The organism is Cellulomonas sp. KU4C, from assembly GCF_056868065.1.
On sequence record NZ_CP200322.1, the window covers coordinates 1434274 to 1490190 of the forward strand.

Here is a 55917-nt window from a genome sequence, read left to right on the forward strand (position 1 = left end):
GATCGAGGCGAGCGCACGGCTCGCGTTCCTCCGGCTCATCTGGTGGTTCGAGTGTCCGCGATCCTGGGGGGATCTCACGGTCCGGAACCACCAGGGACGTGCGACCGTGCTCGGGATGCCGCAGCGTCCTCCACCCCGACTGTGGCCGGTGAGCATGACGCTCGCTCCCCTCGGTACCCCCGGCTGCGCGCGTCGCGGCGCTGACCCGGCTCTGCGTGCGGGTCCGTTCGCCAGACACCAGTCGGATGTTGGTCGTCGGGCCAACGGTGTCGTCGTCTCGTCGTGGCAGCCGTTGCCGAACGAGTCGTCCGCGCGTGGCCTGAGCTGTTCGCTGCGACCGGCTGCGCCGCCACACGCGTCGAGGCCGGCGCGGGAACCGGTCGGGCGCCTCGGCCCAGGACGCGGCTGGCGTCCGGTTCACGGCGTCTGCTCGGCTCGCGGCGCCACGCCGAGATCTGTGCCGGCGCAGTCCGGAACGGACGGACGGGTGTCGGACAGGGGGGTCAGGTCCGCGAGCCCGCTCCGTGCCGCGAACGCCAGATCGTCCAGTCGGATGACGAGGTCGCCCTGGGCGACGGAGACGTACGCGGTGTCCGCACCCGGACGGCCCTGGCTGAGGAGTCCGAGGGTCTGGTACAGGACGCACTGAGGATCCGCCGCGGCCTCGACATCGACACGGCCCGTGTACATACGGCTGTTGCCCAGCGAGTCCTGCCACACCAAGCTGGAGGATGTCACCCCGTCGAGCTCGCCCACCGCGGCGAACAGGGTCGCATCCGGGATCCGGCCCTCTGGCTCCGCAGCGGCACACCCTGCGACGGCGGTGAGGATCAGGACCGTGCTGACCCAACGCCTCATCCGCTCATCCTGTCACGTGCCAACGGGTGACGGTGGCCGGCCCGGAGAAGAACCTCTCCTGCTGCTCCAGCCACTGCTGGAGGCTCGGATCGCTCGAGTAGTCGATCAGACGCCCCGTGTCGGCGTACACCGCTGTGTCGTGGGCGTCCCCTACGCCAGCAGTGCGGTCCAGGGCTACACCGCTTGGCGTCGGATCGGGAACGGAGTAGTCCGACTCGGGTAGCGATCGCTCGACGGTTACCCAGTTCGGCCGGTCAGGGTTCTCGCGACCTTCGAGCATCGGGACGGCATCCTGGTCGTGCTCCAACGACAGCACGGCGACGGAGTCGGGGATGTCGAATCGAGCGACTGGCGAACCTCCAGTCACGACACTCCGCACCGAGAACTCGTCGAGGAACGCAGAGTCCGACGCGAGAGCCGCAGCGGTGATGCCACCTTGGCTGTGGCCGGTGAGCATGACCGGATCTCCGGGCTGGACTCCGGCATGACGCATCGCATCGGCGACCTTGCTCTCCATGAGCGTCTCGTGACCTGCCATGAGCCGGACGTTGGTCGTCAGGTCCACGGGGTTGGTTCCTCGCGTGGGGGCCCACTCCTGTGTGCCTGGGATCTGGACGACCCACGAGCTCGTCCCGTCGTCACCGACGACCTGGGTGATCTGGATCTGGCCGTGACTGGACTCGACGCCGAGGCTGCGCTGCTCGCGGAAGAGGTCACGGACCGACCGCGGTGCGTGATCCGTGCTGACCACCTGCTCACCAGCGGTGGCCCCGCCGGCACCCGTGTCCTGAAAGACCCCGAACATGCCCCCGGCGTTGACCAGCCCGCCCACGGCGTCCTCGTAGGACCCGGTCGGCCACTTCCCGCCGGACAGCACGTACGGCACCGTGAGCCCGCCCAACGGTCCGCCGAGCAGGCTGCCGAGCGTCCAGGTCGTGCCCTGGACCATGCTCGGGGCCATCTTCGTCAGGCTTTCCAGCAGCCACGGGCTGTCGTAGAGCGTGTCCATCGCCCCGGCCTGCAAGGCCGCCGGGTCGGTGTTCCGGAGGGCGAGTGCGAGCAGCGGCCACGACCCGGGCGTGCGGAGCGCGGTGAGTCCCCCTCCGGCGAGAAGCAGGCCGCCGCCGAGCACCAGTCCGGGCAGTGCCGCTCCCAGGGCGAACCCCGCGACGTTCTGGAGGGCCTCCATGATCCGCTGCTGGGAGGCGTCGACGAACTCGTACGTGGTCGCCGATGCGCGCAGCACGACCGCGGACGACTCCAGTCCCGCGGAGACGATCATGAGCCCGTCCGGACCCACCGTCGCCGCAGCGACCGACGTGGCGACCTGGGCGACCTCCACCGGGCAGAGCAGCGCCGCGCCGGTGATATCCGGGCTGAGGGCCGTCGCCGCCACGAGACCGCTCCAGGTGCGGACGTCGTTGCCCGCCGCGTCCAGCAGCCCGGCCTGGGACCGGAGGTCCTGCAGGCGGGCACCAAGTCCGCCCGCGCCGCCGTTGACGACCAGGCCGTCGCTCATGCGAGCCCCTCCCCGTCGGCGGCTGCGGCGAACCGACCCGTGAGGTCGTAGAGCAACGCGGCACGGATGTCATCCAGCGTGCGAGGCGTGTGCACGATGCGGGCGTCAGGGGTCCTGGTGAGCTCGAGCCACCCGGCGTCGCAGCGCAGCAGGCTGAGGGTGGAGACGTCCTCGCGTCCGCGACTGCCCACGGAGACGACCAGGCTGCCGTCCGTGGTCCGGACCGCGGCGTCGACGACGGCCGGCACCCCGTCTGTCCCGAGCTCGGCGCACAGGGTGTCGACGACCGTGGCGTCTCCGGTGCGCAGAGCCTGCGCGAGCGCGATGGTGAGCTCCTCGGGCACGACGGCCGGTGCTGCCGCGACGCGGACCGGGGCCGCGGGGACGTGTCGCAGGACCTCGTCGACGAGGTTCTCGACGGGGAACGTGCTCACCTCGACGCCCGGGCGCGGCGTCGTGCCCTCGAAGCCGGCTGCTGGGGCGAGGTCCACACCCCGGGCGAGGGCCGACCCGGTCCGGGCGTCGGACCAGAGGACCGCGAGCAGCGCGCGCGAGCTCACGGCGGCCGCTACCTCGACGGTGACGACGGCGGCGCCTCCGGCCTCGACCGCGGCGCGGAGCACGGGGTCGACGTCCGTCGGCTCGGCTCGCTCGCCGCCGTCGGCGTGCACCACGGGCACCCCGCGCACGGGTGTGGCGTCCGGGTCCGGCTCCTCGAACCCGCTCGGGCCGACGGGCTCGACCTCCGAGCCGTCACGGTCCACGGGCAGGACCGATGCCCAGCCGGGCAACCCGGCGACGCCGGCGCTCGCCCACGCCCACTCACGCTCGTCGAGCCGTGCGCGCAACGCCCCGTCCATCGGGGTCAGGCCGCGGCGGGTCATCGTCGCCCGATGCGGTCAGCGAGCCCGGACCAGTTCGGTGCCCCCGGAGCGGGCAGACCACCGGCGATCGTCCGGAGGACCCCGTGGGCCGCTTCCCTTGCCGCCCGCTCCGTCCCGCTCAGCACGTCGTCGGCCACGTCGGCGAGCCGGCTGACGGTGCGCCGGGCGTCATCCACCCGGTCCTCGACGAACTGCATCGCCTTCCGGATCGCCTGCTGGCGCGCCTCGAGCTCGTCGGCGAGGCTGTCGAGCGCCGACGCGGTGCCGAGCATCTCGTCACGGGCCGCCGCGACCCGCAGCCCGTGCTCCGCGAGCCGCTCGCGGTACCGGTCCGCGGCGACACCGACCCACTCGATCCCCGCGCCGGCGCGCACGCGTTCGCCGGTCCGCCCGACGTCCTCGGCCAGCGCGCGCAAACCGCGGGCGTGCGCTCGGATCGCCTCCGGATCTCCCCCTGCTGCCATGCGACGGAGTGTAGGGACTGGTCACAGCCGCGGAGCAAGTCCGCTCGCCCGACCTGGGGACGACGGACGGGGGAGGTCACCGGGCCTGCGGCTCCTGGCCACCGCCGAGGAAGGACCGCCGCGCCGAGACAGGGCCTCGTGCGGCCCGTTCTCGGCGCGGCAGTCCTGTCTCGGCGTCCCCTGCGGGTCAGCGGTAGTTGATGAACTGCAGCGCGGCGTCGATGTCGTCCGCGCCCTTGAGCAGCGCGATCACGGCCTGCAGGTCGTCGCGGGCCTTGGACGTCACGCGGACCTCGTCGCCCTGGATCTGCGTCTTGACGCCCTTGGGGCCCTCGTCGCGGATCAGCTTGGTGACCTTCTTGGCGATCTCGGAGGACAGGCCCTCCTTGATGGTGCCCTCGAGGCGGTACTCCTTGCCGGACGGCTTGGGGTCGCCGTCGCCGGTGTCGAGCGCCTTGAGCGAGATGTTGCGCTTGATCAGCTTGGTCTGGAAGACGTCCAGGACCGCGCGCACCCGCTCCTCGGAGTTGGCGACCATGACGATCTTCTCGCCGCTCCAGGCGATGGACGCGCCGACGCCCTTGAAGTCGTACCGCTGGGCGATCTCCTTGACGGCCTGGTTCAGCGCGTTGTCGACCTCCTGGCGGTCGACCTTGCTGACGACGTCGAACGACGACTCGCTCGCCATGACTCCTCCTGACGTGGGGTGCGGGTGTGCTGCTCGGGGCGGGCCGCGGACTCGTTTTCCGTCTGGGCCCGAACCCTTGCTATCCTTCCATCCGCACGTCGTCGACGCAGTCACCGACGAGCACACCCCGGCGGGTTACCCGAGTGGCCAAAGGGGGCTGACTGTAAATCAGCTGGCAACGCCTACGGGGGTTCGAATCCCTCACCCGCCACGTTGCACGACAGGGCGTCCTCCTCCGGGAGGGCGCCCTGTCGCCGTCCCGGGCCCGTCCGGGCGGGTCGCGAGGGCCGATTTCGCACCACCCCGAGGACCGTGTAGCCTAGTCCGCGCTGCCCCGATAGCTCAGTGGTAGAGCACTTCCTTGGTAAGGAAGAGGTCACGGGTTCGAATCCCGTTCGGGGCTCTGTGGTGTGTCGCAGGTCAGGATGCGTCCTGACCTGCGACGTCACCCGAGGCGGGGTAGCTCAGTTGGTGAGAGCGCACGACTCATAATCGTGAGGTCGCGGGTTCGAACCCCGCCCCCGCTACCGCAAGTGACACACCGTGCGTCGGTCGACGCGCGTCGACCAGGGATCGAGCGCCGCAGGCGCGAGAGGTGGCAACAAGATGGCCAAGAGCACGGACGTCCGTCCGAAGATCACGCTCGCCTGCACGGAGTGCAAGGAGCGGAACTACATCACGAAGAAGAACCGTCGGAACGACCCCGACCGTCTCGAGATGAAGAAGTTCTGCCCGCGCGACGGCAAGCACACCGTCCACCGCGAGACCCGCTGACCCAGCGCACCACCGTGGCCGTCAACCCTGAGTACGCCGGACGGGCGTACGCGCCGAACGAGGCGTACGAGGTCGGCCGCGAGAAGCTCCGCGAGTTCGCGGAGGCGGTCGGGGCACTGCACCCGGCCCACACGGATGTCGACGCGGCGCGAGCACTCGGGTACCCCGATGTGATCGCGCCGCCGACGTTCGCCGTGGTCGTCGCCCAGCGTGCCGAGGCCCAGCTGATCGAGGACCCCGGGGCGGGCATCGACTTCAGCCGCGTGGTGCACGCCGACGAGCGGTTCATCCACCACCGCCCGATCCACGCCGGGGACCGCCTGGTCACGGTCCTGCACGTGGACTCGGTGACCGAGCGCGGCGGGTTGTCGATGGTGACGACCCGTGCCGTCATCGCCGCGGAGGACGGGGAGCCCGTCGCCACGGTGACGTCCACGCTCGCAGTCCGGGGGGAGGACGCCTGATGGCCCTGCCCGCGCTCGCCGACCTCGCCGTCGGCCAGGAGGTCGGCCGCCGCGAGATCGCGGTCGACCGCGCGCGCCTCGTCCGGTACGCCGGCGCCAGCGGCGACTTCAACCCGATCCACTGGAACGAGCGGTTCGCGACCGAGGTCGGCCTGCCCGGCGTCATCGCGCACGGCATGTGGACGATGGGCGCCGCGGTCGGCGTCGTGTCGGACTGGCTGGGCGACCCCGGCGCGGTCCTCGACTACCAGACCCGGTTCGCCCGACCCGTGCCCGTCGCGGACCCCGAGGGTGCGACCGTCGAGGTCGTGGCCACCGTCGGCGCGCTCGACGAGGAGTCCCGCACCGCCCGGGTCGACCTCGTGGTCACCGCCGCCGGCACCCGCGTGCTGGCCAAGGCCCAGGTGCTGGTCCGCCTCTCCTGAGCGGCGCCCCCCGTCAGCCCCGCGGGGCCGGGCCCGTCGTGGTGCCCGTGCGCAGCTCGACCGGCAGCACCGCGTCCGCCGGCGTCCCGCCCGCGAGCAGCGCCTCGATCGCCCGGCCGACGGTCGCGCCCTTCTCGGCGATCGGCTGTACGACGGTGGTGAGCACGTCCGGGGCGAGCCACGGCAGGTCCAGCCCGTCGAACCCCGCGACCGAGACGTCCTGCGGCACCCGGAGCCCGAGCTTCCCGGGCGCCGAGCACGACGCCCGACGCCAGCAGGTCGGACTGCGCGACGACGGCGGTCGGTCGGGTGGCGGCGGGCCCGGACAGCAGGGCGTGGGCGGCGGCGGTGCCGTGCTCGACCAGGGACGCCGGGGTCTCGTAGACGGCGGTGGGGGTGACGCCGGCGTCGTGCACGCCGTCGAGGCGGCGACCGGCGATGGTCCAGGTGATCCCGGCGATCCGGTCGGCGTCGGCGAGGGCGCTGCGCCGCGCCGGGCCGAACGGCAGCGTCACCGTCGCGATGCGCTCGTGGCCGAGGTCGACCAGGTGCCGGGTGAGCTCCGCGACGCCCGCGCGGTCGTCGATGCCGATGGTGACCACGCCGGGCAGGTCGTGCCCCTCGACGACGACCACCGGGATGCCGCGGCGGCTGAGCGCCTGCAGCGCGGGGTCGTCCAGCGTGCCGCCCCAGATGAGCACGGCGACGTCCATCGCGGCCGACTCGATCAGCGGGTCGACGGGCGGCTGGTCGGGGCCGGTGGGGCCGGGGATGAGCAGGACGCCGAGCCCGAGCGGGCCGAGGGTGTCGACCAGGCCGTCCAGCAGCTGCACGGACACGGGGTCGCGGAACGACCGGCGCAGCGCGTCGCCGACGACCACGCCGACGATCCCGGACCGCCCGCTGCGCAGCTGGCGGCCCAGCGGGTTGGGCCCGGAGTAGTCGAGGGCGGCCGCGGCGTCCAGGACGCGCTGCCGGGTGGCGTCGGCGATCGGACCGGCGCCGGAGAACGCGAGCGAGGCCGTGGAGACCGAGACGCCGGCGGCGGAGGCCACGTCGGCGAGGGTCGGTCGCTGGGACACCGGGGGCCTTTCGACGGGGGCGCGGGGTGAAGCGCGTCACGGCCCGCAGGAGGCTGTTGACGCCGCCGCCAGCGTACCCGCAGACTGAAACCCATCCCCGAATCGATTCGACCGTTCGCCTCCGCGCCGGGATCGAATCGATTCGAAAGATCCCTTCACCTCCGTGTGACCACCCCCTTGCACCGACCTGGAGATGCCGTGAGCCAGCCGCGGGCCCGTACCGGCCGCGCCCCCCTTCGTCCGGCCAACCGCCGACCCCGCCCCGAGGGTCCCGTGACCGGAGCACGCCGCCCCGGCCGCACCGGCCGGGGCGCGTCCGCGCACCTGCCCGTCGACCCTGCGGTCCAGCGGGCACGGTGGCTGCTGATGGGGCTGTTCGCGCTCAGCGGGCTGATGCTCTCCGGCTGGCTCGCCCGGCTGCCCGCGGTCCGCGACGCCCTCGACCTCGGCACCGCCGAGCTCGGCGGGCTGCTGATCGCGGGGTCGATCGGGTCGCTCGCGACGGTGTCGGTGGCGGGCGCGCTGGTGAACCGGTTCGGCGGCCGCGTGGTGCTCTACCTGTCGATGGTGGCGTTCGCGGCCGCGTACGTGCTCATCGGTCTCGGTCCCACGCTCGGCTCGGTGCCGGTGCTCACCGCGGGCATCTTCCTGTCCGGTGTCGGCTTCGCGATCGGCAACGTGCCGCTGAACGTCGAGACCGCGGCGGTCGAGCGGCGGATGGGGCGCACGGTCCTGCCGCAGTTCCACGCCGCGTTCTCGATCGGGTCCGTGCTCGGGTCCGGCATCGGCGCGCTGTGCGCCGTGGCCGACGTGCCCCTGCTCGCGCAGTTCACCGCGACCGCCGTGATCGGGACGGTCTGGCGGCTGCTGTCCGTGCCGGGCGCGGTCATCGAGTCGCTGCCGGCCGACCGGTCCGGCGCCCGCGCGGCCCGCGAGGCCCGCGCCGAGGGCCGCAGCCCGCGCGAGGCCGGCCTGGCGGGTCGGCTCCGCGCCGCCCGCGTCCGCCGGGTCGCCCGGCCGGGCTCGTCGCTCGGGGCGTGGCGCGAGCCCCGCACGCTGCTGATCGGCGTGGTCATCATGTCCGCCGCCCTCTCGGAGGGTGCCGCGAACGACTGGCTCGCCCTCGCGGTCGTCGACGGGTTCGACCAGGTCGAGGCCGTCGGCGCGGCGATGTTCGGCGTGTTCGTCGGGGCGATGACCGCGGTACGGCTGCTCGGCACGCGGCTGATCGACCGCTACGGGCGGGTCGCGGTGCTCCGGGGGTCCGGGGTGGTGTCGTTCGCGGGCCTGCTGCTGTTCGGGCTCGCGCCGTCGCTGCCGGTCGCCGCGGTCGGCATCGTGGCGTGGGGCTTCGGCGCCGCGCTGACCGTCCCGCTGGGCATCGCCGCCGCGTCCGACGACCCCCTGCGCGCGGCGAGCCGGGTGGCCGTGGTCTCCGCGTTCTCCTCGACGGCGTCGCTCGCCGCCCCGCCGCTGCTCGGCCTCGCCGCCGAGCTCATGGGCACCCGGCACGCGCTGCTGCTCATCACGGTCGCGATGATCGCGTCGGTGCTGCTCGCCGGCACGGTCCGGCGCCCGGGCGCGGCGGCCGACGCCGCACAGGCGCCTGTCGACGACCCCGGCGCGCCCGTGGTCGCGACGGTCGAGCCGGCGGCCGTGCCGGCGCTGGACGGCCTCCGGGACGGCGCCCGGGAGGACGAGGCCGGCGGCTGCGTGCCGTCCGGTACCGTCCGACGGGAGCCCGCCGGCGTGCCCGTCCCGGCCCGCGGCGCCTGAGCCCGCACCTCCACCCACCCCCGACCCCGCACGACGACCGACCGTGGAGACCGCGATGACGCACCCCGCCCCGCCCGCCCCGCGGGCCGTCCGCACCGCCTCCGTGGCCGTGTTCACGGTCTTCGCGCTCGCCGGGTTCAACTTCTCGTCGTGGGCGGCGCGGCTCCCGGCCGTGCGCGACGAGCTCGGGCTGTCCGAGGGGCAGATGGGCCTGCTGCTGCTGGTCGGCTCGATCGGGTCGCTGGTGGCGCTGCCGCTGTCCGGGCTCGTGGTCACGCGGATCGGTGCGGTCAAGGCCGTCGCGGGGTTCGCGCTCGTCAACGCCACCGGGCTCACCATCGCGACGTTCGGCGCCTCGGCCGGCCAGGTCGTGGTGACCGCGGCGGGGCTGGTGGTGTTCGGCGTCGGCACCGGTGTGTGGGACGCGGCGATGAACCTCGAGGGCGCGATCGTCGAGCAGAAGCTCGGCCGCACCGTGATGCCGCGCTACCACGCCGGGTTCTCGCTCGGCACGGTGATCGCGGCCGGGATCGCCGCGGTCGCGGCGTCGGCGCGGGTCCCGGTGCACGTGCACGTGCCGGTCGCGGTCGCGCTGTCGTCGGTCGTGGTGCTGCTCGCGGTCCGCGCGTTCCTGCCCGCCGGCCAGCACGCGACGGGCGCGGACGGCGCCCCGGCCCCGCACGGCGGCCGGTCGGTCTTCGCGGCGTGGCTGGAGCCGCGGACGCTGCTGATCGGGCTCGTCGTGCTGGCCGCGGCGCTGACCGAGGGCGCCGGCAACGACTGGCTGAGCCTGGCGGTCGTCGACGGGTTCGCGCAGGACGACGCGGTCGGGGCGGTCGCCTTCGGGGTGTTCGTCAGCGCGATGACCGCGATGCGGTTCCTCGGCACGGTCCTGCTCGACCGGTACGGCCGGGTCGCGGTGCTCCGCCTGTGCGCGGGTCTCGCGCTCGTCGGCCTGCTGGTGTTCGGGCTGGTCCCGGCCGACATGCTCTGGCTCGCGCTGGTCGGCGCGGTGCTGTGGGGCATGGGCGCGGCGCTCGGGTTCCCGGTCGGGATGAGCGCGGCGAGCGACGACCCGGTGCACGCCGCGGCCCGGGTCAGCGTGGTCTCGACGATCGGGTACACCGCGTTCCTCGCCGGCCCGCCGCTGCTGGGGCTGCTCGCCGCGCACGTCGGCTACCGGCACGCGCTGCTCGCGATCGCCGTGCCGATCCTCATCGGCCTGCTCGTGGTGAACGCCGCCGCACCGGCGCGGCGCGGCGACCCGGAGCGGCCTACGCTCGTCCCGTGACCACCGCCGTGCAGCCCGCGACCTTCTCCCAGCTGACCACCCTCGGGGTGGGCGGACCCGCCGGGCAGCTGGTGGAGACCAGCACCGAGGCCGAGCTGGTCGACGCCGTGCGGGCCGCCGACGGCGACGGCACGCCGCTGCTGGTGCTCGGCGGCGGCTCGAACCTGCTGGTGGCCGACGCCGGGTTCGACGGGGTCGTCGTGCGGGACGCGCGCCGCGACATCACCACGCCGGACCACTCGGCGTGCGCGGGCGTGACGCTGACCGCCGTCGCCGGCGCCGTCTGGGACGAGGTCGTCGCGCACGCCGCGGCGCACCGGCTCAAGGGCGTCGAGGCGCTGTCCGGCATCCCCGGGTCCGTCGGCGCGACGCCGGTGCAGAACGTCGGGGCGTACGGCCAGGACGTCGCGCAGACGATCTCGACCGTGCGGGTGTGGGACCGCCAGCGCGGCAAGGTGCGCACGCTGCCGCTGGTCGACCTGCAGTTCGGCTACCGGACGTCGCTGCTGAAGCGGTCGATGCGGGCGCTGCCGGACGACGCCGACCCGGGCGCCCCGTGGTACCCGACCCCGCGGTACGTGGTGCTCGACGTGACGTTCCAGCTGCGGGTCGCGCAGCTGTCCGAGCCGATCGCCTACCCGGAGCTCGCCCGCGAGCTGGGCGTCGCCGTGGGGGAGCGGGCGCTGCTGCCGGACGTGCGCGCGGCGGTGCTGGCCCTGCGCGGCCGCAAGGGCATGGTGCTCGACGCCGCCGACCCGGACACGCGCTCGGCGGGCTCGTTCTTCACCAACCCGGTGCTGACGACCGACGACGCCGCCGCGCTGCCCGAGGGCGCGCCGCGGTTCCCGGCCGGTGACGGCCTGGTGAAGTCGAGCGCCGCGTGGCTGATCGAGCACGCGGGGTTCGGCAAGGGCTACGGCCTGCCCGGCCCGGCGGCGCTGTCGACGAAGCACACGCTCGCGGTCACCAACCGCGGCGGGGCGACGGCGGGCGACCTGCTCGCGCTGGCCCGCACGGTCCGCGACGGGGTGGCGCAGCAGTTCGGCATCACCCTGGAGCCGGAGCCGGTGCTGGTCGGCACGGCGCTGTAGCCGAGGTCGCCCCGACGGGCCGAGGTCGCCCCGCCCACGGTGCGACCTGGGCCGAAGGGTGCGACGTCGCCCGCCGGCGCGGACCTCGCAACCCGCAGCCTGATCAACGGGCCGGTTGCGCAACCTCGGGGCTAGCCGGGGCGGGGTCGGTCGCGAGCCAGGCGTCCACGCCCGCGAGCAGCCGCGCCCGGGTGGCGTCCCCGGCGCGGCTCGCGCGGATCGACGACCGGGCGAGGTCCGCGAGCTCGGCGTCCGAGAACCCGTGCACGTCGCGCGCCGTCTCGTACTGCGCGACCAGCCGCGAGCCGAACAGCAGCGGGTCGTCCGCCCCGAGCGCGACCGTCGCACCCGCGTCCACGAGCCGGCGCAGTGGCACGTCCGCCGCCTCCCGGTAGACGCCGAGCGACACGTTCGACGCCGGGCACACCTCGAGGGCCACCCCGCGGTCGACGACCCGCCGCAGCAGCGCGCCGTCCTCCGCGGTCCGCACCCCGTGCCCGAGCCGGTCCGGCGCCAGAGTGTCGAGCACGTCCGCGACGTGCGGCGGGCCCAGCAGCTCGCCACCGTGCGGCACCGACGCCAGGCCCGCGCGCCGGGCGATCGCGAACGCGGCGGCGAACTCCGGGGTGTCGCCCCGCCGCTCGTCGTTGCTCAGCCCGAACCCGACGACCTCGCCGGGACCGTCGCCCGCGTACCGGGCGGCCAGGCGCGCGAGGATCCGGGCGTCCAGCGGGTGCCGCATCCGCGATGCGGCCACGATGACGCCGACCTCGACGCCGAGGTCCGCGGCCGCGGACCGGGCCTCGTCCAGCACGATCTCCAGCGCCGGGGTGATCCCGCCGACGGGCGCGGCGTAGGACGTGGGGTCGACCTGGATCTCCAGGCGGCCGGACCCCTCGGCGGCGTCGTCCGTGGCGGCCTCCCGCACGATCCGGCGCAGGTCGGCCTCCCCGCGCACGCAGGCCCGGGCGGCGTCGTAGAGCCGCTGGAACCGGAACCAGCCGCGCTCGTCCGCCGGGAGCCGCAGGCCCTCGCCGTCCAGCAGCGTCGCCGGCAGCCGCACGCCGCGGTCCTGCGCGAGCTCCGCGAGCGTGGACACCCGCATCGACCCGGTGAAGTGCAGGTGCAGGTGGGCCTTCGGGAGCAGAGCCAGATCGCGCACGCCCCGAGTCTGCCCGATCCCCCGCCCCTGCACCCCCCACCCCCGCACGCGCGCTCCGGCCCCGAGGGCGCACGAGACACCACGAGGGCGCACGAGATCTCATGCGCCCTCGTGGTGTCGGATGCGCCCTCGCGGCCCGAGCGCGCGCGAGGGGGGAGGGGGAGGAGGGAGGGGGAGGAGGGGTCAGGGGGTGGGGAGGAGGCCGCGTTGGATGGCGATCGTCACCGCGCGGGTGCGGTCGTCGACGCCGAGCTTGGCGAAGGAGCGGAGCAGGTGGGTCTTGACCGTGGCCTCGGTGATGAAGAGGTCCCGGCCGATGGCCGCGTTGGACAGGCCGCGGGCGACGCCGGCCAGGACCTCGACCTCGCGCGGGGTCAGCCGCTCGGACTCGCCGCGCATCTGCTGCACCAGCCGCGAGGCGACCGACGGGGACAGCGCCGACTCCCCGCGCGCGGCGCCGCGCACCCCGGCGACCAGCTGCTCGCGCGGGGTGTCCTTGAGCAGGTAGCCGGTGGCGCCGGCCTCGACCGCCCGCAGGATGTCCGCGTCGGTCTCGTAGGTCGTCAGCACCAGCACCCGGACGCCGGGCAGCTCCGCGACGATCCGGGCCGTGGCCGCCGCGCCGTCGAGCACGGGCATCCGCAGGTCCATCAGCACGAGGTCGGGGCGCAGCTCGTGCGCGGCGGCCACCGCGGCGGCGCCGTCCGCGGCCTCGCCGACCACCTCGATGTCCGGCTCGACGGTGAGCAGCCCCACCAGCCCGGACCGCACCACCGGGTGGTCGTCGGCCACCAGCACCCGCACCGTCGTCTGGTCCTGCGTCACGCCGTCCCCGTCCCGTCCTGCTCGTCGTCCTGCCCGTCGGCACCGGGCCCGGTCCCGCCCAGCGGCATCGCCAGCCGGACCCGCGTGCCGCGTCCCGGCTCCCCGGCCACGTCGAGCGTCCCGCCGCCGGCGGTGACCCGGTCGCGCATCCCGCGCAGCCCGACCCCCTCGGCGGTGCCCGGCGCCAGCCCGTGCCCGTCGTCCAGCACCTCCAGCGCGACCGTGCCGTCGTCCTGCAGCAGCCGCAGCAGCACCCGCCGTGCGCCCGCGTGCTTGCGGACGTTCGCGAGCGCCTCCTGGGCGGCGCGCAGCAGCACCACCTCGGTGTCCCGACCGGCGCCCACCGCGCTGAGCGCGACGTCCACCCGGACGCCCGTCTCGGCCTGGAACCGCTCGGCGAGCCGCTCCAGGGCCTCGGCGAGGGTCGCGTCGGCGAGCGCCGCCGGCCCGAACGCGGCGACCAGCGCGCGCGCCTCGGCGAGGTTCTCCCGCGCGACGCGCTCGATCTGCACCACCCGGTCGCGCGCCTGGTCCCGCTGCCCGACCTCCAGCTGGGCCTGGGCCGTCTGCGCGAGCATCACCACGCTGGTGAAGCCCTGCGCGAGGGTGTCGTGGATCTCCTGCGCGACCCGCTCCCGCTCGGCCAGGACGCCCTGCGCGTGGTTGCTCGCGGCGAGCTCTGCCTGTGCGGCCTCCAGCCGCTCGATCAGCCCGGCGCGCTCCTCGGACTGCTCGGCGACCCGGGTGATCCAGAACCCGAGCGCGATCGAGAACACCAGCCCGATGGACATCTGCCCGGCGAGCACCAGGAGGTCGTCCGCCGACGGGTCGGCGCCGGAGGCGAACGCCCCGACCGCCATCGCCGTGCTGCTGGCGACCGCGAGCAGCGCCGACGCGCCGACGCCGCCGCGCAGGGTGGTGGCGAAGAACCACACCTGCGAGAACCCGATGAACAGCAGGATCGAGCCGATCTGGTTCACCCCGCTCGCCAGGGCGACCACGACGATCAGCACCGCGAGGTAGGTCCGCGTGAGCCGCACGTCGCCGTCGACGGCGCCGCGCCGGCCCAGCGTCAGGTACGCGACCAGCAGCACGACCAGGCCGCCGACCGCGGCGACGACGGCGCCCGACGGCGGGTAGGTGTGGTCGACCGCGACCATCGACACCGCGCTGATCGCGAGCAGCGCGTAGAACGCGAGGTCCCAGCCCCGCAGGGACCGGCGCCAGAACTCCGCGCGGTCCGGGGCCTGCCGCACGCCGGACGACGGCGCGGTGGTCACCACGCCGTCCCCCGACTCCACGTCACGCGTCCCGGTGCCCGCACGGGTCCCAGTCTGGCGTGCCGGCGCCTCAGCCGTCGTCACGCCGACGCCACCGGAAGCTCTTCACCCCGACGACGAGCCCGACGACGAGCCACGCGGCCAGCACCGCGGCGGTCGCGCCGTGCTGCCAGCTGCCGCCGACCTCCAGCGCTGCGGCGCTGTCGGGCAGGAACACCGACCGCATGCCCTGGGCCATCCACTTGAGCGGGAAGACCGACGCCACCTGCTGCATCCAGGACGGCAGGTCGTAGAACGTGAAGAACACGCCGGAGATGAACTGCAGCACCAGCACCACCGGGGTGACGACGGCGCTCGCGGACCGGCCGGACCGCGGCAGCGACGAGAAGCCGACACCGCAGATCGCCCCGGCCGCGGTCCCGAGGACGAACACCCACGCGAACGTCCCCCAGCGTGCGGCCGAGTCGGGCATGTCCACGCCGAACAGCAGCGCGGCGACGGCGAGCAGCAGCCCGACCTGCACGACCGACACCACCAGCACCTGCCCGACCTTGCCGAGGAAGTACGACGCCGCCGGCAGCGGGGTGCCGCCGAGCCGCTTCAGCCCGCCCTCGTCGCGCTCGACCGGGATCGAGACCGCGAGCGACTGGAACGACGAGAGCAGCACGCCCGTCGCGATCATCCCGGGCAGGAAGTACTGCGCGAACGGGACGCCGTCGGCGACCTCGGCGCCGTCCTGGCCGAACACCGTCGCGAAGATCGCCAGCATGATGATCGGGTACGCGAAGATGAAGATGATCGCGTCCCGCTCGCGGAAGAACCCGCGGATCTCGTACCGGGCGCGCTCGACGCCGAGGCGCAGCGTCCCGGGCAGCGGTGCCGCGGTCCGGGGGGTCAGGGTCGTGGCGGTCATCGCGAGGCCTCCGTGGTCACGAGGGCGGGCGCCGGGTGCGCCGCCGGGGTGGCCGCGTCACCGGCCTGGTCGTCGGCGATCAGCGAGAGGTAGACGTCCTCGAGCGTCGGGCGGACCACCTGCAGGCCCGGCACCTCGCCCCCGAGACGGCCGGCGAGGGCCGCGACCAGCGCGGTGGGTGCGTCGGTCTGCTCCTCGCGGTGGGCACCGGCCTCGACCCACCGGACGACCGCGCGCCGGGCGGAGCGCCCCCCGAGGTCCGCGGGGGTGTCGACCGCGACCACGCGGCCCGCGCTCACCACCGCGACCCGGTCGGCCAGGTGCTCGGCCTCCTCCAGGTAGTGCGTGGTGAGCACGATGGTCGTGCCGCCGTCGCGCAACCCGGCGATCAGGTCCCAGAACGCGTGCCGCGCCTCCGGGTCGAACCCGGTGGTCGGCTCGTCGAGGAACAGCAGCTCGGGGCGCCCGACGATGCCGAGCGCGACGTCGAGGCGCCGCCGCTGCCCGCCGGAGAAGCTGCCGCGACCGGGTGCGGGCCTTCTCCCGCAGGCCGACGGCGTCGATCACCTCGTCCGGGTCGCGCGGGTCCGGGTAGTACCGGGCGAAGTGGTGCACCAGCTCGGAGACCGAGGCCTCCGCGAGGTCGTTCGTGCTCTGCAGCACGATCCCGATCCGGGCGCGCCAGTCGCGGCCGGCCGTCTGCGGGTCCACGCCGAGCACCCGCACGTCGCCCGCGTCCCGGTGCCGGTAGCCCTCGAGGATCTCGACGGTGGTCGTCTTGCCCGCGCCGTTCGGCCCGAGCACGGCGACGATCTCGCCGCGGGCGACCGTGAGGTCCAGCCCGTCGACGGCGCGCTTCTCGCCGTACCGCTTGTGCAGCCCGGTCACCCGGACCGCGAGGTCGTTGTCGTCCATGCGGCCCAGCCTGGCCGCCGCCCTCGCGTCGCCGCGACGACCGGCGGACGGGGCCGGGGGTCCACCGGTCGGTGGACGGGAGCCTCAGCCCTGCCGCCCCGCTCAGCCCTCGGCGAGCAGCGCCTGGATCCGCCCGACACCCTCGACGAGGTCGTCGTCGCCCAGGGCGTACGACAGCCGCAGGTACCCGCTGGGCCCGAACGCCTCGCCGGGCACGACCGCGACCTCGGCCTGGTCGAGCAGCAGGGCCGCGAGCTCCGCGGAGGTGGTCGGGGTGACGCCGCGGTAGGTGCGCCCGAGCAGCCCGTCGACCGCGGGGTAGGCGTAGAACGCCCCCTCGGGCGCGGGGAGCACGACGCCCTCGACCGCGGTCAGCATCTCGACCATCGTGCGCCGTCGGCGGTCGAACGCCTCGCGCATCGTCGCGACCGCGGACAGGTCCCCGGTGAGCGCCGCGACGGCCGCGCGCTGCGACACGTTGGCGACGTTGGAGGTGAGGTGCGACTGGAGGTTGGTCGCGGCCTTCACGACGTCGGACGGACCGACGAGCCAGCCCACGCGCCAGCCGGTCATCGCGTAGGTCTTCGCGACGCCGTTCAGCACGACCGTGGTGTCCGCGAGCTCCGGGACGACGCGCAGCACCGGCGTGGCGACGACGCCGTCGTAGGTCAGGTGCTCGTAGATCTCGTCGGTGACGACCCAGATGCCGTGCTCCAGCGCCCAGCGGCCGATCTCCTCCGTCTGCTCCGGCGAGTAGACGGCGCCGGTCGGGTTGGACGGCGAGCAGAACAGCAGCACCTTGGTGCGCGGGGTCCGGGCGGCCTCGAGCTGCTCGACCGTGACCTTGTAGCCCTGGTCGACGCCGGCGAGCACCTCGACCGGCACGCCCCCGGCCAGGCGGATCGCCTCGGGGTAGGTGGTCCAGTACGGCGCGGGCAGCAGCACCTCGTCGCCCGGGTCGAGCAGCGTCGCGAACGCCTGGTACACGGCCTGCTTGCCGCCGTTGGTGACGAGCACGTCGGCCGGGGAGATCGCGTAGCCGGAGTCGCGCTGCGTCTTCGCGGCGATCGCCTCCCGCAGCACGGGCAGGCCGGCGGCGGGGGAGTACCGGTGGTTCGCGGCGTCGCGGGCGGCGGCGACCGCGGCCTCGACGACGTAGTCCGGCGTCGGGAAGTCGGGCTCGCCGGCGCCGAACCCGATCACCGGGCGGCCGGCGGCCTTGAGGGCCTTGGCCTTCGCGTCCACCGCCAGCGTGGCGGACTCGGCGATGCCGCCGACGCGTGCGGAGACGCGGCGGGGCTCGTGCGGCTGCTGACTCGGGGCGTGCGCGCTCACGCGTCCATCCTGGCAGAACCGGGGCGCCGCGGCGGTGCGGCGACGGGTCGTCCGGGGCGGGTTCGATAACTGCCCGTCGGTCGCGTACAGTGGTCCACCGGTGGTTGACGTCCGCCATGATGAGCCGTGCCCGCGAGGGTCGCGCTCCGCATGACGGTCACGGAGGCCGCCGTAGGGTAGTGGCGCAATTGGTAGCGCACCGGTCTCCAAAACCGGCGGTTGCGAGTTCGAGTCTCGCCTGCCCTGCGCGTGTGGTCACGGACCGCGAGCACCCCCCGAGGTCCCCCTCGGGCGGGACCGCGTCCGACGAAAGGCGCCCGGCGACGGTCGGCGTCGCGAGACGTAGGGGAACGAATCAGGTGAGCGACTCGGCACCCGTGGCGGCGTCCGGCGCGGACGAGCCCGTCCGGCCGTCCGGCAGCGGCAAGTCCGGCCAGCCCGAGAAGCGGCGCGGCCTGTTCGCCCGCATCGCCCTGTTCGTCCGCCAGGTCGTGGCCGAGCTCAAGAAGGTCGTCCGCCCGACGCGCAACGAGCTCGTCACCTACACCGCCGTCGTGCTGGTGTTCGTGGCCGTCGTCATGGCGTTCGTGACCGTCGTCGACCTCGGCATCGGCCGCGCGACGTTCTGGATCTTCGGGGGCTGAGCCCTCCGCGCGCCCCCGCCGGCGCACGTCCTCAGCACCACCTTCCGCAGCAGAAAGCAGGTTCGCCCGTGTCGCAGGAATCGCAGGAGCCCGGTCTGGGTGCCGCCGAGTCCGAGCTCGACGACGCCCTCGCGTCGGTCGAGGCGGTCGAGGCCCCCGCAGCCGGTGACCTCGAGGACGCCGACGTGACGGACGAGGTCGCGCAGGACGAGGCCGACGCGCCCGCCGAGGACGCGGCCCCGGAGGTCGAGGACACCGAGGTCGAGGCCGACGAGCCCGACGTCGACGAGGACCCGGTCGCGGCGTTCAAGGCCCAGCTGCGCGCGCAGCCCGGCGACTGGTACGTCATCCACTCCTACGCGGGCTACGAGAACCGCGTGAAGACGAACCTCGAGAACCGCACGCAGAGCCTCAACATGGAGGACTACATCCACCAGGTGGAGGTCCCCATGGAGGAGGTCGTGGAGATCAAGAACGCGCAGCGCAAGGTCGTGCGCCGCGTCCGGATCCCCGGCTACGTCCTCGTCCGCATGGACCTCACCGACGAGTCGTGGGGCGCCGTCCGGCACACCCCGGGCGTCACGGGCTTCGTGGGGCACACCCACCAGCCGGTGCCGCTGACGCTCGACGAGGTCTTCTCCATGCTGGCCCCGACCATCGAGGCCAAGCCGACCGCCACGTCGGCGCAGGCGCAGAAGTCCGCCACCCCGATCGAGGTCGACTTCACCGTCGGCGAGTCCGTGACCGTCACCGACGGCCCGTTCGACACGCTGCCGGCGACGATCTCCGAGATCACCCCCGAGAACCAGAAGCTCAAGGTCCTCGTCTCCATCTTCGGCCGGGAGACCCCGGTCGAGCTGTCGTTCAGCCAGGTCGCCAAGATCTGATCCCTGCTCGACGGCACTGCAACCGGGTCATCGCCCACGGCGTCGGCCCACGAACACGATTGGACGGCTCATGCCTCCCAAGAAGAAGGTCACCGGCCTCATCAAGCTCCAGATCAAGGCCGGTGCGGCGACCCCCGCCCCGCCGATCGGTCCGGCGCTGGGTCAGCACGGTGTGAACATCATGGAGTTCTGCAAGGCCTACAACGCGGCCACCGAGTCGCAGCGCGGCAACGTGATCCCGGTGGAGATCACGGTCTACGAGGACCGGTCCTTCACCTTCATCACGAAGACCCCGCCGGCCGCGGAGCTCATCAAGAAGGCTGCGGGCGTCGACAAGGGCTCGCCCACGCCGCACACCGTCAAGGTGGCGTCGCTGTCGGCCGACCAGGTCCGCGAGATCGCGCAGACCAAGCTCGAGGACCTGAACGCGAACGACCTCGCGGCCGCCGAGAAGATCATCGCCGGCACCGCGCGCTCGATGGGCATCACCGTCAAGTGACGCCCCGGTTCGACCCCCGCCCGGGAACGTCCCGGGCGGGGCAGTGGCAGGGCCCTGTGCGGCCCGACGACCACGACTGCTGAGAAGAGAAGAGAAGCAGATGGCGAAGCACAGCAAGGCCTACCGGGCCGCGGCGGAGAAGATCGAGGAGGGCGTGGTCTACAACCCGCTCCAGGCGGTCCGTCTCGCGCAGGCGACCTCGACCACGAAGTACGACGCGACCGTCGAGGTCGCGATGCGTCTCGGCGTCGACCCCCGCAAGGCCGACCAGATGGTCCGTGGCACGGTCAACCTGCCCCACGGCACCGGCAAGACCGCCCGCGTCATCGTGTTCGCGACGGGTGAGCGTGCCGAGCAGGCCCGCGCCGCCGGTGCGGACGAGGTCGGCGGCGACGAGCTGATCGAGAAGGTCGCGGCCGGGTACACCGACTTCGACTCCGCGGTCGCGACCCCGGACCTCATGGGCAAGGTCGGCCGTCTCGGCAAGGTGCTCGGTCCCCGTGGCCTCATGCCGAACCCGAAGACCGGCACCGTGACGATGGACGTGGCCAAGGCCGTGTCCGAGATCAAGGGCGGCAAGATCGAGTTCCGTGTCGACAAGCACGCGAACCTGCACTTCATCATCGGCAAGACGTCGTTCTCCGACGTCCAGCTGGTGGAGAACTACGCCGCGGCGCTCGAGGAGATCCTGCGTCTCAAGCCGTCCGCGTCGAAGGGTCGCTACATCGCGAAGGCGACCGTCTCGACCACGAACGGCCCCGGCATCCTGGTCGACCAGAACAAGACCCGGAACCTCACCTCCGAGGAGGACGCGGCCTGACGGCTGGCGTCACCGGTTCACGACCGCAGGCCCGGTCCCCCTCGGGGGGCCGGGCCTGCGGCGTTCCCCGCCCTGGTGTCCGGGGGCGGGTCCGCGCGGCGCCGGGGGAGCCGTCCCGGCCGGCACCGCGCGGGTCTGGGGGCGGCGGGTCAGTGCCCGCCGTGGTGGCCCTGCTCGGCGGGCAGGCCGTGGGAGCCGTGCGGCACCGCGTGGGCGCCCGCCTCGGTGGCGGCGAGGCCCGGCACGGTGACCAGGGCGACGAGCAGGGCGCCGGCGGCGAGGACGCCCGCGGTGGCGCCAGGGCCGACGGGCCGCCGGGGCCCGGGTGCGCTCGCCTCGCGCCGGGCGAGGGCCAGCAGGATCGCGGCGCCGAGCGCGAGCACGAGCGCCGCGCCGTGCGCCGCGGTGACGGCGGTCGCGGTCAGAGGGGCCGTGGCGAGCACGGCGGGCCCGAGGAGCACCAGGCCGGCCACAGCCGCCCGGGGGGCCGGCGCAGGCCCGCGCAGGGCGGCCAGCGACCACCCGACGGCGACGAGCCCGGCCGCCGAGAGCGCCAGGCCCACGGCCAGGTGGTGCGCGAGGTGCCCGGAGCCGGTGGCGGCCGTCACGAGCCCGAGACCGAGGGCCGCGGTCGCCGCCCACAGCCTCGCGGTGAGCTCGAGCGCACCCTCGACGGCCGCGTGCCTGGTGGAGCCGGCGCCCGCCGGCCGGGCGAGCGGCACCCGACCGGCGAGCGGGGCCCGGCCGACCAGGTGCGTCCGGCCGGCGAGCGGGGCGGTCATGCCCGGCGCGCCGCGGTGCGGGTCGCGCCCTTGTCGGCGGCGAGACCGACGCCGAGCAGCAGGACCGCGCTGGCGAAGTGCAGCACGTTGTCCGCGCCGTTCAGGGCGAGGATGTTGGCCGACGAGCCCACCAGGAACAGGCCCAGCAGGCCGACGAGCAGGTAGACGGCGCCGACCGAGGTGTTCGCGGCGCGCGCGGCCCGGACGGACGACGTGGCCGCGCCCAGCAGCACCGCGCCGATCAGCAGGTGGACGATGTTGTGCAGGGGGTTGACCTCGAAGAAGATCAGCGTCCCGCCCTCGGTGCCCGCGAAGTCCGCGCCGGAAGCTCACGAAGAAGCCGGCGATCCCGACGAGCAGGTAGACGGCGCCGAAGATCCCGCCGATCAGACGGTTGGCAGACTGGCCCATGGTGATCTCTCCTCCCGGGGTGACGTCCCCGCTCACGCTGCGTGCCGTGCGGCACGCACGACTGGTTCGGAGCCGGGGGCGGGCCGGATGGGTGGTGATCGGGACCGATCGGGGCCGATCGGGCCGAGGGGCTGGACTCCTGCGCGGGCCTGCACCAGGGTGGGAGGCATGCTCGTGGCCTTCTCCGTGTCCCCGCTCGGCGCGGGCGAGTCCGTGACCGAGGCCGTCGCCGACGCCGTGCGGATCGTCCGAGTCGGGCCTGCCGCACCGGACGGACGCGATGTTCACGACCGTCGAGGGCGAGTGGGACGAGTGCATGGACGTGGTCCGGCGCGCCACCGAGGCCGTCGGACGGCACGCGGGACGGGTCAGCCTGGTGCTCAAGGCGGACATCCGCCCCGGGCACACCGGTGAGCTGACGGGCAAGGTCGAGCGCCTGGAGGAGCGGCTGTCCTCCTGAGCGTCCGCGCCGACGACGCGCACCGCGTCGCCGCGTGGACATCTGGTGCAGATGGGTGGGTCCCGGGCCGCAGGCGCCCGGGCGGATGACAGACTTCCGACGGCGCGGGTCGGCCAGGCGGTGGCCGGTGCGTGCGACGGACCTTGGGGAAGGGGCGCAGCGGAACTGATGGCGATCTTCGAGCTCGACGGGGGCCGTGGCTCCGTGGTCCAGCCGATGCGGCCCCGCCCCGACTCGTTCGAGGTCGACTCCGCGACCCTGGTGGGTGACCACGCCGCCGCGCTGCTCGGCGAGCCGGTGCTCACGGTCCGTGAGGGCGGTCCCGGTGGGCCGCACCTGCTCGCGCTCGACGCGGCGTCCCGGCCCGTGGTCGTCGAGGTCGCCCAGCTGCTCGACGAGGCCGCGCTGGTCCGTGCGCTGCGGCACGCGGGCAGCGCGACGCGCCTGAGCCGCGCCGACCTCGCGCGGATGTACCAGGGCGGCGCCGAGGCGTTCGAGGCGGATCTCGCGGTGTTCCGCGACCGGGCCCCGATCCTGGCGTCCCAGCGCTCCGGCGGCGTGCGGCTCGTCGTGCTGTGCGCGGAGGTCGCCGAGGGCGTCCTCGACGCGGTCGACTTCCTCGCCGCGGGCACGCAGGTCGAGGTGCAGCGGCTCGGGGTCACGCAGGGCCCCGGCGGCCGCCGCTACGTCGAGGTCGCGCCCGTCCGGCCCGGGGGCTCCGGCCCCGCCGAGGCGCGCCGCGCCGTCGAGCCCGGGCCGCGCACCGGCGCGATCCAGGTGGCCCCGCGCGCCTCCGGCGCCGCGGTCACCGACCCGACGCCCGTGGTCCGCCGGACGACCGGGGTGCCGACCCCGCACGCGGACGCCGCGCACCGGCACGTCGCCGCCGAGCCGGCCGGGTCGTCCGGGACGCCCGCGTCCGTCGAGCCGCCCGTGCCCGCCGAGGCGCCCGTGCCCGCCGAGGCGCCGGCGCCGGCCTGGGCGCCCCTGTCCGCCGGGCCGCGCGCGGACGAGACGACGCTGCTCGCCCCGGTCGACCCCGCCGCCCCCGCACCCGACGCCGGTGACGCGACCGGTGACGGTGGTGCGCCGCTGCCCGAGCTCGCGGCGCTGGCGGCGGCCGAGCGGCAGGCGCTCGAGCTGGTCTGGCACCGGGTGCGCCGCGGGCAGCGCTTCGTGGCGACCCTGCGCGCGGACGGGCTGATCGAGCTCGAGGACGGCAGCGTGCACGCCGACCCCGGCGCGGCGGCGACCGTCGCGGCGGACCTGGAGTCGCCCGCGGACGGCTGGCGGGTGTGGCGGTTCGGCGACGACGGGCCGACGCTCGGCGAGGCCGTCGGGCTGCACGCCTGACGCGTGGGGCGCGGCCGGAGGGGCGGGCGGTCCGGGCCGGTCAGGACCAGCCGTACGCGGCCGCCCACCGGCTGATCTCGGCGTAGAGCCGCGCGCGGACCGGCGGGGCGGACAGCGTCAGGTCGTGCACGCCGCCCGCGATCCGCACCACCGACACGACCGGGCCGAGCTGCACGGACCGGCGCGCGAGCAGCTCGACGTCGAGCACCACGTCCGCGGACCGCATGTCCTCGCTCCAGCGCGGGCTGATGACGGTCCGGTCGGACGCGAGCATCAGCACCGGGGCCGCGATGTGCAGCCCGCGGGCGACCTCGGCGTGCCCCGCGAGGATCGCGGCGAGCCACCCGGCGCGTGCCGGGAACGACGGCACCGGCCGCCACGCGTCGTCGTACGTCCACTCGCCGCCGTCGGCCGCGCGCAGGGTCCGGGCGTAGAACCCGGGGTCGATGTTCGGCAGCGGCACCTTGGGCTGGATCCGCGCGAGCCGCTGCACCGCCGGCGCGCTGACGTGCCGGACGACGGCCGCGCCCTGCAGCTCCAGCCACGGGGAGTTGAGCACCAGGCCGTGCAGCCGGCCGGGGTGCCGGTTCGCCCACAGCGACGCGACGAGCCCGCCGGTGGAGTGGCCCATCAGCATCACGCGGGCCCGGGTGCCGAGGTCGCGGTGGACCTGGTCGAGCGCCGCCTCGATGTCCTCGTCGTAGGTGCGCAGGTCGTCGACGTAGCCCGGGGTCTGGTGCGGGCGCAGGCTGCGGCCGTACTTGCGCAGGTCGAGGGCGTAGAACGCGGCGCCCTGCGCGTGCCAGAACTCCGCGAGCCCCGTCTGGAAGAAGTAGTCCGACCAGCCGTGCAGGTACACCACGGCGCGCGCCGGGCGGACGGGCTCGGGCGTCGGCGGCGCGTAGCGCACCAGGCTCGCGACGACCTCGCCCTCGTCGTCGGGCGCGAGCTCGAGGGTCCGCACCCGGTAGTCCTCGCCCAGGACGTCGGTCCGCCACCGCCCGGCCATGCTGCCCCCTCAGACCTCGGCGACGATCTTGCCGAACTGCGCGCCGCCGGCCAGGCGGGCCAGGCCCTCGCCGACCCGGGCCAGCGGGACCGTCGAGTCGACGACCGGCCGCACCCCGGTGCGCGCGAGGAACGCCAGCAGCTGCTCGAGGTCCTGCTTGCTGCCCATCGTCGCGCCGAGCACCGCGATCTCGAGGAAGAAGAGCCGCTGGATCTCCATGCGCTCCGGGTCCCCGGTGGTGGCGCCGGCGACGACGATCGTGCCGCCGGGCCGGACCGACCGCACCGAGTGCGACCAGGTGGCCGCGCCGACCGTCTCGATCACCAGGTCCACGCGGTCGGGCAGCCGCTCGCCGCCGGGTACCGCGGCGGCCGCGCCGAGGGCCAGCGCGCGGGTCCGGCGCTCCGCGTCGCGGCTGGTGACCCAGACCTCGAGGCCCGCGGCGGCGGCCAGCCGGATCGCCGCCGTGGCGACGCCGCCGCCCGCACCCTGCACCAGCACCCGCTGGCCCGGCTGGGCGCGGCCGGTGGTGAACAGCATCCGGTAGGCGGTGAGCCAGGCGGTCGGCAGGCACGCGGCCTCGGCGAACGTCATGCCGGCGGGCTTGTCGACCAGGTTCCAGGTGGGGACCGCCACCTGCTCGGCGAGCGCCCCCGGGTACCGCTCGGAGAGCAGCGACCGCGGCTCGGCCGGGCCGACGCCGTGGCCGCTCGCGCCGCCGACCACCGCGTGCACGACGACCTCGCGCCCGTCGGCGGTCACGCCCGCGGCGTCGGTGCCGAGCACCATCGGCAGCTGCTCCGCGCGCAGGCCGACCCCGCGCAGCGACCACAGGTCGTGCTGGTTGAGCGCGGCCGCGCGCACGTCGACCGTGGTCCAGTGCTCGCGCGGCTCGGGGGCGGGGTGCTCCCCGACGGTCAGCCCGGCGAGCGGGTCGTGGGGCGAGAACCGGGTCACGGTGGCGGCGAGCACAGCCCCCACCTCACCACCCACGACACCCTCCGCGCCACCCCACCTGCCCGCACCCGCGAGCCGGGTGCGGGTGAGGCCGTCAGAGGAGGGGGAGCATGCGGCCCAGGTCGGGGACCGCGTCCGAGGGGAAGCGGGGGGTGAGGGCCGCGGCGAGGACGTCGACGTCGTAGGGCACCCGCCCGGCGGCGAGGCGCACCCAGGTCAGCGGCTGGACGATCTCGAGGTCCCAGCCGCCGCGGGCGCGGACGATCCGCAGCAGCTCGGTCGCGACGACGTCGAGGGCGTCGCCGTCCAGCGGGCCCGCGGCGGTGACGCCGTCGCCGAGCCCCTCGGAACCCACCGCCTGCCCGGGCACGCCCGGGAGCGGCCCCACGCCGGTGCCGAGCTCCGCGCGGGATCCGGGCGCGGCGCCGCGGGCCCGGGCCAGGGAGCGCTGCAGGTCGTCGGCGTGCACGACGAGCTCGGTGAGCCGGGAGGTGACCATCGTGGACAGCAGCACCGGGCCGCGCCGGGCCTGGACGACCCGGTCCGCGGGCCCCAGCTCGTCGAGCCGGGCGAACGCGGCCGCGACCAGGGCGTCCACGTGGGCGAGCGGGTCGTCGGCGATCTCCGCGGCGAGCTCGCGCGTCACGCGGTCGATGTCGGCGGCGCGGCCGGCGTAGGTGCCGAGGTACTCCGCCAGGGACAGCGGGATCGTCCCGGTGGGCACCGGCTCGCAGGCGGCCAGCGCGCTCATCGCCCGCCCGAGGTGGGCGACCAGGTCCGCGACCGACCAGCCGTCGAGCACGCTGGGTGCGGTGCCGGCACCCTCGCGGACGGCCTCGCCGACCCACGTGCGCAGCGTCTGCCACTGGCGGCGCAGCACCTCGGCCTGCGCGGAGACGTCCCCGGTTCGCGTCATGGGGTCAGACTGCCACGCCGGGGTCACCCCGCCAGGTGCGCGCGGACCAGCGGGCCGAGCTGGTCGTGCTCGATGAGGAACCCGTCGTGCCCGTAGGGGGTGTGCAGCGTCGCCAGCGGCCGGGCGCGGGGCACGCCCGCGGCGATCCGCGCGGACTGGGCGGGCAGGAACAGCCGGTCGCTGTCGACCGCCACGACCAGGGTGTCCGCGGTCACCGTGGCGAGCGCCGCCTCGACGCCGCCGCGGTCCCGCCCGAGGTCGTGGGTGATCATCGACCGGGTCAGCACGGCGTAGGTGTTGGCGTCGAACCGCCGGGCGAGCTTGTCGCCGTGGTGGTCCAGGTAGGACTGCACCGCGAACCGGCCGCCGGCCAGCGGCTCCTCGCCGCCCTGCGGGATCCGGCCGAACCGCTGGTCGAGCTCGGCGGCGCTGCGGTAGGTCTGGTGCGCGATCTGCCGGGCCAGCCCGAGCCCGGTGTGCGGGCCCTCGCCGTCCGGGGCGTCGTAGTAGTCGCCGCCCCGGAACCGCGGGTCGGCGGCCAGCGCCGCGAGCTGCGTGTGGAACGAGGCGATCTGGTCCCCGGAGGTCTGCGCGGTGGTGGCGATGGCGGCGAGCCGGTGCACGCGGTCGGGCGCGGTGACCGCCCACTCCAGGGCGCGCTGACCGCCCATCGAGGCCCCGACGACCAGCGCCCACGACCCGATGCCGAGCGCGTCGGCGAGCCGGAAGCTCGGCGGCGACCTGGTCGCGGACGGTGAGCTGCGGGAACCGGCTGCCCCAGGGCGCGCCGTCCGGGGCGGGGCTCGCGGGGCCGGTGCTGCCCTGGCAGCCGCCGAGCACGTTCGGGGCGACGACGAACCAGCGGTCGGTGTCGATCGGCGCGCCGGGGCCGACCAGCGTCGACCACCAGCCGGGCGTGGGGTGCCCGGGTCCGGCGTCCCCGGTGACGTGGGAGTCGCCGGTCAGCGCGTGCAGCACGAGCACCGCGTTGGACCCGTCGGGCGCGGGGGTGCCCCAGGTCTCGTAGGCGAGCCGGACGGCGGGCAGCCGGCCGCCGGCCTCGAGGTCCAGCGGCCCGAGGTCGCGGAACTGCCGGCGGCCCACGGGGTCGCCCGCGCGCCAGGCGGACGACGCGCGCGGGGGCGCGGCGTCCGGGACGCGGCGGCGGGGGGTGCTGGTGCGGTGCTCGGGCACGCGGTGGGGTCCTGACGTCGGTGCGCCGACGGGCGCCGTGGGGGTCACGGCGCCCGTCGGGGTGGTGGCGGGGGTCACGGGAGCGGTCAGGCCCCCTTCGCGGCGCGGAAGCCGGCGTCGAGGTCCGCGAGGATGTCCTCGATCCCCTCCAGGCCGACCGCGAGGCGCACCAGCCCGGGCGTGACGCCGGACAGGGCCTGCTCCTCCGGGGTGAGCTGGCTGTGGGTGGTGGACGCCGGGTGGATCACGAGCGAGCGGACGTCCCCGATGTTCGCGACGTTGGAGTGCAGCTCGAGCGCGGACACGAACGCCTGGCCGGCCTCGGCGCCGCCCGCGATCTCGAACGCGAGCACCGCGCCCGTGCCGCGCGGGCCGTACTTGCGGCCGAGCGCGTGCTGCGGGTGCGACGGCAGGCCGGCGTAGGTCACCGACAGCACGTCGTCGCGGGCCTCGAGCCACTCGGCGACCTGCTGCGCGTTGGCGACGTGCCGCTCGATGCGCAGGGACAGCGTCTCCAGGCCCTGGGCGATGAGGAACGCGTTGAACGGGCTGATCGCCGCCCCGAGGTCGCGCAGGAGCTGCACCCGGGCGCGGAGCACGTAGGACAGGTTGACGCCGAACGCGCCGCCGGAGCCGAGGTCGCGCGCGAACACCAGGCCGTCGTAGGACGGGTCGGGCTGGTTGAACGAGGGGTACCGCTCGGGGTCGGCGCCGTAGTCGAACGTGCCGCCGTCGACGATGACGCCGCCGATCGCGGTGCCGTGGCCGCCGAGGTACTTGGTGGCGGAGTGCACGACGACGTCGGCGCCCCACTCGAGCGGGCGGATCAGGTACGGGGTCGCGACCGTGTTGTCGACGATCAGCGGCACCCCGGCGGCGTGCGCGACGCCCGCGACCGCCTCGATGTCGAGGACGTCCTGGCGGGGGTTCGGCACGGTCTCGGCGAAGAACGCCTTGGTGTTCGGGCGCACCGCGTCGCGCCACGCCTGCGGGTCGGTCGGGTCGGTGACGAACGTCGTCTCGATCCCGTACCGGGGCAGGGTGTGCCGCAGCAGGTTGTACGTGCCGCCGTACAGGGACGGGCTGGCGACCACGTGGCTGCCGGCCTCGGCGACGTTGAGGATCGCGTAGGTCTCCGCGGCCTGGCCGGAGGCGACGAGCAGCGCGCCGACGCCGCCCTCGAGGGAGGCGATCCGGTCCTCGACGGCCTGGACCGTGGGGTTGCCGATGCGGGTGTAGATCGGGCCGAGGTCCTTGAGCGCGAACCGGTCGGCGGCGACGCCGGCGTCGGGGAACACGTAGGACGTCGTCTGGTAGATCGGCAGCGCCCGGGCGCCGGTGGCGCTGTCGGGGGTCTGGCCGGCGTGGATCTGGCGGGTCTCGAAGGACCACTGGGGCTGGGTCACGGGTGTCTCCTGGTCGGGCGGCGGTGCGGGACGGGGGGAGCGCACGCGGGTCGTGCCAGGAGCGGCCGGGCCGTCAGGTGCCGGTGTGCGGCTCCCGGCCGGCGTGGAGCCTGGCGGCGGGGGAGCCGGGTCCGCGAGGCCGGGTGGACCGGTCTGCGGGCACAGCCGAGCGTGCGCTGGTCAGCGACACATTCGGCAGGACATGTCGCCCACAGTACGGAGAGGGGTCGCGGTCGCGGAACGGCCGTCTCAAAGACTGGGACGCGCTGTCCATTTTCGGCGCGCGTTCACTGCTCGCGGGGGCCGCGACCTGCTCGTGCGGGTGAAACGTGACCCCCGATGTCCGGTTCGTCCCGAACCACGCCGCTGTGACTCATGTGAACGGTGTGACTGGTGTTCACTTCTGTGAACCCAGCCGGTAGCGTTCCCGCGGGGCGAGCCGGAGGACCGGCTCCCGAGGGTCGCCGAGCGAGCCACCGCGGTGCGGTGCGCGGTGCGGGCGCCGCGGGCAGCCCGACGACGAAGGGTGTGCATGGTGCGGACGAACACACGGGCGCGAGCAGCGCGCGGAGCAGCCGCGGTGGTCACGGCGGCGGTGCTCCTCGTGCCCGCGGGCGGTGCCGCCGTCGCCGACCCCGACGTCAGCGACCAGGACGTCCGGGACGCCCGCCGCGCCGTGACCAGCGCGTCCGGCGCCGTGGCCCAGATGGAGGTCCGCCTCGCGGAGCTCAGCACCCAGGCCGAGACCGCCGAGATCGCCGTCCAGCAGGCCGGTGAGGAGTACGCCCGCGCGCAGGCCGACCTCGCCGCCGCCCAGCAGGACGCGCAGCGCGCCGCCGAGCAGGCCGCGACCGCCGCCGAGCAGTTCGAGTCCGCCCGCGCGACCCTCGTCGCGATCGCCCGCGAGGCCGCCCGGTCCGGCGGGTCGATGGACACCCTCCAGGCGCTGGTGTCCGCCGACGGGTTCCAGGACGTCGTCGAGCGCAGCGAGGCGCTGTCGCACGTCAGCACCAAGGCCGACCAGGCCGTGCAGCGCTACCTCGCCGCCGAGCAGGTCGCCACCACGCTCCAGGCCACCGCCGACGCCGCCGCGGCGACGCAGGCCGAGGCCGCCACGCAGGCCGAGTCCGCGCTCGCGGCCGCCGGGGACGCGCAGGTCGCCGCCCAGGCCGCGGTCGCCTCCGCGCAGACCGAGCGGCAGGGCCTGATCGTCCAGCTCGCCGCCGCACGCGCCACCAGCACCGAGGTCGAGCAGGCCCGGCAGGACCAGGTCGACGCCGAGCGCCGCCAGCGCGCCGAGGCCGCTGCTCAGGCCGCGCGCACCGCGACGCCGCCGCCCACGACGGGCACGCCGGCCGCCGGCGGCACGGGCGCGGGCACCACGACGCCCCCGGCGACGAGCACGCCGCCCGCCACGTCGACGCCGCCCGCGACGTCGACCCCGCCGGCGACCAGCACGCCCCCGGCGACCAGCACGCCGCCGGCCACGCCGACCCCGCCGCCCGCGAAGCCCGTCACCCCGCCCGCGGCCACCCCGCCGCCCGCGGCCAGCGGCGCGCAGACCGCGATCGACTGGGCGAAGGCCCGCCTCGGCCTGCCCTACCTGTGGGGCGGCACCGGCCCCAACGGCTACGACTGCTCCGGCCTGACCCAGGGCGCGTGGCGCGCCGGCGGCAAGGCGCTGAACCGCACCTCCCGCGACCAGTACCGCCAGGTCACGAAGATCGCCTACGCCGACCTCCAGCCGGGCGACCTCGTGTTCTGGGGCACGAACCAGAACGACGCGTCGTCGGTCTACCACGTCGCCATGTACATCGGCGGCGGCCAGATCATCGAGGCTCCCAGCGAGGGCAAGCCCGTCCGGATCGCCGCGATGCGCTACGCCAACACGATGGCCTACGCCGGCCGGGTCTGACCCGCCGACGACGAGAGCCCCGGTGCACCTGGTCCAGGTGCGCCGGGGCTCTCGTCGTGCGGGGAGTCAGTGCTGGTCGTAGCCCGCGTCGATCGCGCGCTGGCGGGAGCGCTCGATCTCGGCCTCGGCCTCGGCGCGGCCGGTCCAGTGCGCGCCCTCGACGGACTTGCCGGGCTCCAGGTCCTTGTAGACCTCGAAGAAGTGCTGGATCTCGAGGCGGTGGAAGTCCGACACGTCGTCGATGTCCTGGCGCCACGCGGCGCGCTGGTCACCGGTCGGCACGCACAGGACCTTGTCGTCGCCGCCGGCCTCGTCGCGCATCCGGAACATGCCGAGCGCGCGGCACCGGATCAGGCAGCCCGGGAACGTCGGCTCCTCGAGCAGGACCAGGGCGTCCAGCGGGTCGCCGTCCTCGCCGAGGGTGCCGTCGATGAAGCCGTAGTCGTCCGGGTAGCGGGTCGAGGTGAACAGCATCCGGTCCAGCCGGATGCGGCCGGTGGCGTGGTCCACCTCGTACTTGTTCCGCTGGCCCTTCGGGATCTCGATCGTGACGTCGAACTCCACACCCGCTCCTTCGTCGCCGCCCGGCCGAGGCCGTGGCGGGCAGCTGCTCACGACGGCGTGCCAGGTGCCGGCACACCGCTCTCCAGCCCCTAGTGTGACGCACGGACGACGCGCGGCGGGCGTGCGACGCCGACGAGAGTGCGGAAGCGGGTGGTCCGGTGGCGGGCGCGGGCCGGGCGGTGGGCGTGACGGCGCTGGTGCTGGTGCTGGCAGGAGGCGCGTACGCCACCGCCGACGCCTACGACGTCGTGCCCGGCGTGGTGACCCTCGCACCCGAGCCCGCGCCGGCGGCCCCGTTCCCGACCGCCCCCGGGGCGAGCACGGTCCGGACGTCGGCGACGGTCCTGCCGGAGCTCGACGCCGCGGCGGCGACACCGGGCGCCGCGCAGGTGCAGGCGCTCGTGCAGGGCCTCGTCACCGACCCGCGGGTCGGCCCCACGGTCGGCGTGGTCGTCGCCGACGCGCTCACCGGCGACGTGCTCGCCGCCAACGCCCCCGAGCAGGCCCGGACCCCGGCGTCCACCGCGAAGCTCGTCACCGGCGTCGCCGCGCTCACCCGGTTCAGCCCGGACCGGACGTTCGACACCACCGTCCGCCAGGGCGCGGGCGACCAGATCGTGCTGGTCGGCGGCGGGGACATGATGCTCGCGGCCGGCACCGGCGACCCCGCGGCCGTCAACGGGCGCGCCGGGCTCGCCGACCTGGCGGCGCAGGTCGCGCTGCAGCTGCGGCTCGTCGGCCGGGACACCGTGACGCTCGCGCTGGACGACACCCTGTTCAGCGGGCCGTCGGTCTCGCCGGGCTGGAGCCCCTCGGACCTCTCCAACGGGTTCGTCGCCCCGGTCGCGCCGGTCGCGGTCGACATCGCCAAGATCACCGCCGGCGAGTACCCGCCGCGCCGCACGGACCCGGCGATGCACGCCGCCACCGAGCTCGCCGCGCGCCTCGGGGAGGTCGGCATCACCGTGACCGGCACCCCGACGCGGGTGCGCGAGCCCGCGACCGGCGACGTGCTCGGCGTGGTGTCGTCCGCGCCGGTGTCCGAGGTGACCCAGTACTTCCTCGACACCTCGGACAACACGATCACGGAGGTCGTCGCGCGGATGGTCGCGCTCGACCTCGACCTGCCCGGCTCGTTCGAGGGCGCGACCCAGGCGGTGCTGCGGACCGTCGGCACCCTGGGCGTCCCCACGACCGGCGCGGCGCTCGCGGACGCCTCGGGCCTCGCCGACGGCTCCGCGCTGCCCCCGGACCTGCTGCTCGGGCTGCTGGAGCGGGTCGTCGACCCCGCGCACCCCGAGCTTCCGCGAGATCGGCACGGGCATGCCCGTCGGCGGCCTGACCGGCACCCTCACCGACCGGTTCCGGGACGGCGCCGGCGCGGGCCTGGTCCGCGCGAAGACCGGCAGCCTCGCCGGCGTCACCTCGCTCGCGGGGTCGGTGCTCGACGCCGACGGCCGGCTGCTGCTGTTCGTCGTGATGGCCGACCAGACCGGCGCCGTCGGGCAGTACCAGCCGCGGCAGGCGATCGACGGGTTCGTCACCGCGCTGGCGGGGTGCGGCTGCCGGGGGTGACCGACCCCGACGCCCGGCCTGGTTACGGTGGTCGGGTGCAGCCGGCCGTCGACTGGGACCTGGCCGCCCGGCTCGCCGCCCGCGCGGTGCGGCCCGGGCCGGTCGCCACGCGCGCCGAGCGCGAGGACGTCGTCGCGGCGCTCCGCGCGGCCGCCCCGGTCGCCGCCGAGCACGTCGCGCGGATCACCCGGCTCGGGCCGCCGGCGCGCGACCTGGACGTGCGCGTGGTCGACCGGTCCTCGTGGGCACGGGCCAACGTCCGCTCGCTCGCGGCGCTCACCGGCCGGATCGGCGTGCCCGAGCGGCGCGGGCTGCGCGGGGCGGCGGGCGCGGGGGAGGTCGCCGGGGTGCTGGGGCTGCTGTCCGGCGCGGTGCTCGGGCAGTACGACCCGTGGGCGGGCCGCGGCACGCTGCTGCTCGTCGCGCCGAACGTGCTCGTCGTCGAGCGCGCGCTCGGGGTGGACGCCGCGGACTTCCGGCTCTGGGTGACGCTGCACGAGCAGACGCACGCGCAGCAGTTCGCCGCCGCGCCCTGGTTGGCGCAGCACCTCGCCGACCGCGTCGGGACGCTGCTGGCCGAGGAGCGGGGAGGTCGGTCCGCGCGGGGCGGCCGGTCCGTGCTGCCCCGGTCGCTGGTCGACCTGCTCGACCCGCGGCAGCGCGTCGTCCTGGACGAGGTCGGTGCCGTGATGGCCCTGCTCGAGGGGCACGCGGACGTGACGATGGACGCGGTCGGGCGCTCGGTCGTGCCGTCGGTGCGCCGGATCCGCCGCCGGTTCGAGGCCCGGCGCGGTGGCGCCCGCGGTGGCGCGCACGGTGGCGCCCAGGGCGGGGGTGGCGCGGGCGGGATGCGCCGGGTGCTGCGGGCCGTGCTCGGCACCGACGTCAAGCTCGCGCAGTACCGCGACGGCGCGCGGTTCGTGCGCGCTGTCCGCCGCGCGGTGGGCACCGACGGGCTGAACGCGGTGTTCGCGGGCCCGGACGTGCTGCCGACCGCCGCCGAGATCGCCGAGCCGGTCGCCTGGGTGCGCCGGGTGCACGGCTGACGTGGCCGGCCCGCACCCCGCGGTCGCGCAGGTCCGCGGCGCCGTCGAGGCCGCGCTGGACGACGTCCCCGAGGGCGCGCTCGTGCTGGTCGCGTGCTCGGGCGGCGCCGACTCCCTGGCGCTCGCGGCCGGCGCCGCGTTCGTGGCGTCCCGGCGTGGCCGCCGGCGCTGGCGGGTCGGCGCGGTGGTGGTCGACCACGGGCTCCAGCCGGGCAGCGACGCCGTCGCCGCGCGCGCCGCGGCGGCGTGCCGGGGGCTCGGCCTCGACCCGGTCGAGGTGGTGCGGGTCGGCGTCGCCGGCGTCGGCGGGCCCGAGGCCGCGGCCCGGGACGCCCGGTACGCCGCCCTGGACGAGGCGGCCACCCGGCTCGGCGCCGCCGCGGTGCTGGTCGGGCACACCCGCGACGACGAGGCGGAGGGCCTGCTGCTCGGGCTCGCGCGGGGGTCGGGAGCCCGGTCGCTGGCCGGCATGGCCCCGGTGCGCGGGCTGCTGCGCCGGCCGCTGCTGACCGTGCCGCGGGCCGCGACCGTCGCGGCGTGCGCGGCGCAGGGGCTCGACCCCTGGCACGACCCGACCAACGCCCCGGCCGAGGACGACCCGACGGCCCCGCAGCGGTCGCGGGTGCGCACGCGGGTGCTGCCGGTGCTGGAGCGCGAGCTCGGGCCCGGGGTCGCGGCCGCCCTGGCCCGGACCGCGGCGCTGCTGCGCGAGGACGCGGACGCGCTCGACGCGCTCGCGGCGGAGCTGCTGCGGCGGGCGCTGGTGCCGGCGGCGGACCCGGTGGCGGCGGCGGACCCGGTGCCCGCGGCGGACCCGGTGCCGGCGATGCCCGCGCCGGCCGACGGCGCGGTGCTGCTCGAGGTCGCCGCGCTCGAGACGGCGCCCGCGGCGCTGCTCGGCCGGGTGCTGCGGTCCGCGGCGGTGCTGGCGGGCGCGCCCCCGGGCGCCGTCACGCGGGAGCACGTGCGCGCCCTCGCGGGCCTCGTCGTCGACTGGCACGGCCAGGGCCCGCTGCACCTGCCCGGCCGGGTGGGCGCGTCGCGGACGTGTGGCAGGCTTGCGCTGCGCGTCGAACCCCCGTCGACCTGACCGGGAGCGGCGTGCCCGAGGCCGCGCGGACCCGCCGGCCGCGGGTGCGGGACCACCACCGAGCACGAGCGAGACCACGAGGGAGACCGCAGCGGTGAACGCGGACGACATGGGCCGGGACCTGGAGCGCGTGCTCCTGACCGAGGAGCAGCTCGGCACCCGCCTGGACGAGATCGCGGCGCAGATCGACGCCGACTACGCGGGCCGCGAGGTGCTGCTGGTGGGGGTGCTCAAGGGCGCCGTCATGGTGATGGCCGACCTGGCCCGCCGGATCAGCACGCCGCTCGCGATGGACTGGATGGCGGTGTCGTCCTACGGCTCCGGCACCAAGTCCTCGGGCGTGGTGCGCATCCTCAAGGACCTCGACGCCGACCTCACCGGCCGGCACGTGCTGATCGTCGAGGACATCATCGACTCCGGCCTCACGCTGTCCTGGCTGCTGGCGAACCTGCGCAGCCGGGGCCCGGCCTCGGTCGAGATCGCGACCATGCTGCGCAAGCCCGACGCCGCGAAGGTCGAGGTCGAGGTCCGCTACGTCGGCTTCGACATCCCGAACGAGTTCGTCGTCGGCTACGGCCTGGACTACGCGGAGAAGTACCGCAACCTCCCGTTCGTCGGGACGCTCGCGCCGCACGTCTACTCGTCCTGACGGGTCCGGCGGCGCGGGGCGGTCCAGCCCTGGGCGAACAGACCCGCTGCGGCCCAGGTCCAGCGTGTAACTTCACAACCTCCACCCCTGCGACCGGAGGGACGAGGGGGCACGCCCCCGTCTGCCCATGACTCTCAAGCGCCTCACCCGCGGACCCGTCCTGTGGATCATCGTCGCCGTCGTGATCCTGTGGATCGGCGCCAGCGCCTTCATGTCCTCGGGCGTGCAGCGGATCGACACCTCCGACGGCCTCGAGCTGATCCGGGACGGGAAGGTCGAGCAGGCCAAGATCACCGAGGGGTCGCAGCGCGTCGACCTCACGCTGGCCGACGACTTCGTCAAGGACGACGAGAACCTCGGGAAGAGCGTCCAGTTCTTCTACGTGGCGCCGCAGGGCCCGTCGGTCGTCGAGGCGATCGCGGACGCGGACCCGGAGGGCGGCTACACCTCGGACGTCCCGCAGCAGTCGTGGTGGGCGAGCCTGCTCACTCTCGTGCTGCCGTTCGTCATCATCCTGGGCCTGTTCTGGTTCCTGATGTCGTCCATGCAGGGTGGCGGCTCGCGGGTGATGTCGTTCGGCAAGTCCAAGGCGAAGCTCGTGTCCAAGGAGTCGCCGCAGGTCACCTTCGCGGACGTCGCCGGCGTGGACGAGGCCGTCGAGGAGCTGCAGGAGATCAAGGAGTTCCTCTCCGAGCCCGCGAAGTTCCAGGCGGTGGGCGCCAAGATCCCCAAGGGCGTGCTGCTGTACGGGCCGCCCGGGACGGGCAAGACCCTGCTGGCCCGCGCGGTCGCCGGCGAGGCGGGCGTGCCGTTCTACTCGATCTCCGGCTCGGACTTCGTCGAGATGTTCGTCGGCGTGGGCGCCAGCCGCGTCCGCGACCTGTTCACGCAGGCCAAGGAGAACGCCCCCGCGATCATCTTCATCGACGAGATCGACGCCGTGGGCCGGCACCGCGGCGCCGGCATGGGCGGCGGGCACGACGAGCGCGAGCAGACCCTCAACCAGATGCTGGTCGAGATGGACGGCTTCGACGTCAACGCGAACGTCATCCTCATCGCGGCGACCAACCGCCCCGACATCCTCGACCCCGCGCTGCTGCGCCCCGGCCGGTTCGACCGGCAGGTCTCCGTCGAGGCGCCCGACCTCAAGGGCCGCGAGCGGATCCTGCACGTGCACGCGCAGGGCAAGCCGATGGCGACCGACGTCGACCTCGAGGCCGTCGCCCGCCGCACGCCGGGATTCACCGGCGCGGACCTGGCGAACGTGCTCAACGAGGCCGCGCTGCTGACCGCCCGCTCCAACGCGCAGATCGTCGACAACCGCGCGCTGGACGAGGCGATCGACCGCGTCATCGCCGGCCCGCAGAAGCGCACCCGGGTCATGAAGATCAAGGAGCAGAAGATCACCGCGTACCACGAGGGCGGCCACGCCCTGGTCGCGGCGGCGCTGCGGTACACCGACCCGGTGACCAAGGTGACGATCCTGCCGCGCGGCCGCGCCCTCGGCTACACGATGGTCATGCCCACGGAGGACAAGTACTCCACGACGCGCAACGAGCTGCTCGACCAGCTCGCCTACGCGATGGGCGGCCGCGTCGCCGAGGAGCTCGTGTTCCACGACCCCACCACCGGCGCCAGCAACGACATCGAGAAGGCCTCCGCGACGGCCCGCAAGATGGTCACGCAGTTCGGCATGAGCGAGCAGGTCGGCGCGGTCAAGCTCGGGCAGGACTCGGGCGAGGTCTTCATGGGCCGCGACATGGGCCACGGCCGCGAGTACTCCGAGTCGGTCGCCGCGACGGTCGACGTCGAGGTGCGCCGGCTGATGGACGCCGCGCACACCGAGGCGTGGGAGATCCTCGTCGAGTACCGCGACGTCCTCGACGCGCTGGTCCTCGAGCTCCTCGAGAAGGAGACGCTGAACCAGGCCGAGCTCGCCACGATCTTCGAGCCGATCACCAAGCGCCCGCCGCGCGAGGTGTGGCTGTCCAGCGAGCAGCGTGCCGTGTCGCACCGCCCGCCGGTGCTCACCCCCGCCGAGCAGGCCGAGCAGGACGGCCACCCGGTCGTCCCGCAGGACGAGGCCGCGGCCGCCAAGGACGAGCACCCCGCCGTGGGCGTCGTCGAGGTGCCGCCGAACCAGACCCCGGACGCCTGACCGTGCCCGAGGACCGCGCCCCGCGGGACGTGCCCGCGTACGACGCGCCGCGCGTCGAGGCGGCGATCCGCGAGCTGCTGCTCGCGGTCGGCGAGGACCCGGACCGCGACGGGCTCCGCGACACCCCGGCGCGTGTCGCCCGGGCGTACCAGGAGATCTTCGCGGGCCTCCGGCAGGACCCGGCCGAGGTGCTGAGCGCGAGCTTCGACATCGGCCACGAGGAGATGGTCCTGGTCAAGGACATCGAGGTGTACTCCACCTGCGAGCACCACCTCGTGCCGTTCCACGGCGTCGCGCACGTCGGCTACATCCCCGGGCCGGGCGGGCAGGTCACCGGGCTGAGCGAGCTCGCGCGGCTCGTCGACGTGTACGCGCGCCGGCCGCAGGTGCAGGAGCGGCTGACCGGGCAGATCGCCGACGCCCTCGTCGAGGTGCTCCAGCCGCGCGGCGTGCTCGTGGTCGTCGAGTGCGAGCACCTGTGCATGTCGATGCGCGGCGTCCGCAAGCCCGGGTCGCGCACCGTGACCTCCGCGGTCCGCGGGCAGATGCGCGACCCCGCCACCCGGGCCGAGGCGATGAGCCTCGTCATCGGGCGCTGACCGGCCTCCCGACCGGTCCCGACGACCCCCTAGGCTGACGACGTGCGTCCCCCCTCGCCGCTCCCGACCGCGCTGACCGCCGCCGGCCAGTCCGGCCGGACGCTGGTCATGGGCGTCGTGAACGTCACCCCGGACTCGTTCTCGGACGGGGGCCGGTGGTTCGCCCCCGACGCCGCGGTGGCGCACGGCCTCGCGCTGCTGGCCGACGGCGCCGACCTGCTCGACGTCGGCGGGGAGTCCACGCGGCCCGGCGCGGAGCGCGTGCCCGTCGCCGAGGAGCTCGACCGCGTGCTGCCGGTGGTGCGCGAGCTCGCCGGACGCGGTGCGGCCGTGTCCGTGGACACCACGCGGGCCGAGGTCGCCGAGGCGGCCGTCGCCGCCGGGGCGGTCGTGGTCAACGACGTGTCCGGCGGGCTCGCCGAGCCGGAGATCCGCGACGTCGTGGCCCGGACCGGGGTCGTGTACGTCGCGATGCACTGGCGCGGGCACGCCGACGTGATGGACACGCTCGCCACCTACGACGACGTGGTCACCGACGTGCGGCGCGAGCTCGCGGACCGGGTCGCCGAGCTCCGGGCCGCCGGGGTCGCGGACCACCAGGTCGTGCTCGACCCAGGGCTGGGGTTCGCCAAGCCCGGGGCGGCCAACTGGCCGCTGCTCGCCCGGCTGCCGGAGCTCGTCGCCGACGGGTTCCCGGTGCTGGTGGGCGCGTCCCGCAAGCGGTTCCTCGGCCACCTGCTGGCCGGGCCCGACGGGACGCCGGTGCCCCCCGACCGGCGCGACGGGGCCACGGCCGCGGTGTCCGCGCTGGCTGCGGCGGCGGGAGCCTGGTGCGTGCGGGTGCACGAGGTGCGGGGAACGGCCGACGCGGTGCGCGTCGCGGCCCGGTGGACGGCGACGCCGTCCGGGAAGGACGACCGATGAGCGACGAGGACGTGCGGGGCCAGGGCGGTCAGCGCCTGGACCGGGTGCGGCTGACCGGCGTGAGCGCCACGGGGTACCACGGGGTGTTCGCGCACGAGCGGCGCGAGGGGCAGACCTTCGTCGCCGACGTCGTCGTGCACCTCGACACCCGTCGGGCCGCCGCGACCGACGACCTCGCGCACACGCTGAACTACGGCACGCTCGCCGAGCAGGTGGTCACCGTGCTCGCCGGCGAGCCCGCCGACCTGATCGAGACCGTCGCGGAGCGGATCGCCGCGACCGTGCTCGCGTACCCGCAGGTGCAGGCCGTCGACGTCGCCGTGCACAAGCCGCAGGCGCCCATCACCGTGCCGTTCGGCGACGTCGTGGTCGAGGTCCGCCGCGACCGCACCCGCCTGCCCGCCGCCGAGCCCGTGCCCGCCGACGCTCCGCGCTGGGTGCCGGAGGGCGGCAGCGGGTCGGTGCCGGCGGTCGCGGCAGCGCCGTCCGAGCCGCTGCCCGCGGTGCCGGTGCCGCCGGTGCCGGTCGCGTCGGTGCCGCTGTCGTCCGGTCCCGAGGCGCCGGTGCCCGTGCCGCCCGTGTCCGACGCGGCCGCCACCGCGGTGCTGCCGCTCGGCGCGCTGCTCGCGGCGCCCGGGTCGGACGCCGTCGCCGAGGCGCCCGCGCCGCCCGTCGGGGACCGCGTCGTCCCCGACCGCGCGCCCGAGGACGCGTCCGACGAGGTGGTCGACGCCGAGCTGGTCCAGGACGCCCTCGACACCGCGCCCGACGCGCCCGTGGAGGTCGTCCTCGCGATCGGCTCGAACCTCGGGGCCGCGCAGGACACGCTCCGTGACGCGGTCGCCGACCTCGCGGAGTCGCCCGGCATCGAGGTGCTGGACGTCTCGGCGCTGGCCCGCACCGCACCCGTCGGCGGGCCGGACCAGCCCGACTTCCTCAATGCCGTCGTGATCGCCCGCACCACCCTGTCGCCCCGCGACCTGCTGCGGGCGACCGCCGAGGTCGAGCGGCGGCACGGCCGGGAGCGCACCGTGCACTGGGGGCCGCGGACCCTGGACGTCGACATCGTCGTCTACGGGCAGGTCTCGGCCGTGACCGACGACCTCGAGCTGCCACACCCCCGGGCCCACGAGCGCGCCTTCGTCCTGCAGCCCTGGGCGCAGGTGCGCCCGGACGCCGTGCTGCACGGGCTCGGCGGCGGACCCGTCTCCGTCCTCGCCGCCACCGCGCCCGACCGCGACGGGGTGCGCTGGCTCGCGCTCGACTGGCTGACCGCGCCCGTGCCGGCGGCGCAGCACGACGCCGACGCCGCCGCGGGCGCCCCGGACGGCGCGCGGCTGGACGCACCGCTCGACGCCCCGCTGGACGCGCCCCTCGACGGGCCTCTCGGCGCCCCGCTGGACGTCGGCACGGGCCCGGGCGTTCCCGGCGACCGGTACGACCCGCTCGACCGGGGGGCCCCCTGATGCAGCGGACCCGGGTCCGCACCCTGGTCCTGATCGCGGTGCTCGCCGCCGGGGCTGGGTGGCTGCTCGTCCGCGTGCTCGGCAGCCGCGGCCTCACCCTGCCGCAGGTGCCGTGGCCGATGGTCGCCGTGCTGGTCCTCATCGCCGCGGTCGTCCTCGGCATGGGCTGGTCGGTGCGGCAGTACCTGCGCGGCAAGCACCCGACGCTCGACCCAGTGCGCGCCGCGCGCACCGTCGTGCTCGCGAAGGCGTCGTGCTACACGGGCGCGCTGCTCGCGGGCTGGTACGCGGCGCAGGTGCTCGACGTGGTCGGGGACCTCGCCATCGAGGCCCAGCGCGACCGCGCGGGGTCCGCGGGCCTGGCCGTCGTCGGCGCGCTGCTGCTGGCGGCGACCGGTCTGGTCGTGGAGTGGATGTGCCGCGTCCCGCCGCCCGAGGACCCGGACGCCACCGAGCCGCGCCCCGACCCGCACCCCGGCACCGCCCCGGACGCCGCGGCGGGCTGACCGGCGGCTCGAGCCCGGTCTCCCGGGACCTCGAGGCGGCGCGAGGTCGGTCCGCGGTGGAAGGATGGCGGCATGACCACGCCCGACGGTGACGTCGCCCAGCCGCAGCCCGACTCCCCGGCGGTGCCGGCAGCCGGACCCGTCGCACCTGCCGCACCCGTCGCACCCGTCGTGCCCGGGGTGCCCGCCGCACCCGGGTCCGCCGCCCCGGCGTCCGCCCCGGTCCGCGAGAGCGAGCCGTTCGAGCCGGCCGGCGTCGTCTGGACGCCGGTGTCCCGCCGGCTGGCGACCGCCCGGCTGATCTCGGGCGTCTCCTGGCTGGCCGTCCCCCTGGTCGGTCTCGTGGTCGCCGCGGCGCTGACCGGCGTCCTCGGGCTGTGGCTCGGTGCCGTGGGCGTCGCGCTGCTGACCGCGTGGACCGCGTGGCTGGTGCCGCGCCAGGTGCGGGCGATGGCCTACGCGGAGCGCGCCGACGACCTGCTGCTGCGCAAGGGGATCCTGTTCCGGTCGATGGTCGTGGTGCCCTACGGCCGGATGCAGTACGTCGACGTCTCGGCCGGGCCGCTGGCCCGCCGGCTGGGGATCGCGTCCGTGCAGCTGCACACGGCGTCGCCCGGCACCGACGCGTCGATCGACGGCCTGCCGACCGCGGAGGCCGCGCGGCTGCGCGACCAGCTCGCGTCGCGCGGCGAGGCCCGGCTGGCGGGGCTGTGACCGGCGAGCAGCCCGCCGCCGTCCCCGCGGCCCCCGCGCCGGAGCCGCCGACCGACGGGCTCGAGTGGCGGCGGATGCACCCCGTGACACCCGCGGTGAAGGGCTGGAAGGTCCTGGCCGCGGTGCTCGCGGTGATCGCGTGGAACGCCGCCGACGAGGTGCGTGAGCTCGCCGAGGTGCTCGGCGCGCAGGTGTGGCTGTTCGTCGTCGGTGCGGTCGTCGTGGTCGCCCTCATCGGGTTCGGCTACTCCGCGGTCGCGTGGCGGATGACCCGGTACGCCGTCGCCGACGACGCCGTGCACCTGCGCACCGGCGTGCTGTTCCGCCAGCAGCGGCAGGCCCGGCTCGACCGGCTGCAGGCCGTGGACGTCGTCCAGCCGCTGCTCGCGCGCATCCTGGGGCTGTCCGAGCTGCGGCTCGAGGTCGCGGGAGGGGCGGGCTCCGCGGTGTCGCTGGCGTTCCTGCGCGAGGCCGAGGCCGAGCAGCTGCGCGCCGAGCTGCTGGCGCGCGCCGCCGGGGTGCACCGCGGGCGCCGGCCCGCGGCAGCGCCGGCCGCCGCCGCCCCCGACGGGCCCGTCGTCGACGCTGCGGTCCCGCACGCCCCGACCGGCCTGGTCCCCGCGCCGGGTGCGCCGGACCTCGCCCCGGGTGCGTCGGACCTCACCCCGGGTGCTCCCGTCCCCGCGCCGGGTGCGCCCGAGGACGACTGGGACGCCCCCGCGCCGGTCGCGCCCGAGCAGCCCGTCTACGAGGTCCCGGTCGGCCGGCTGGTCGGCGCGACGCTGCGGTCATCGGCGACGATCTGGCTGCTCGTGCTGGTGGTCGTCCTCGTCGTGGTCGTCGTGTCGTCGGGGAAGCTCGGCGCCGCGTTCGCGGTCCTGCCCGGGCTGCTCGGCGTCGTGTCGTACACCTGGACCCGGTTCAACCGGGGCGCGAACTTCCGCGCCGCGATCTCGCCCGACGGCATCCGCCTGCGGCACGGGCTGACGGAGTCCCGCGCGCAGACCGTGCCCCCGGGGCGGGTGCAGGCGGTCCAGATCACCCAGGGCCTGCTGTGGCGGGGCCCGGACTGGTGGCGGGTCGAGGTGAACGTCGCCGGGTACGGCTCCGACGGCGACCAGGCCGACACCGCCAACGTCCTGCTGCCGGTGGGCACCCGCGAGGACGCGCTGCTGGCGCTCTGGCTGGTGCTGCCCGACCTCGGGACCGCGGACCCGCGCGCCCTGGTCGACGCCGGGCTGTCCGGCCGGGAGGCCGCCGACGACTGGGCGGTCGCGCCGCGGCGCTCGCGGTGGCTCGACCCGATCGGCTGGCGGCGGCACGGCGTGAGCGTCACCGAGCGCGCCCTGGTGCTGCGCTCCGGGGTGCTGATCCGGCGGCTCGTCGTCGTCCCGCACGAGCGGACCCAGTCGCTCACGCTCGCCCAGGGCCCGTGGCAGCGGCGGCTCGGCCTCGCGTCGTTCCAGCTGCAGTCCACCGCGGGTCCGGTGTCCCCGGCCGTCGCGCACCTGGACGCGCGCGTCGCCGCCGGGCTGCTCGACGAGCAGGCCAGCCGCGCCCGCACCGCCCGGGCCGGCGCCGGTCCCGAGCAGTGGATGCGTCGCTCGTGACGCGCCTGGGGATCGGCGTCGTGGGCGCCGGCCGGGTCGGCGCCGTGCTCGGCAGCGCGCTGCGCGCGGCCGGCCACCCGGTGGTCGGCGTCAGCGCGGTGTCGCAGGAGTCGCTGGAGCGCGCCGACGCGCTGCTGCCCGGCGTGCCCGTCCTGCCGGTGCCCGAGGTCGTGCGGCGCGCGGAGCTCGTGCTGCTCGCGGTCCCCGACGACGCGCTCGCGGACCTGGTGGCCGGCCTCGCCGCGACCGGGGCGTGGCAGGCGGGGCAGATCGTCGTGCACACCGCCGGGCGGTACGGCACCGCCGTCCTCGACCCGGCGCGCGCGGCGGGCGTCATCCCGGTCGCGCTGCACCCGGCGATGACGTTCACCGGCACGTCGCTGGACCTGTCGCGCCTGGTCGGCTGCACGTTCGCGGTCACCGCGCCGACGCCGGTGCTGCCGATCGGGCAGGCGCTGGTGGTCGAGATGGGCGGTGAGCCGGTCGTCCTCGACGAGGCCGTGCGGCCGCTGTACCACGCGGCACTCGCGCACGGCGCGAACCACCTCGTGGTGCTGGTCGCGCAGGCCGGGCAGGCGCTCGCGGACGCCGGGGTCGCGGACCCGGGTGCCGTGCTGCGGCCCCTGCTGTCCGCCGCGCTGGACGGTGCCCTGCGCGCGGAGTCGGCCGCGGGGGAGGGCCGCGCCGCCGGCGACCGCAGCACCGGCGCGGTGACCACGCTGACCGGGCCGGTGCGCCGCGGCGACGCCGGCACGGTCCGCGACCACCTCGACGTGCTCACCGGCCTCGGCGTGCGGACCGGGGCCACCGACGTCGCGGCGTCGTACCGGGCGCTGTCCCGCGCGGCGACGGGGCGCGCGCTCGCCGCCGGGCTGCTCCGCGCCGACCAGGGTGAGGCGCTGCTGGACGCCCTCGCCGCGGGGGAGCCGGACGCCCCGGCTCACGCACCGGGTCCGGACGGGAGTACGGTGCACGGCGCGCACGACGACGAGGGCGACGGGGACGGCGGGTCCGCCCCCGGCGCCGACCAGGAGGACCAGGCATGACCGAGGCACGGACGGGTGCCCCCACGGTGGCGCGCACCCGCGCGGAGCTCGAGCAGGCGCTCGCGGCCCGCACGGGACGGCGGGCCGTCGTGATGACGATGGGCGCCCTGCACGCCGGGCACCTGGCGCTGGTGCGCGAGGCCCGCGCCCGCGGCGAGCACGTGGTCGTGACGATCTTCGTCAACCCCCTGCAGTTCGGGCCCACCGAGGACCTCGACCGCTACCCCCGCGACCTGCCGGGCGACCTCGCGCGGCTCACCGCGGGCGACCTGCTCGGCGACGCCGACGTGGTGTTCGCCCCGGGCCCGGACGTCGTCTACCCCGACGGACCCCCGCTGGTGCGCGTCGACGCCGGACCGGTCGGCACCGTCTACGAGGGCGCGACCCGGCCCGGGCACCTCGACGGCGCGCTGACCGTCGTGCTCAAGCTCCTGCACCTCACCGCGCCCGACGTCGCCCTGTTCGGCCGCAAGGACGTCCAGCAGCTCGTGGCGGTGTCCCGGATGGTGCGGGACCTGGACGTGCCGGTCGAGGTCGTCGGCGTGCCCACCGTCCGCGACGCCGACGGGCTCGCCCTGTCCTCGCGCAACGTCTACCTGTCCGCCGCCGAGCGGGAGCAGGCGCTCGCCCTCAGCCGCGGACTGGCCGCCGGGCGCGCCGCCGCGGAGGCCGGCGCCGACCCCGCCGCGGTGCGCGCCGCGGCCCGCGCGGTGCTGGACGCCGCCGGGGTCGACACCGACTACGTCGCGCTGGTGGACGCCGGGACGTTCGCGGACGTCCCGGAGCTGCCCGCCGCCGGCACCGCCGTGCTGGCCGTCGCCGCGACCGTCGGCGCGACCCGCCTGATCGACAACTCCGACGTGAGGTGGCCGCGATGAGCTCGCTGCTCCGGCCGATGATGATCGGCAAGATCCACCGCGCCACCGTGACCCAGGCCGACCTGCACTACGTCGGCTCGATCACCGTGGACGCGCACCTGCTCGCCGCCGCGGACCTGCTCCCCGGCCAGCAGGTCGACGTCGTCGACGTCACCAACGGCGCCCGGCTCACCACCTACGTCATCGCGGGGGAGGCCGGCTCCGGGCAGATCTGCATCAACGGGGCCGCCGCGCACCTGGTGCACCCGGGCGACGTCGTCATCCTCATCGCCTACGGGATGCTCCCCGACGCCGAGGCGCGCACGTACGAGCCGCACGTCGTCCTGGTGGACGCCGACAACCGGATCATGGACACCGGCCACGACCCGGGCACCGTCCCGGAGTCCTGGACCGCCGCGTCCGGGCTGCACCCGAGCGGGGTGCCCTTCGACGAGGGCCGCGTGCTGGTGCAGGACGACGTGGCGACGGCCCCGGCGACCGCGCCGCGCGTGCGCGACGACCTCGGCACGGGGACCGGGACGGGGGCGACGGACGCCGGGCGGGACGCGGGCGCCGGCCGGTGACCGTCCGCCTCGCCCGTCGCCTCGCGGCCCCGGCCCCCGGCTGGACCGCCCGCGCGGACGCCGTGGTCGTCGGCTCCGGCATCGCCGGGCTGACCGCCGCGCTCGAGCTGCGCACCCGCGTGCCCCGGGTCCTGCTGGTCACGAAGGGCGAGCTGGTCTCCGGGTCGACGGTGTGGGCGCAGGGCGGGATCGCCGCGGCGCTCGCCCCCTCGGACTCCCCGGCGGCCCACCTGCGGGACACCCTCGTCGCGGGCGTCGGCCTGTGCGACCCGCGCGCCGTCGAGGTGCTGGTCACCGAGGGGCCCGCCCGGGTGCGGAGCTCGTCGCGCGCGGCGCCGTGTTCGACACCGAGCCCGACGGCGCGCTCAGCCTCACCCGCGAGGGCGGCCACCACGCCGACCGGGTCGCGCACGCAGGCGGCGACGCCACCGGCGCGGAGATCTCCCGGGCGCTGGTCGCCCAGCTCGAGGCCGTCCGGGCCGACCCCGGCATCGAGGTCATCGAGCACGCGCTGGTGCTCGACGTGCTCACCGGCGCCCCCGGCCGCGACGGACGCCCCGGACCCGTCTGCGGCGTCACGCTGCACGTGATCGGCGCGGGCAGCCGGGACGGCGTCGGGGCCGTGCTCGCCCCCGCGGTGGTGCTCGCCACCGGCGGGATCGGCCAGGTGTTCCGGTCCTCGACCAACCCGGTGCAGGCCACGGGCGACGGCATCGCCGCGGCGCTGCGGGCCGGGGCGACGCTCGGCGACGTGGAGTTCGTCCAGTTCCACCCGACGGTCCTGTGGCTCGGTGCCGGCGCCAAGGGGCAGCTGACCCTGGTCTCCGAGGCCGTCCGCGGGGAGGGCGCGCACCTGGTCGACACCGACGGCCACCGGTTCATGCCCGCCGTGCACCCGCTCGCCGAGCTCGCCCCGCGCGACGTCGTCGCCAAGGCCATCGTCCGGCAGCTGGCCCGCACCGGCTCCGACCACGTGCTGCTCGACGCCCGGCACCTCGGCGCCGACCGGCTGCGCCGCCGGTTCCCGACCATCGCCGAGCGGCTCGCCGAGCACGGCCTCGACCTGGCGACGGACCTGGTACCCGTCGCCCCCGCGCAGCACTACCACTCGGGCGGCGTCGTCACCGACCTCGTCGGGCGGTCCACCCTGCCCGGCCTGTACGCGGTCGGGGAGGTCGCCTGCACCGGCGTGCACGGCGCCAACCGGCTCGCGTCGAACTCCCTGCTCGAGGGCCTGGTGTTCGCCCACCGTGCCGCCCACGACATCGCCCACCGGGTCGAGTCCGGTGCCCTGCGGCCCGCCGAGCCCGTCGAGCGGCCCGGCGCCGAGGCCCTGGTCGCCGGCGCCGCACGGTCCCGGGTCCAGCGGATCGCGACCGACGGCGCCGGGGTGCTCCGGTCCGCCGCGGGCCTGGCCGCCGCCTCCGCCGCGCTCGCCGGCGTCCGGACCGACGCGCACCGGGCACCCGACGGCGACGGCTCGCAGCCGGTCGCCGGCCCGCAGGTCGCCGAGTGGGAGACCACCAACGTGCACCAGGTCGCGACGGTCCTCGCCGCCACCGCCGCCACCCGCCGCGAGACCCGCGGCGGCCACCTGCGCAGCGACTACCCCGACACCGACGACGCCTGGCTCCTGCGCGTCGAGGCCACCCTCGCCCCCGACGGCACCCTCACCCAGCACCCCGCCCCCCTGACCTGACGGTCCCCGCGGGCCCGGGCCCCCCACCCCCCACCCCCCACCCCCCACCCGCCCCGAGTGGATCCACCCCGCGCGACGCGCCCGCGTGCCGCCCCGTGTGGATCCACCCCGCGTGCGCCGTGCCCCCGCCACCGGCCCGGGTGGATCCATCCCGGGCGACTCGCGGGCGTGTCGCCCCGTGTGGATCCACCCGGGCCGGTGGGGCGGGCCAGGGCCGGGCGGGATCGGGCGGGCCGCGGGGGCGGAACTAGGGTGGGGGCGTGAACCATGCTGACGTCCTCGACCCCGGGTGGCTGGTGCGGACCGTCGAGGTCGCCCTCGACGAGGACCTGGGGGCCGCGCCCGGGCGGGACGTCACCACGCAGGCCACGGTCGACCCCGACGTCCCGGGCGTCGCGCACCTGGTGGCCCGGGAGGCCGGCGTCGTCGCGGGGCTGCCCGTCGTCGCGGAGGTGCTGCGGCAGGTGTGCGACCGGCTCGGTCTCGCCCCCGCGACCGTCGAGCTGCGGGTGCCGGACGGGTCGGCGGTCGGGCGCGGGGACGTCCTGGCGGTGCTCTCCGGGCCGGTGCAGGCGCTGCTGGTCGCGGAGCGCACGGCGCTCAACCTCGCGTCGCGGGCGTCCGGGGTCGCGACGCACACCCGCCGCTGGGCCGACGCGCTCGCCGGGTCGGGCGCGCAGGTGCTCGACACCCGCAAGACCACCCCGGGCCTGCGCGAGCTGGAGAAGTACGCGGTGCGGCGCGGCGGCGGCACGAACAAGCGGATGGGCCTGCACGACGTCGCGATGGTCAAGGACAACCACGTGGTCGCCGCCGGCGGGATCGCCGCAGCCGTCGAGGCGGTGCGCGCACGGTTCCCGGACGTCACGATCCAGGTCGAGGCCGACACCACCGAGCAGGCGCTGGAGGCCGTGGCGGTGGGTGCCCGGTTCCTGCTGCTCGACAACATGCCGACGCCGGTGCTGGCGGCGACCGTGGCGGCGGTCCGCGCGGGGGAGGGGCGGACCGGGCGCGTGGAGCTCGAGGCGACCGGCAACCTGACGCTGGACCGGGCCGCGGAGGTCGCCGCGACGGGGGTCGACTACCTGTCCGTCGGCGCCCTGACGCACTCGTCGCCGATCCTCGACCTGGCGCTCGACCTCGTGGCCGGGGTGCGTGCCCCGGCGTGAACCGTGAGGGCGCGGCCGGTCGATAGGATCGCCGGGTGACCGAGCCCCAGACCGCCGCGCCCGTGACCGCCGACGACCTCCCGGAGCAGCTCCGGGTCCGTCGCGAGAAGCGGGACCGGATGCTGGCCGAGGGGGTCGAGCCGTACCCGGTCGGTGTGCCCCGCACGCACACGATCGCGGCGGTCCGCGCGGCGCACCCCGACCTGGAGCCCGGTCAGGAGACCGAGGACGAGGTCGGCGTCGCCGGTCGCGTCGTGTTCCTGCGCAACACCGGCAAGCTCTGCTTCGCGACGCTCCAGGACGGCGAGGGCAACCGCCTGCAGGCGATGCTCAGCCTGGCCAACGTGGGCGAGGACCGGCTCGCGGCGTTCAAGGCCGACGTGGACCTGGGCGACCACCTGTTCGTGCACGGTGTCGTGGTGGCGTCCCGCCGAGGCGAGCTCTCCGTGATGGCCGACTCCTGGCAGCTCGCCGCGAAGTCGCTGCGCCCGCTGCCGAACCTGTACGCGAAGGGCGACGAGGAGGCCCCGGAGCTTCTCCGAGGAGCTGCGCGTCCGCCAGCGGTACGTCGACCTCATCGTGCGCCCGGCCGCGCGCGACGCGGTCCGCCTGCGCGCGGGCGTGGTGCGCTCGCTGCGGGAGAACTTCCACCGCCGGGGCTACCTCGAGGTCGAGACCCCGATGCTGCAGACGCAGCCCGGCGGTGCCGCGGCGCGGCCGTTCGTCACGCACATGAACGCGTTCGACATCGACCTGTACCTGCGCATCGCGCCGGAGCTGTTCCTCAAGCGCGCCGCGGTCGGCGGGCTGGAGCGCGTGTTCGAGATCAACCGGAACTTCCGCAACGAGGGCGCGGACTCCACGCACTCGCCGGAGTTCGCGATGCTCGAGGCGTACGAGGCCTACGGCGACTACGACACGATGGCCGCGCTCACGCAGGACCTCGTGCAGACCGCCGCCCAGGACGTCCTCGGTACCACCTCGATCGTCCTGCCCGACGGCGCGGACTACGAGCTCGGCGGCCGGTGGGCGCAGCTGACGATGTACGGCTCCCTGTCCGAGGCGCTGGGCGAGGAGATCACGCCGGAGACGTCGGTCGCCGACCTGCAGCGCATCGCCGACCGGCTGGACGTCGCCCTCGAGCCGAAGCGCGTGAGCCACGGCAAGCTCGTCGAGGTGCTGTGGGAGCACCTGGTCGGTGACCACCTGCACGCCCCGACGTTCGTCCGCGACTTCCCGGTCGAGACCAGCCCGCTCACCCGCGACCACCGGAGCATCCGCGGCCAGGTCGAGAAGTGGGACCTGTACGTGCGCGGCTTCGAGCTCGCGACGGCCTACTCCGAGCTGGTGGACCCGGTGATCCAGCGGCAGCGGTTCGAGGCGCAGGCGATTCTCGCGGCCGCCGGCGACGACGAGGCCATGCAGCTCGACGAGGACTTCCTGGCCGCCGTCGAGTACGCGCTGCCGCCGACCGGTGGCATGGGCATGGGCGTCGACCGCCTGCTCATGGCGCTGACCGGGCTCGGCATCCGGGAGACGATCCTGTTCCCGCTCGTGAAGCCGCAGGCCTGAGCCGACCGCCCATTGGCGCGGCGTACTCTGGCTGCCATGAACATCGGACCGGCGCTCGCCGCGCTGCTCCCGTCGGTCGGCGTGGGGCTCATCTTCTGGCTGGTGATCCGCTCGCTCATGAACGCGGATCGCACGGAACGCGCGGCTCTGGCGCGGATGGACGCCGCAGAAGCGGCCGAGTCCGAGCGCACGAATGGCACGGAGAACGCTTCCTGAATCTCCCGATTCACCGCGTCGCCTTTGACGCGGGTCGGATATGGTGTCATCCTTTCGCGGAACGCAGTTCCTTGCCGCCATCGATGCACGGGGGCGTAGCGGCCACACAGCTCGGGAGGGCGACACAATGGCACAGAAGGTTCAGGTCCTGCTTGTCGACGACATTGACGGCGGCACCGCCGACGAGACGGTGACGTTCGCGCTCGACGGCGTCTCCTACGAGATCGACCTGACGACCGCGCACGCCGCCGAGCTCCGTGACGCGCTCGCCACCTGGGTCGGCCACGCCCGCAAGGTCGGCGGCCGGTCCTCCTCGGGTCGTGGCACCAGCGGCGCCGCGAGCCGTCCGCGCCGGTCCTCCGACGCCGGTGCCGTGCGCACCTGGGCGAAGGAGAACGGCTACGACGTCTCCGAGCGCGGCCGCATCTCGGCCGAGATCCGCGAGGCCTACGAGGCCGCGCAGGGCTGACGCCCCGCAGCACGCACGACGGCCCGGCACCCCTGGTGGGTGCCGGGCCGTCGCACGTCCGGCGCTGGGCCTACGGGCGGGTGGCCGTGAGGTCGCGGACGTCGGCGTAGCGTGCGCGGACGTCCGGCGTCGGGTCGGCCTCGTAGGTCGTCGACTCCGCGGCGGCGGTCCACATCGGGGGTTCGGCGCCGCCGCCGAGGACCCAGGCGGCCTGGCGTGCTGCGCCGTCCGCGACGTACTCGCCGGGGGTCGGGACGCCGACGGCGGTGCCGAGCACGGCGGGCGCGATCCGCCGGACCGCCTCGGACTGCGCGCCGCCGCCGATCAACCGCACCCGTTCGACCGGCACGCCCTGCGCGCGCAGCGCGTCGAGCCCGTCGGCCAGCGCGCACAGCATCCCCTCGACCGCGGCGCGGGCGACGTGCGCCGGCGTCGTGTTCGCCAGCCGCATCCCGTGCAGGGCTCCGGTCGCGTCCGGCTTGTTGGGGGTCCGCTCGCCCTCGAGGTAGGGGACCAGGACGAGCCCGTCGGCACCCGCGGGGGCGGACAGCGCGAGCGCGGACAGCCCGGCGTGGTCGACGCCCAGCATCCGGGCGGCGGCGTCCAGCACCCGCGAGGCGTTCAGGGTGCACGCGAGCGGCAGGTACGCGCCGGTGGCGTCGGCGAACCCGGTGACCAGGCCCGACCCGTCGGCGGTCGGGGTGGCGGAGATGGCCGAGACGACGCCCGAGGTCCCGATGGAGATGGCGACGTCGCCCGTCACCATGCCGAGCCCGAGGGCCGCGGCGGCGTTGTCGCCGGCGCCGGGGCCGAGCCGCGTCCCGGCCGGGACCAGGCCGGTCTCGCCCGCGACCCCCGCGACCGAGCCGGGAGCCACGACGCGCGGCAGCACGATCCCGTCGGCGTCCCGTCCGAGGGCGAGCGCGAGCAGGTCGCGCCGGTAGTCCTCGGTGAACGGCGACCAGTAGCCGGTGCCGGAGGCGTCGGACCGGTCGGTGGTGAGCGCGGACAGGTCGCCGCCGGGGCCGTGGCCGGCCAGCCGCCAGGTCAGCCAGTCGTGCGGCAGGGCGACGGCGGCGACCCGGGCGGCCGCGTCGGGCTCGTGGTCGCGCAGCCAGCGCAGCTTCGTGACGGTGAGCGACGCGACGGGCACGGAGCCGATCGCGTCCGCCCACGCCTGCGGGCCGCCGAGCTCCGCGATCAGGTCGTCGGCGGACGGCGCGGACCGGGTGTCGTTCCAGAGCAGCGCGTCGCGGATGACCTCCCCGTCGGCGTCCAGCGCGACCAGGCCGTGCTGCTGGCCGCCGACGGCGACCGCGGACACGTCGTCCAGGCCGCCGGCGTCCCGCACCGCGGTCTGCAGCGCGTCCCACCAGTGCCGGGGGTCGATCTCGGTGCCGTCGGGGTGCGACGCGCGGCCGGAGCGGACCAGCGCCCCGGTCTCGGCGTCGCGCACGACGACCTTGCAGGACTGCGTGGAGGAGTCCACGCCGGCGACGAGGGCCATGAGGGTGCGTCCTTGCTCTGCTCAGGTGGGGGTGGATGCCGCGAGGTCGGGGGGTTCCACGTGGAACCCCCCGACCTCGCGGCGCTGTGCGGTCGGTCAGCGGGCGCCGAGCGCGTGCTCCAGCGCGAGCTGGTTCAGGCGGACGAAGCCGAAGCCGCGCTCCGCGACGCCGTCCACGTCGAAGTCCTCGAACGCCGACCGGTCGGCGAGCAGGTCGGCCAGCGTCTCGCCCTCGGCGATCGTCGGCTGCGCGAGCTCGAGGACGCCGGACGCCTCCAGGGCCTCCTGCACCTCGGGGTCGGCGCGGAACGCCTGCGCCCGCTCCTTCAGCAGCAGGTAGGTGGCCATGTTGGCGCGCGCGGACTCCCACACGCCGTCGAAGTCCTCGGTGCGCGAGGGCTTGTAGTCGAAGTGCCGGGGGCCGTCGTAGCGCGGGCCGCCGGCCGGGAAGCCGTTCTCGATCAGGTCGACGGTCGCGAACGCCGAGAACAGGTCGCCGTGGCCGAACACCAGGTCCTGGTCGTACTTGATGGACCGCTGGCCGTTGAGGTCGATGTGGAACAGCTTGCCCGCCCACAGCGCCTCGGCGATGCCCTGCGTGTAGTTGAGGCCGGCCATCTGCTCGTGGCCGGTCTCCGGGTTCAGGCCGACGATGTCGCCGTGCTCGAGCTTGGCGATCAGGCCGAGCGCGTGGCCGATGGTCGGCAGCAGGATGTCGCCGCGGGGCTCGTTCGGCTTCGGCTCGATCGCGATGCGCAGGCCGTAGCCCTTCTCCTTGATGTACGCCGCGACGGTGTCGATGCCCTCGGCGTACCGGTCGTGCGCGGCGTTCAGGTCCTTGGCGGAGTCGTACTCCGCGCCCTCGCGCCCGCCCCACATCACGAACGTGTCGGCGCCGAGCTCGGCGGCGAGGTCGACGTTCCGGATGACCTTGCGCAGGCCGTAGCGGCGCACGCGGCGGTCGTTCGACGTGAACGCGCCGTCCTTGAAGATCGGGTGGCTGAACGTGTTGGTGGTGACCATCTCGACGGTCACGCCGGTGTCGGCCAGCGCCTGCTTGAACCGGGCGAGGATGCGGTCGCGCTCGGCGGCGTCGGAGCCGAACGGCACCACGTCGTCGTCGTGGAACGTCACGTGCGCGGCGCCGAGCTCGGCGAGCTTGTGCACCGACTCCACCGGGTCGAGCCAGGGGCGGCTCGCGGAGCCGAACTGGTCCTGGGCGTTCCAGCCGACGGTCCAGAGACCGAAGGAGAACTTGTCGTCACGGGTCGGGGTGCGCACCATCGTCTACTCCTCGTCGAGGTTTGTCTTACGAGTGAACTTATCGGGGTGAGCGGCTAGGGTCAACCGTGTGACGCCGACCGGGAGCACCCCCGCCGCCGCACGTCGTCGCGCCCCGGCCCGGCAGGGCAGCCTCCGCGAGCACAACCTCGCGCTGGTCCTGCGGCACGTGCTGGACGCCGCGGGACCGGCCGCCGCGGCCACGTCCGGCGCGATGTCGTCCGGCGCTGCGGTGCGGGAGGAGACCGCGGCCGCGGCCGGCGCCGAGGGGGAGCCCGGCCTCGCGACGAGCGCCCCCTCCCGTGCGGACGTCGCGACCGCCACCGGGCTCACCCGCGGCTCGGTGTCCGCGCTGGTCGACCTCCTGATCGGCGCCCGCCTGGTCGCCGAGCTGCCCCCGGTCGTCACGGCCCGCGCCGGCCGCCCCGCCGTGCCGCTGGTGCCCGCCGAGGGCACCGTCGCCGGTCTGGGCGCCGAGGTGAACGTCGACTACATCGGCGTGCGGGCGCTCGACCTCGCGGGGCGGGTGCTGGCCCACCGCACCACCGCGGGCGACTTCCGGCACAGCGACCCCGCGCGGGTGCTCGGCCTGCTCGCCGGCCTGGTCGGGGAGGTCCGCGCCGCGCTGCCCGCCGAGGCGCGCGTCGCCGGGATGTGCCTCGCGCTGCCCGGACTCGTGGACCGCGTCACGGGCCCGCTGCGGCTCGCGCCGAACCTCGGCTGGCGGGACGTGGACGTCGTCGCCCTGCTCGCCGCGCACCCGGAGGTCGACGGCCTGTCCGTCCGCCTCGCCAACGAGGCCAACCTCGCGGCCCGCGCCGAGGTGCGCGCCGGCGCGGCGGGGGACAGCTTCCTCTACGTCTCCGGCGAGGTCGGCATCGGCGCCGCCGTCGTGCTCGACGGCGAGGTGTTCGCCGGCCGGCACGGCTGGAGCGGCGAGCTCGGGCACACCGTCGTCGACCAGCAGGGTCCGCGGTGCACCTGCGGGGCGCGCGGCTGCCTCGAGCAGTACGCCGGCAAGGACGCGATGCTGCGCGCGGCCGGGCGCGACGTGGAGGAGCCCGTCGACACGCTGCTGGACGCCGCCGCCGCGGGGGACGAGCGCGCCGCCCGTGCCCTGCGCTCCGCCGGGGACGCCCTCGGGGTGGCGCTCGCGAACTTCGTCAACCTGGTCGACGTGGACCACGTGGTGCTCGGGGGCATCTACGCGCCGCTGGCGCCGTGGCTCACCGACGCGGTGGTCGCGCAGCTGCGGTCGCGCGTGCTCGCGGCCCCGTGGGCCGATGCCGGGGTGGGTGTCGCGTCCGGGGGACCGTACGCGGCGATGACGGGCGCGGCGGTCGTCGTGCTGCGCGCGGTCGCCGACGACCCGGCCGCCTGGCTCGACCCCGCCCCCTGACCCGGGCACCCACGCCCGCCCGCCCCGCCCCGCCCGGCCGCCTGCCCCGGCCGTGCGCCGAGACAGGACCCCCGCGTCGAGACAGGGCGGCCGGAGGCCCTGTCTCGACGGGACGGTCCTATCTCGGCGCCACGCACACGCCGGCGCACGCCCGCACGCGCCCGCACGCGCCGCGGGTGGAGGCAGGGGGGCGGGTTGCGTACAGTCCTCGCCGTGAC

General features: G+C 75.7%; 49 protein-coding genes, 4 tRNA genes and 9 pseudogenes (1 of these 62 only partly in view). 39 read left to right on the forward strand and 23 right to left on the reverse strand.

Going from position 1 to position 55917, the window contains the following annotated elements; all coding sequences use genetic code 11:
- Positions 1 to 417 precede the first annotated feature (417 nt).
- The 5 genes from AC1VL8_RS06780 to AC1VL8_RS06800 all read right to left on the reverse strand — a co-directional run bounded on the left by AC1VL8_RS06780 (position 418) and on the right by AC1VL8_RS06800 (position 4413).
- Positions 418 to 858 (reverse strand): hypothetical protein, encoded by a 441-nt coding sequence (locus tag AC1VL8_RS06780; RefSeq protein ID WP_483074631.1) that lies wholly within the window; start codon positions 856 to 858, stop codon positions 418 to 420.
- 4 nt (positions 859 to 862) lie between these two features.
- Positions 863 to 2377: an alpha/beta hydrolase family protein gene (locus AC1VL8_RS06785; RefSeq protein WP_483074632.1), complete on the reverse strand. Its 1515-nt coding sequence runs from the start codon at positions 2375 to 2377 to the stop codon at positions 863 to 865.
- Entirely contained in the window at positions 2374 to 3261 is an 888-nt protein-coding gene (locus AC1VL8_RS06790; RefSeq protein ID WP_483074633.1) for a hypothetical protein, read from the reverse strand. The genes AC1VL8_RS06785 and AC1VL8_RS06790 overlap by 4 nt, the downstream gene beginning before the upstream one ends.
- Positions 3258 to 3725 (reverse strand): putative T7SS-secreted protein, encoded by a 468-nt coding sequence (locus tag AC1VL8_RS06795; RefSeq protein ID WP_483074634.1) that lies wholly within the window; start codon positions 3723 to 3725, stop codon positions 3258 to 3260. The genes AC1VL8_RS06790 and AC1VL8_RS06795 overlap by 4 nt, the downstream gene beginning before the upstream one ends.
- A 187-nt stretch (positions 3726 to 3912) precedes the next feature.
- Complete coding sequence (locus tag AC1VL8_RS06800) at positions 3913 to 4413, reverse strand: YajQ family cyclic di-GMP-binding protein (protein ID WP_483074635.1); 501 nt, start codon at positions 4411 to 4413, stop codon at positions 3913 to 3915.
- 129 nt (positions 4414 to 4542) lie between these two features.
- Between AC1VL8_RS06800 and AC1VL8_RS06805 the strand changes: the two genes are divergently transcribed.
- From AC1VL8_RS06805 to AC1VL8_RS06830, 6 genes are all read left to right on the forward strand, one after another.
- A tRNA-Tyr gene (locus tag AC1VL8_RS06805) sits at positions 4543 to 4624 on the forward strand.
- Positions 4625 to 4744: 120 nt separating this feature from the next.
- Positions 4745 to 4816, forward strand: a tRNA-Thr gene (locus AC1VL8_RS06810).
- 50 nt (positions 4817 to 4866) lie between these two features.
- Positions 4867 to 4940, forward strand: a tRNA-Met gene (locus tag AC1VL8_RS06815).
- Between the two features lie 79 nt (positions 4941 to 5019).
- Positions 5020 to 5187 (forward strand): 50S ribosomal protein L33, encoded by a 168-nt coding sequence (gene rpmG, locus AC1VL8_RS06820; protein WP_389233160.1) that lies wholly within the window; start codon positions 5020 to 5022, stop codon positions 5185 to 5187.
- A gap of 14 nt (positions 5188 to 5201) precedes the next feature.
- Positions 5202 to 5651, forward strand: coding sequence for an FAS1-like dehydratase domain-containing protein (locus AC1VL8_RS06825; RefSeq protein ID WP_483074636.1), 450 nt, complete (start codon positions 5202 to 5204; stop codon positions 5649 to 5651).
- On the forward strand, positions 5651 to 6076 hold the full coding sequence (locus AC1VL8_RS06830; RefSeq protein ID WP_483074637.1) for a MaoC family dehydratase: 426 nt from the start codon (positions 5651 to 5653) through the stop codon (positions 6074 to 6076). The genes AC1VL8_RS06825 and AC1VL8_RS06830 overlap by 1 nt, the downstream gene beginning before the upstream one ends.
- 13 nt (positions 6077 to 6089) lie before the next feature.
- Here AC1VL8_RS06830 and AC1VL8_RS06835 read toward each other — a convergent pair whose 3' ends face one another.
- Positions 6090 to 6305, reverse strand: a complete 216-nt coding sequence (locus tag AC1VL8_RS06835) for a substrate-binding domain-containing protein (protein ID WP_483076199.1) — start codon at positions 6303 to 6305, stop codon at positions 6090 to 6092.
- A gap of 76 nt (positions 6306 to 6381) precedes the next feature.
- A pseudogene (locus AC1VL8_RS06840) lies at positions 6382 to 7158 on the reverse strand (LacI family DNA-binding transcriptional regulator); the annotation flags it as partial.
- Between the two features lie 273 nt (positions 7159 to 7431).
- On the opposite strand from AC1VL8_RS06840, the gene AC1VL8_RS06845 reads away from it, so the two are divergent.
- Genes AC1VL8_RS06845 through AC1VL8_RS06855 form a run of 3 tightly spaced genes read left to right on the forward strand, consistent with a single transcriptional unit; the run spans position 7432 to position 11316 of the window.
- Positions 7432 to 8934, forward strand: coding sequence for an MFS transporter (locus tag AC1VL8_RS06845; RefSeq protein WP_389233148.1), 1503 nt, complete (start codon positions 7432 to 7434; stop codon positions 8932 to 8934).
- Between the two features lie 55 nt (positions 8935 to 8989).
- Complete coding sequence (locus AC1VL8_RS06850) at positions 8990 to 10225, forward strand: MFS transporter (RefSeq protein ID WP_483074638.1); 1236 nt, start codon at positions 8990 to 8992, stop codon at positions 10223 to 10225.
- Positions 10222 to 11316 (forward strand): UDP-N-acetylmuramate dehydrogenase, encoded by a 1095-nt coding sequence (locus AC1VL8_RS06855; RefSeq protein ID WP_483074639.1) that lies wholly within the window; start codon positions 10222 to 10224, stop codon positions 11314 to 11316. Before AC1VL8_RS06850 ends, AC1VL8_RS06855 begins: the two co-directional genes overlap by 4 nt.
- 103 nt (positions 11317 to 11419) lie before the next feature.
- Here the strand turns inward: AC1VL8_RS06855 and AC1VL8_RS06860 are convergent, their stop codons facing one another.
- The 6 genes and pseudogenes from AC1VL8_RS06860 to AC1VL8_RS06885 all read right to left on the reverse strand — a co-directional run bounded on the left by AC1VL8_RS06860 (position 11420) and on the right by AC1VL8_RS06885 (position 17746).
- Positions 11420 to 12478, reverse strand: a complete 1059-nt coding sequence (locus AC1VL8_RS06860; RefSeq protein ID WP_483074640.1) for an adenosine deaminase — start codon at positions 12476 to 12478, stop codon at positions 11420 to 11422.
- Positions 12479 to 12661: 183 nt separating this feature from the next.
- Complete coding sequence (locus tag AC1VL8_RS06865) at positions 12662 to 13303, reverse strand: response regulator (RefSeq protein WP_389233136.1); 642 nt, start codon at positions 13301 to 13303, stop codon at positions 12662 to 12664.
- A complete protein-coding gene (locus AC1VL8_RS06870) occupies positions 13300 to 14583 on the reverse strand; it encodes a sensor histidine kinase (RefSeq protein ID WP_483074641.1) in 1284 nt (427 codons plus the stop codon). Before AC1VL8_RS06870 ends, AC1VL8_RS06865 begins: the two co-directional genes overlap by 4 nt.
- Before the next feature lie 70 nt (positions 14584 to 14653).
- Positions 14654 to 15496 (reverse strand): ABC transporter permease, encoded by an 843-nt coding sequence (locus AC1VL8_RS06875; RefSeq protein ID WP_483074642.1) that lies wholly within the window; start codon positions 15494 to 15496, stop codon positions 14654 to 14656.
- Positions 15493 to 16411, reverse strand: a pseudogene (locus AC1VL8_RS06880) (ABC transporter ATP-binding protein). Before AC1VL8_RS06880 ends, AC1VL8_RS06875 begins: the two are co-directional and overlap by 4 nt.
- Before the next feature lie 102 nt (positions 16412 to 16513).
- On the reverse strand, positions 16514 to 17746 hold the full coding sequence (locus tag AC1VL8_RS06885) for a pyridoxal phosphate-dependent aminotransferase (RefSeq protein ID WP_483074643.1): 1233 nt from the start codon (positions 17744 to 17746) through the stop codon (positions 16514 to 16516).
- A gap of 173 nt (positions 17747 to 17919) precedes the next feature.
- Between AC1VL8_RS06885 and AC1VL8_RS06890 the strand changes: the two genes are divergently transcribed.
- The 5 genes from AC1VL8_RS06890 to rplA all read left to right on the forward strand — a co-directional run bounded on the left by AC1VL8_RS06890 (position 17920) and on the right by rplA (position 20596).
- Positions 17920 to 17992 (forward strand) — tRNA-Trp (locus tag AC1VL8_RS06890).
- 113 nt (positions 17993 to 18105) lie between these two features.
- Positions 18106 to 18390 carry a preprotein translocase subunit SecE gene (secE, locus tag AC1VL8_RS06895; protein ID WP_389233121.1) on the forward strand — a complete coding sequence of 95 codons (285 nt, stop codon included), beginning with the start codon at positions 18106 to 18108 and terminating at the stop codon, positions 18388 to 18390.
- A 68-nt stretch (positions 18391 to 18458) separates the two neighbouring features.
- Positions 18459 to 19277 (forward strand): transcription termination/antitermination protein NusG, encoded by an 819-nt coding sequence (gene nusG / locus AC1VL8_RS06900; protein ID WP_483074644.1) that lies wholly within the window; start codon positions 18459 to 18461, stop codon positions 19275 to 19277.
- A 70-nt stretch (positions 19278 to 19347) separates the two neighbouring features.
- Positions 19348 to 19776: a 50S ribosomal protein L11 gene (rplK, locus tag AC1VL8_RS06905; protein WP_389233115.1), complete on the forward strand. Its 429-nt coding sequence runs from the start codon at positions 19348 to 19350 to the stop codon at positions 19774 to 19776.
- A gap of 100 nt (positions 19777 to 19876) precedes the next feature.
- Positions 19877 to 20596, forward strand: coding sequence for a 50S ribosomal protein L1 (gene rplA / locus AC1VL8_RS06910; protein WP_389233112.1), 720 nt, complete (start codon positions 19877 to 19879; stop codon positions 20594 to 20596).
- 149 nt (positions 20597 to 20745) lie between these two features.
- On the opposite strand, the gene AC1VL8_RS06915 is transcribed toward rplA, so the two are convergent.
- Positions 20746 to 21378 (reverse strand): hypothetical protein, encoded by a 633-nt coding sequence (locus tag AC1VL8_RS06915; RefSeq protein ID WP_483074645.1) that lies wholly within the window; start codon positions 21376 to 21378, stop codon positions 20746 to 20748.
- Positions 21375 to 21789, reverse strand: a pseudogene (locus AC1VL8_RS06920) (DUF4383 domain-containing protein). The gene AC1VL8_RS06915 and the pseudogene AC1VL8_RS06920 overlap by 4 nt, the downstream one beginning before the upstream one ends.
- A 168-nt stretch (positions 21790 to 21957) precedes the next feature.
- On the opposite strand from AC1VL8_RS06920, the pseudogene AC1VL8_RS06925 reads away from it, so the two are divergent.
- Together AC1VL8_RS06925 and AC1VL8_RS06930 are read left to right on the forward strand one after the other, a co-directional pair.
- A pseudogene (locus tag AC1VL8_RS06925) lies at positions 21958 to 22249 on the forward strand (thiamine-binding protein).
- 168 nt (positions 22250 to 22417) lie between these two features.
- Positions 22418 to 23602: a restriction system modified-DNA reader domain-containing protein gene (locus tag AC1VL8_RS06930; RefSeq protein ID WP_483074646.1), complete on the forward strand. Its 1185-nt coding sequence runs from the start codon at positions 22418 to 22420 to the stop codon at positions 23600 to 23602.
- 40 nt (positions 23603 to 23642) lie between these two features.
- On the opposite strand, the gene AC1VL8_RS06935 is transcribed toward AC1VL8_RS06930, so the two are convergent.
- From AC1VL8_RS06935 to AC1VL8_RS06955, 5 genes and pseudogenes are all read right to left on the reverse strand, one after another.
- On the reverse strand, positions 23643 to 24611 hold the full coding sequence (locus AC1VL8_RS06935; protein ID WP_483074647.1) for an alpha/beta hydrolase: 969 nt from the start codon (positions 24609 to 24611) through the stop codon (positions 23643 to 23645).
- A gap of 9 nt (positions 24612 to 24620) precedes the next feature.
- Positions 24621 to 25583, reverse strand: a complete 963-nt coding sequence (locus AC1VL8_RS06940) for a zinc-binding dehydrogenase (RefSeq protein WP_483074648.1) — start codon at positions 25581 to 25583, stop codon at positions 24621 to 24623.
- A 79-nt stretch (positions 25584 to 25662) separates the two neighbouring features.
- Entirely contained in the window at positions 25663 to 26484 is an 822-nt protein-coding gene (locus tag AC1VL8_RS06945) for a maleylpyruvate isomerase N-terminal domain-containing protein (RefSeq protein ID WP_483074649.1), read from the reverse strand.
- 23 nt (positions 26485 to 26507) lie between these two features.
- Positions 26508 to 27678, reverse strand: a pseudogene (gene metX, locus AC1VL8_RS06950) (homoserine O-acetyltransferase MetX).
- A gap of 86 nt (positions 27679 to 27764) precedes the next feature.
- Positions 27765 to 29084, reverse strand: coding sequence for a bifunctional o-acetylhomoserine/o-acetylserine sulfhydrylase (locus AC1VL8_RS06955; RefSeq protein WP_389233084.1), 1320 nt, complete (start codon positions 29082 to 29084; stop codon positions 27765 to 27767).
- Positions 29085 to 29616: 532 nt separating this feature from the next.
- On the opposite strand from AC1VL8_RS06955, the gene AC1VL8_RS06960 reads away from it, so the two are divergent.
- Positions 29617 to 30999, forward strand: a complete 1383-nt coding sequence (locus AC1VL8_RS06960) for a C40 family peptidase (RefSeq protein ID WP_483074650.1) — start codon at positions 29617 to 29619, stop codon at positions 30997 to 30999.
- Between the two features lie 66 nt (positions 31000 to 31065).
- Here the strand turns inward: AC1VL8_RS06960 and AC1VL8_RS06965 are convergent, their stop codons facing one another.
- Entirely contained in the window at positions 31066 to 31563 is a 498-nt protein-coding gene (locus AC1VL8_RS06965) for an inorganic diphosphatase (protein ID WP_213281274.1), read from the reverse strand.
- A gap of 446 nt (positions 31564 to 32009) precedes the next feature.
- On the opposite strand from AC1VL8_RS06965, the pseudogene AC1VL8_RS06970 reads away from it, so the two are divergent.
- From AC1VL8_RS06970 to AC1VL8_RS07065, 20 genes and pseudogenes are all read left to right on the forward strand, one after another.
- A pseudogene (locus AC1VL8_RS06970) lies at positions 32010 to 32786 on the forward strand (D-alanyl-D-alanine carboxypeptidase); the annotation flags it as partial.
- 100 nt (positions 32787 to 32886) lie between these two features.
- Entirely contained in the window at positions 32887 to 33138 is a 252-nt protein-coding gene (locus AC1VL8_RS06975) for a D-alanyl-D-alanine carboxypeptidase (RefSeq protein ID WP_483076200.1), read from the forward strand.
- 107 nt (positions 33139 to 33245) lie between these two features.
- Positions 33246 to 34184: pseudogene (locus tag AC1VL8_RS06980) on the forward strand (zinc-dependent metalloprotease); the annotation flags it as partial.
- Between the two features lies 1 nt (position 34185).
- Positions 34186 to 35274: a tRNA lysidine(34) synthetase TilS gene (gene tilS, locus AC1VL8_RS06985; protein WP_483074651.1), complete on the forward strand. Its 1089-nt coding sequence runs from the start codon at positions 34186 to 34188 to the stop codon at positions 35272 to 35274.
- Positions 35275 to 35383: 109 nt separating this feature from the next.
- Positions 35384 to 35923, forward strand: coding sequence for a hypoxanthine phosphoribosyltransferase (gene hpt, locus AC1VL8_RS06990; RefSeq protein ID WP_483076201.1), 540 nt, complete (start codon positions 35384 to 35386; stop codon positions 35921 to 35923).
- Between the two features lie 127 nt (positions 35924 to 36050).
- The gene (gene ftsH / locus AC1VL8_RS06995) at positions 36051 to 38081 is read left to right on the forward strand and encodes an ATP-dependent zinc metalloprotease FtsH (protein ID WP_483074652.1); all 2031 of its coding nucleotides are present in this window, start codon (positions 36051 to 36053) and stop codon (positions 38079 to 38081) included.
- Positions 38082 to 38083: 2 nt separating this feature from the next.
- Positions 38084 to 38680: a GTP cyclohydrolase I FolE gene (folE, locus tag AC1VL8_RS07000; RefSeq protein WP_483074653.1), complete on the forward strand. Its 597-nt coding sequence runs from the start codon at positions 38084 to 38086 to the stop codon at positions 38678 to 38680.
- 108 nt (positions 38681 to 38788) lie between these two features.
- Complete coding sequence (gene folP / locus AC1VL8_RS07005; RefSeq protein ID WP_483076202.1) at positions 38789 to 39604, forward strand: dihydropteroate synthase; 816 nt, start codon at positions 38789 to 38791, stop codon at positions 39602 to 39604.
- On the forward strand, positions 39601 to 41070 hold the full coding sequence (gene folK / locus AC1VL8_RS07010) for a 2-amino-4-hydroxy-6-hydroxymethyldihydropteridine diphosphokinase (protein ID WP_483074654.1): 1470 nt from the start codon (positions 39601 to 39603) through the stop codon (positions 41068 to 41070). The genes folP and folK overlap by 4 nt, the downstream gene beginning before the upstream one ends.
- Positions 41070 to 41576, forward strand: a complete 507-nt coding sequence (locus AC1VL8_RS07015; RefSeq protein WP_389233056.1) for a DUF3180 domain-containing protein — start codon at positions 41070 to 41072, stop codon at positions 41574 to 41576. The genes folK and AC1VL8_RS07015 overlap by 1 nt, the downstream gene beginning before the upstream one ends.
- Before the next feature lie 180 nt (positions 41577 to 41756).
- Positions 41757 to 42290, forward strand: a complete 534-nt coding sequence (locus tag AC1VL8_RS07020) for a PH domain-containing protein (RefSeq protein WP_483076203.1) — start codon at positions 41757 to 41759, stop codon at positions 42288 to 42290.
- On the forward strand, positions 42287 to 43900 hold the full coding sequence (locus tag AC1VL8_RS07025) for a PH domain-containing protein (protein WP_483074655.1): 1614 nt from the start codon (positions 42287 to 42289) through the stop codon (positions 43898 to 43900). Before AC1VL8_RS07020 ends, AC1VL8_RS07025 begins: the two co-directional genes overlap by 4 nt.
- Positions 43897 to 44946, forward strand: coding sequence for a Rossmann-like and DUF2520 domain-containing protein (locus AC1VL8_RS07030; RefSeq protein ID WP_483074656.1), 1050 nt, complete (start codon positions 43897 to 43899; stop codon positions 44944 to 44946). The genes AC1VL8_RS07025 and AC1VL8_RS07030 overlap by 4 nt, the downstream gene beginning before the upstream one ends.
- Positions 44943 to 45824: a pantoate--beta-alanine ligase gene (panC, locus tag AC1VL8_RS07035; RefSeq protein ID WP_483074657.1), complete on the forward strand. Its 882-nt coding sequence runs from the start codon at positions 44943 to 44945 to the stop codon at positions 45822 to 45824. Before AC1VL8_RS07030 ends, panC begins: the two co-directional genes overlap by 4 nt.
- Positions 45821 to 46387, forward strand: a complete 567-nt coding sequence (gene panD, locus AC1VL8_RS07040; protein WP_483074658.1) for an aspartate 1-decarboxylase — start codon at positions 45821 to 45823, stop codon at positions 46385 to 46387. The genes panC and panD overlap by 4 nt, the downstream gene beginning before the upstream one ends.
- Positions 46384 to 48086: pseudogene (locus tag AC1VL8_RS07045) on the forward strand (L-aspartate oxidase). Before panD ends, AC1VL8_RS07045 begins: the two are co-directional and overlap by 4 nt.
- 260 nt (positions 48087 to 48346) lie before the next feature.
- Positions 48347 to 49255, forward strand: coding sequence for a carboxylating nicotinate-nucleotide diphosphorylase (nadC, locus tag AC1VL8_RS07050; protein ID WP_483074659.1), 909 nt, complete (start codon positions 48347 to 48349; stop codon positions 49253 to 49255).
- A 35-nt stretch (positions 49256 to 49290) separates the two neighbouring features.
- Positions 49291 to 50827, forward strand: a pseudogene (gene lysS, locus AC1VL8_RS07055) (lysine--tRNA ligase).
- 36 nt (positions 50828 to 50863) lie between these two features.
- Positions 50864 to 51043: a hypothetical protein gene (locus AC1VL8_RS07060; RefSeq protein ID WP_389233035.1), complete on the forward strand. Its 180-nt coding sequence runs from the start codon at positions 50864 to 50866 to the stop codon at positions 51041 to 51043.
- A gap of 127 nt (positions 51044 to 51170) precedes the next feature.
- Positions 51171 to 51512: a histone-like nucleoid-structuring protein Lsr2 gene (locus AC1VL8_RS07065; RefSeq protein ID WP_483074660.1), complete on the forward strand. Its 342-nt coding sequence runs from the start codon at positions 51171 to 51173 to the stop codon at positions 51510 to 51512.
- A 70-nt stretch (positions 51513 to 51582) separates the two neighbouring features.
- Here AC1VL8_RS07065 and xylB read toward each other — a convergent pair whose 3' ends face one another.
- Together xylB and xylA are read right to left on the reverse strand one after the other, a co-directional pair.
- Positions 51583 to 53019, reverse strand: a complete 1437-nt coding sequence (gene xylB / locus AC1VL8_RS07070; protein WP_483074661.1) for a xylulokinase — start codon at positions 53017 to 53019, stop codon at positions 51583 to 51585.
- Positions 53020 to 53115: 96 nt separating this feature from the next.
- The gene (gene xylA, locus AC1VL8_RS07075) at positions 53116 to 54303 is read right to left on the reverse strand and encodes a xylose isomerase (RefSeq protein ID WP_389233026.1); all 1188 of its coding nucleotides are present in this window, start codon (positions 54301 to 54303) and stop codon (positions 53116 to 53118) included.
- Positions 54304 to 54370: 67 nt separating this feature from the next.
- Between xylA and AC1VL8_RS07080 the strand changes: the two genes are divergently transcribed.
- Complete coding sequence (locus tag AC1VL8_RS07080; RefSeq protein WP_483074662.1) at positions 54371 to 55699, forward strand: ROK family protein; 1329 nt, start codon at positions 54371 to 54373, stop codon at positions 55697 to 55699.
- A 213-nt stretch (positions 55700 to 55912) separates the two neighbouring features.
- Positions 55913 to 55917 carry the 5' end (the start) of a lactonase family protein gene (locus AC1VL8_RS07085; RefSeq protein WP_483074663.1) on the forward strand. It continues 1051 nt past the right edge of the window, so the window shows 5 of its 1056 coding nt (coding positions 1-5); the start codon lies at positions 55913 to 55915; the stop codon falls past the right edge of the window.

What these genes read in the sequence shown, in the direction of transcription:
- AC1VL8_RS06780 (WP_483074631.1), bottom strand. Translation starts at nt 858, where the DNA reads ATGAGGCGTTGGGTCAGCACGGTCCTGATCCTCACCGCCGTCGCAGGG.
- AC1VL8_RS06785 (WP_483074632.1), bottom strand. Translation starts at nt 2,377, where the DNA reads ATGAGCGACGGCCTGGTCGTCAACGGCGGCGCGGGCGGACTTGGTGCC.
- AC1VL8_RS06790 (WP_483074633.1), bottom strand. Translation starts at nt 3,261, where the DNA reads ATGACCCGCCGCGGCCTGACCCCGATGGACGGGGCGTTGCGCGCACGG.
- AC1VL8_RS06795 (WP_483074634.1), bottom strand. Translation starts at nt 3,725, where the DNA reads ATGGCAGCAGGGGGAGATCCGGAGGCGATCCGAGCGCACGCCCGCGGT.
- AC1VL8_RS06800 (WP_483074635.1), bottom strand. Translation starts at nt 4,413, where the DNA reads ATGGCGAGCGAGTCGTCGTTCGACGTCGTCAGCAAGGTCGACCGCCAG.
- rpmG (WP_389233160.1), top strand. Translation starts at nt 5,020, where the DNA reads ATGGCCAAGAGCACGGACGTCCGTCCGAAGATCACGCTCGCCTGCACG.
- AC1VL8_RS06830 (WP_483074637.1), top strand. Translation starts at nt 5,651, where the DNA reads ATGGCCCTGCCCGCGCTCGCCGACCTCGCCGTCGGCCAGGAGGTCGGC.
- AC1VL8_RS06850 (WP_483074638.1), top strand. Translation starts at nt 8,990, where the DNA reads ATGACGCACCCCGCCCCGCCCGCCCCGCGGGCCGTCCGCACCGCCTCC.
- AC1VL8_RS06875 (WP_483074642.1), bottom strand. Translation starts at nt 15,496, where the DNA reads ATGACCGCCACGACCCTGACCCCCCGGACCGCGGCACCGCTGCCCGGG.
- rplK (WP_389233115.1), top strand. Translation starts at nt 19,348, where the DNA reads ATGCCTCCCAAGAAGAAGGTCACCGGCCTCATCAAGCTCCAGATCAAG.
- rplA (WP_389233112.1), top strand. Translation starts at nt 19,877, where the DNA reads ATGGCGAAGCACAGCAAGGCCTACCGGGCCGCGGCGGAGAAGATCGAG.
- AC1VL8_RS06915 (WP_483074645.1), bottom strand. Translation starts at nt 21,378, where the DNA reads ATGACCGCCCCGCTCGCCGGCCGGACGCACCTGGTCGGCCGGGCCCCG.
- AC1VL8_RS06930 (WP_483074646.1), top strand. Translation starts at nt 22,418, where the DNA reads ATGGCGATCTTCGAGCTCGACGGGGGCCGTGGCTCCGTGGTCCAGCCG.
- AC1VL8_RS06935 (WP_483074647.1), bottom strand. Translation starts at nt 24,611, where the DNA reads ATGGCCGGGCGGTGGCGGACCGACGTCCTGGGCGAGGACTACCGGGTG.
- AC1VL8_RS06945 (WP_483074649.1), bottom strand. Translation starts at nt 26,484, where the DNA reads ATGACGCGAACCGGGGACGTCTCCGCGCAGGCCGAGGTGCTGCGCCGC.
- AC1VL8_RS06960 (WP_483074650.1), top strand. Translation starts at nt 29,617, where the DNA reads ATGGTGCGGACGAACACACGGGCGCGAGCAGCGCGCGGAGCAGCCGCG.
- AC1VL8_RS06975 (WP_483076200.1), top strand. Translation starts at nt 32,887, where the DNA reads ATGCCCGTCGGCGGCCTGACCGGCACCCTCACCGACCGGTTCCGGGAC.
- hpt (WP_483076201.1), top strand. Translation starts at nt 35,384, where the DNA reads ATGGGCCGGGACCTGGAGCGCGTGCTCCTGACCGAGGAGCAGCTCGGC.
- ftsH (WP_483074652.1), top strand. Translation starts at nt 36,051, where the DNA reads ATGACTCTCAAGCGCCTCACCCGCGGACCCGTCCTGTGGATCATCGTC.
- folP (WP_483076202.1), top strand. Translation starts at nt 38,789, where the DNA reads ATGGGCGTCGTGAACGTCACCCCGGACTCGTTCTCGGACGGGGGCCGG.
- folK (WP_483074654.1), top strand. Translation starts at nt 39,601, where the DNA reads ATGAGCGACGAGGACGTGCGGGGCCAGGGCGGTCAGCGCCTGGACCGG.
- AC1VL8_RS07015 (WP_389233056.1), top strand. Translation starts at nt 41,070, where the DNA reads ATGCAGCGGACCCGGGTCCGCACCCTGGTCCTGATCGCGGTGCTCGCC.
- panC (WP_483074657.1), top strand. Translation starts at nt 44,943, where the DNA reads ATGACCGAGGCACGGACGGGTGCCCCCACGGTGGCGCGCACCCGCGCG.
- panD (WP_483074658.1), top strand. Translation starts at nt 45,821, where the DNA reads ATGAGCTCGCTGCTCCGGCCGATGATGATCGGCAAGATCCACCGCGCC.
- AC1VL8_RS07060 (WP_389233035.1), top strand. Translation starts at nt 50,864, where the DNA reads ATGAACATCGGACCGGCGCTCGCCGCGCTGCTCCCGTCGGTCGGCGTG.
- AC1VL8_RS07065 (WP_483074660.1), top strand. Translation starts at nt 51,171, where the DNA reads ATGGCACAGAAGGTTCAGGTCCTGCTTGTCGACGACATTGACGGCGGC.
- xylB (WP_483074661.1), bottom strand. Translation starts at nt 53,019, where the DNA reads ATGGCCCTCGTCGCCGGCGTGGACTCCTCCACGCAGTCCTGCAAGGTC.
- xylA (WP_389233026.1), bottom strand. Translation starts at nt 54,303, where the DNA reads ATGGTGCGCACCCCGACCCGTGACGACAAGTTCTCCTTCGGTCTCTGG.